Source organism: Microbacterium sp. ARD31 (genome assembly GCF_031844425.1).
Window position 1 is genome coordinate 282,804 of sequence record NZ_JAUZVE010000004.1, and the last position, 57,488, is coordinate 340,291.

Genomic DNA, 57,488 nt, shown 5'->3' on the forward strand with positions numbered 1-57,488 from the left:
TGCGCGGACCCTCGCCGAATCGACGGTCTCCGCGCCCACCCGGATCGGCCCTGCCCGTGCCCGTCAGAAGGAGGCCGTGTGATGAGTCTGCTGGTCCAGGCCCATGTCGCCCAAGCCGCCCACGACGTCATGGCCAGCTGGCCGATCGGATCGTTCATCGCGCTCAACCCGCTCGCTGCACACGAGAGCACCCGATTCGAGAACATCGCCGAACCCGGAGTCGCGCTCACCCAGACTCTCCCGCGGTACCACGCCCAGTTCGCGTCAGGCCGCATCACGCGCGCCGACCTGATCACCGCTCTGCGGGAGCGGATCGGGGAACTCGCCGGGCTACCTGTCATCGAGCTCGGCGGGATGGCCTGGTCGGCAGAAGAGATCCTGGTCGCGGAATTGCTCCGTCCCGACACCCGCCCGCCGACTCCGAGGACATCGCCGCCGGCGGATCCGCTCGAGCAGCACATCACAAAGTGGGTGGCCGCATTCGTGGACCCCGACCCGCAGTGGCCGATACCCGGACGGCAGCACGGGTTCTACCGCGCCTGGCACGCCCTGGCCGTCCACGACCCGCACCTGACCAGGCTGGCACGACGGCGGATCCGCTCCCTCCCCGACCGGGCTCTGCCCGCGCTGACGGCAACCCTCACTCATCTCGGGGTCGGAGACACGACCACCGTGGAGACCCTCACAGCAGAGCTGGCTGCGCTTCCGGGGTGGACCAGCTACCTGAAATGGCGGTCCGAGCACAACAGCGACATCGACTTGACCGAATATCTCGCCGTCCGCCTCGCCCTCCGCCATGCCCTCGACCTGCCCCTGCCACCCTCCGCGGCCCACCCCACACCGGCAGGCGAGGAGACCCCAGCCCCGGGGAGGGAATTGTGGGAGCGCGCCGAACAGATCTCCGCCACCCTGGCGACCGCGCCCACCCGTGCCGAGGTGGCGATGGTGGCCCGGATCCTGATCCTGCATGCCCCTACCGATCATCCGTTCACCTGGCAAGCCGCCTACGACGGCCACTATCGGGCCGCATTGCTTCAGTCGATCACCCAGAGCAGCACCGCACCGGACCGGCCGGCGGTGCAGGTGGTGATGTGTATCGACCCGCGCTCCGAAGGGGTACGCCGTCACTTGGAAACGCAACCGGGGGTGGAGACGCTCGGCTTCGCCGGGTTCTTCGGCGTCCCCGTCCGGTTCACGTCCCACCAGGGCCGCGGGGCGGTGGACTCGCTTCCCGCCCTGTTGCGTCCCCGCCACGCCGTCACCGAATCACCCACGAGCCCCCAACGCGCCCACCGACGCGGCCAGGGGCTCCGATTCATCGACGCCGCCGCACACGCCCTGCACACCACCGAGAACGCAACAGCGACCCCGTTCGCGCTGGCCGAAACCGCAGGCTGGTTCTACGGCGCCGCCACCTTCACCCGCACCCTCACCCCCGGCCTGCACCACACCCTCACCCGCACGTGGCGGACCCTCATCGCGCCGCCCTCCTCCAGCGAGGTCACCGTTTCGGATGCCTTCAGCCTCGAAGAGCGTGCGACGCTGGCCGAAGCTGCGGTCACGATGATGGGACTGCACCAGTTCGCGCCGCTCATCGTCCTCACCGGACACGGATCCACCAGCACCAACAACCTCTACCAATCAGCGTTGGACTGCGGCGCCTGCGGCGGAAACCCAGGCGCAGTCAACGCCCGAGCAGCCGCAGCGATCTTCAACGACCCCACCGTCCGGGCAGCGCTCGCCCCCCGCGGGATCACAATCCCGCAGGACACCATCTTCGTCGCCGCACTGCACAACACCGTCGCCGACACCATCACCGTGCTGGACCCGCACCTGGTCCCGAGCACCCACGCCGCCGAACTGGCCAAGTTCAGCACGCGCGCACGTGACGCCGCCGATCTCCTCGTCCGCGAGCGAGCCACTGGCCTCCCCGGCGCACACCCGCACCAGTCCCTGGCGCGGCTGAGAGCCCGCGCACACGACTGGGCAGAGGTCTACCCAGAGCTGGGACTGGCCGGCAACGCCGCCATGATCATCGGACCCCGGGAAATGACCGCCAGTGTGAACCTGCATCGCCGGGTGTTCCTGCATTCCTACCGCGCCGAGATGGACCCCGGCGGGACGGGGCTGGAAACCATCCTGACCGCCCCGATGATCGTGGCGCAGTGGATCAACCACCAGTACTACTTCTCCACCCTCAACCCCGACCTGCTCTCCGCCGGCACCAAAACCATCCACAACGCCATCGGCGGCATCGGCGTCCTCGCCGGCCACAGCGGCGACCTGCGCCGCGGACTGCCCTGGCAATCCGTCGCCGTCGGCGACAACTACCTGCACGAACCGTTGCGCCTGAGCGTGATCATCCAAGCCCCGCTGGAAAGGATCGGCGACATCATCTCCGGCAACCAGGTCCTGCGCGACCTGTTCGACAACGACTGGATCACCCTCACTGCCCGCCCCTCCCCCAACACCCCCTGGCACCGGTACACCCGCTACGGCTGGTCGAGCCCACCCGCCCACACACACAGCAAGGAGAACCGCTCATGCACGGACTGACCCAAATGACGAAGGTGGAGTTCGTCGTCCCCGGCCGCGACGCCCCCTCGGTCCGCGCCCTGATCACCGCTGCCGGCGCCACCGGTTACACCGCCGTCTCCGGCGTCTCCGGCATCGGCCACCACGGCCAACACTCCGGTGCGCTGCTGTTCAACGACTACGACACCCTCACCATGCTGATCACCGTCCTCCCCACCGACCGCGCCGAAGAGCTCATCACCGCAGCACGGGAATTGTTCACCAGCTGCAGCGGCGTCATGTTCGCCACCGACACCTACGTCAGCCGACCTGACTACTTCCAATGACACCCACCCCGCACCCCTACCGCGGTGCCGTCATCGCGTTCGCCACCATGCACGGCAAAGAACATCTCGCCCGTGGCCCGTTCCACACAATCCTCGGCGCCACAGTTCTCGGCGTGGCCGGAATCGACACTGACCAGTTCGGAACCTTCGCCGGCGACATTCCTCGCACCCTCCCCCCACGAGAAACCGCGCGCGCCAAAGCGCGCCTCGGAATCCGCACCGCAGGCCTCACAGCAGGCTTGGCCAGCGAAGGCAGCTTCACCACCGAATACGGGTGGAGTACCCGACACAACGAACTCGTCCTCTTCCTCGACGAGGACCGCGGGATCGAGGTTGTCGAATCCCGCACCGCCAGCTTCCCCCTGCCCCCGGGCCGGCACATCCTCACCAGCGCGCAAGCCCTCTCCTACGCCACCAGCCTCGGCTTTCCCCACCAAGGCGTCATCGTGCAAGCCCACCACGACCACGGATCCCACGCCCACAAAGACACCCACAGCCCGGCCGAACTTGAGATCACCGTCAACCGGCTCCTCGACCAGAACGTGCCCGTGTCGGTGCTGCCGGACTATCGTGCGCATCGCTCACCCGCCCGCGCCGACATCCTCCGAGATCTCTGCTCCCGCATGGCCAGGCGGCTCTCCACCCCTTGCCCCGGCTGCCGCAGCCCCGGATACGGGCGAGTAAAGACCATCCCCGGACTCCCCTGCGGCACGTGCGGTCAACCCACGCATCTGCCCGCCGCCGACATCCACGCCTGCAGCACCTGCGACACCACCCACACCCGACCACGCACCTCAACCCTCGCCGACCCGCAATGGTGCGAGACCTGCAATCCTTGACCACCTCGCAGCCCAACCTCGATCCCGCCGGCCGTGCTCGACCGGAACAGCTGGAGGCCCCGCCAACAGGACCTCCGGCCCTACGTGCGCCGGGCTGGCCCCCGGATAGTAGAAGAAGGAGGCAGAGACCCATGAGCACTGCACACGGACAACCCCTCCGATCGCGTTCTGAAGATGGCTGTCCGACTCGTCCCATGGATGCCGGGGCCGTCGTGCTGTTGACCGGAGAGAGCGAACCGCCGGAGACCGTTCGGGACGCCTGGGCTGGCGCTGCTCGCACAAGCGGTGGCGTCCGTATCATTCGCGTCGTCGAAGACCGAGCATGGGAGACCATCGCCGAACGGAATTGCCACGCCTCCCAGGCCAGGGAGCAGCTTTGCCGGCTGGTCGGCGAGATTCGCGCGAAGGATCCGTCCACTCGTGTCTCGGGTCAGCTCCACAGAGGCCCGCTGCACACAGTGCTCCGCAGCCTCGGCGGCGCCCCGATTCTTCATTTCGACCGCGCAGCAGCCTCTTTGTCCAGCCCGGAGCCCGACGTGACGGAGGATGCGGCGTCGGGCCGATCTGCCGTTGACGCAGGGCTGAGAACCCGTTCGATGAGAAGGAGTGCAACATGAATGAGAAGTTGGTTGTCGGTGTGACGGATGCGTCTGCGTCTCGTCGGGCCGTGGACTGGGCCGTGGAGAGAGCTGCAGCGCGTGGTGACCGGCTCGAGCTGGTATCGATCATTGGCCGCGCGAAAGGTGTCCGCGGGGAGGGACCAGTCATCGAGGAGGCCCTCCAGCTCACACGAAGCCTTCTCGATCGGGAGGCTGAGCGCGTCCGAGCGCACGGCGTGCCCGTCGAGACGCGGATCGGGCGGGGCAAACCGGTGGAACAGCTCATCGACGCCTCCAAGGGAGCTGCTCTGCTGGTCATCGGAAGCGACTACCGCGGCCCAGAGACCGGGCCAGCGCGCGGCCCGCACGGGATCCGCATCACCGCCGGTGCACACTGTCCGGTCGCCGTCGTACCCGACCTGGACCTGACTGGCAGAACCGGGGTCGTCGTCGGCATCGACGGAGCAGATGTGTCCGAGGCCGCCATCGCGTTCGCCGCCGCCGAGGCGGACCGGTCCGCAGAGGTGCTCACCGCCGTCAGCGCTTGGTCGCCAGTCACGGTACCTCTCGGTCTCAGGTCCTACCCCGACGACTACCTGGGCATCATGCACCGCATGGCCGCGGAAACGCTAGCCGGCTCTGTTGGTGGGCTTCCCTCGAAGTACCCGGACTTGGGACTGGAACTGGTCGTTGAACGGGGCGAACCGGCCCTCCTCATCAACCGTGTCGCGGCGCACGCGCGCCTCACCATAGTCGGATCGCACCGCCGCGGGGCGATGGCACGGTTCCTCCTCGGCTCCACCAGTGAACAGGTTCTCGCCCGGCTCGCGACAACCACCATCGTCGTGCGATGAGCGGGATCGCAAACGAGATGGCGAGGTGCTCGAGGCGCGCGAGCCGTCACGGCGGCTTGCGCAGCCTTGCCAAGAAGAGGTGGTCACGCTGTCTGTGACAACCTGAGTGGAGACCAGGGTGACGGTCTCATTCGGACCCACCTGATCGGCTGTCGGTGTGTTGTGACAACTACCTAATCTGGAGAACGATCTAGACAGAACGGTCCGCGCGGTCGGACGGGTCAGAGCCCACAAGCCACACCGCTGTGACTCGGTCCGACCCGCGGATGTCGGCTGAAAGGGACCAGGCCTCACGAAAGTTCGCGCGCGCCCAGTCGATAGTCTCAACCAGGCTGGCGCCCTCCATCTCATACACTGCGACCGCGCCATCGCCATTCAGATGGCCCCACACGCGGAACACCGCGTCATGGATCTCCTCCGTGACATCCCGCTCATCAATCAAAGTTGCGCGCATGGGTTCAGGCTATGACGTCCAGAGCTGCTGAGCAGCCTTAGTGAGCTCTAGACAAGTCCTATTGCACCTGATCAGATGAGCGTTCTCGGTTTGACGAGCCGTCAGAATCTCACGTCGACCGGTGGATACAGGCTTAGCGTCAAGCCCGATGCGTCGCGTTTCCTGCGGGCAGTGCTCCCTGCTCTCGCGGCGTGCGGTTTCCAATCCGTCGGATGACGGCCTTGGCACCTTCCATCACCACGAAAACGCCGACGGCCAGGCCAGCTGTCAGTGCCCAACTGTGGAAACCGATGGGGGTTGAGTCGAACCAGTCGTTCATGAACGGCGCGTAGGTGAACATGATCTGCAGAGCCATCAGCAGGCCGGCCGAGATCCACAGGTTGCGGTTCCCGGTAAGTACCCGAACAGTGAACGCGGAACCGTTGAGCAGACGGCAGTTCAAAAGGAAAGCGAGCTGGCCGAGGGCGAGCATCAGGACTGCGGACGTCTGCGCCACGGCGTAATCGCCGGTGCGGTCGCGCTCGAGAAGGTAAACGACGAAGGTCGCGACGCCGATGACGACCGAGGCGGTGAGGACGACGGCGATCGCCCGCGACGACAGGACCTGCTCCGTCGCTGAGCGCGGCATGCGCCGCATGATGCCTGGCTCTGCGGGCTCTCTCGCCAAGGTCAACGACAACGTGAGCGCGGTGACCAAGTTGATCCAAAGGATTTGCACCGGGGAAAGCGGCAGAGCAATCCCCGCCAGGACCGCAGCGATGATCACAAGGGCCTGCGCGCCGTTGGTTGGCAACAGGAAGACTACGGACTTGCGGATGTTGTCATAGATCCGCCGGCCTTCCTCGACAGCGCGTTCGATAGTCGCGAAGTTGTCGTCGGCGAGAACGATGTCCGCCGCTTCCTTGGTCGCTTCGGTTCCCTTGATGCCCATGGCCACGCCAACGTCCGCGAGCGTGATCGAAGGGGCGTCGTTGACGCCGTCGCCGGTCATGGCGACGACCTCGCCGTGAGACTGCAGGGCGCGCACGATCCGCAGCTTGTGCTCCGGGGAGGTACGAGCGTAAACGTCCACGTCACGTACGACCCGGCGGAGTTCGTCGTCGTCCATCGCTTGGAGGTCGGCGCCGGTCAGGGCGAGAACTTCGCCCTCCGCTGGGGCGATGCCCAGCTCACGGGCGATCGCCGTCGCAGTCCCGCGGTGGTCGCCGGTGATCATCTTCACGCGGATACCTGCAGCGTGGGCCTCGGCGATCGCCGCAGTTGCCTCGGGGCGTGGTGGGTCGACGATGCCGATGATGCCGAGGAAAGTCAGGCCGCCATCGAGGTCGCCCAGCACGATATTGTCGACACCGTCGGCCGGGCGTGTGGCTGCGGCCAGCACGCGCAGTCCTTTGGCCGAGAGTGCGTCGATCCGCTCCTCCCACGCCGCCCGGTTGAGCGGTGCGGTGCCGCCGTCGGCAGAGCGCTCGGTGTCGGCTCGGTCGAGAAGGCGGTCCGGGGCGCCGACCACGTGGACGAATCGGGTCACGCCGTCGGGGGTTGAGCCGGTCGGGAGCTCGTCGAGGGTGGCTGCGAACTTGTGGGTTGACTCGAACGGCACCGCGCCGACGCGGGTCACGGCGCCGGTGGCTGCGCCGGCTTTCGCCGCCAGGACGTCGAGGGCTCCCTCGGTCGGCACGCCGACAACCCGCCAGCGGTCTTCCGTCTGTTCGACATGGGCGTCGTTGGTGAGACCGGCGGCCAGCACGAGATCGGAGAGGTCGGGGTGGACGGCGAGGTCGGCGGTCTGGCCGTCGGAGTTGACGACCCGACCCACGGGGTCATAGCCGGTGCCCTCGACTGTGTATGTGCTTACTGCCGTGACGACCGTCCGGGCGGTCATCTCGTTCTGAGTGAGCGTCCCAGTCTTGTCAGAGCAGATGGTCGTCGTGGAGCCGAGGGTCTCAACCGCCTCCATCTTGCGTGTGATTGCGTGGCGTTTAGCCATCTGCTGCACGCCGAGCGCTAGCGTGATCGTCACCAGGGCGGGCAGTCCCTCTGGCACCGCAGCCACGGCGAACCCGATGGCCGCCGAGATGAGCTCATCAACATCCAGGCCGTGCACGAACCAGCCGATGAGCAACATGACAACGGCGAGCACGCCGATGAGGATCGACAGCTGCTTACCCAGGTGGGCGAGCTGTCGGGCGAGCGGGGTGTCCATCTGGTCCTGCTCGGACACGAGCACCGAGATACGGCCGATCTCAGTGTCCCGCCCCGTAGCCACCACCACGCCCTCGCCGTTGCCCGCCGTGACGATCGTCCCTGAGAAGAGCATCGACGTTCGGTCCCCGATGCCCGCATCCGCAGCCACGATCTCATCGCTCTTGTCGGCGGCCACCGACTCGCCTGTCAACGCAGACTCGTCGATCTGCAGCCGCCCGGAGGTTAACAGCCGGACGTCCGCCGGCACCCGGTCGCCGCTACGAACGCGGACGACGTCACCGACGACGATGGTCGCGGAGTCGACCACTCCCCAGGTCCCGTCGCGCCGTACCTGCGCGCTCAACGACTGCATCTTGCGCAATCCCGCGAGCGCCGACGCCGCACGACCTTCCTGGATGAAGCCGATCAGCCCAGTAGCCACGATCACAACAGCGATCACGGTGAAGTCGACCCAGTCACCCCTAATCGCCTTCAGCACGGCCGCCACGATGAGGATGTAGATCAAAACGTCAGCGTAGTGGGCCAGCAGACGCTTGAAGACGGACGGCTCGGGCGGAGTCGGCAATTCGTTGCGACCGTCGCGCGCGAGACGGGATTCGGACTCGCCTTCCGTCAGGCCTTCTGGCCCGCTAGCGACAGCGCGCAACACCTCCCCCCCAGTGATGGCCCAGGACGCTGCGGGCGCCTCGGCGCGGGAGCGGTCGGTCTCAGAAATATTCATCTGGCGTGCTCCTTGGCAGGGTGCGGTTACGCATGATCGCCCGTCCAGCGCACGCTGCGCTACCGCAGTGAGCGAGCGACTGCACTGCTGTCGGCCTCCAGCTCATTTTTGCTTTGTGACCTGTGCGCCGCCGACGCGATTGCAATCCTCTGATTGTAGACACCCGTTTCGATAGTCACAATGCGTCCGTCAGAGGCAATTCGGTGCGTCACGCAAAGAAGCGTGCTGGAGTGCAACGAGGTCGTCGCCAGCGCTCTGAATCCGGCGTTGCGGGCTTCCCGAGTGCATACGCACTTCGATCCGGTCTCGCGCGCCGCCAGCTCGGAACGCCGTCATCCTTGCGCGAGGTTGAGAAGTGAAGTCGCTGAACCCGTCGGTGGGCGGCGTCACTTTTTTGGCGGGTGAAACCGTGACGGGGTGCACTCCTCGGCGGGCGCGTGGTGTCGGTCAGAAGGGGAGGACGAGGGGCACCATGAACACGCTGACGAGGAGGACGACGATGGTGAAGGGTGCTCCGACTTTGAAGAAGTCGAGAAAGCTGTAGCGGCCGGGTTCGACCACGAGGGTGTTCACCGGCGAAGACACGGGTGTCATGAACGCGGCGGAAGCCGCCAGAGCGACAACCATCGCGAACGGATAGGGCGAGACCCCCAGCTGTGTTGCGATGCCGATCGCAATCGGACCCATCAGCACGGCCGTCGCAGTGTTCGACACGAAGAGCCCGATGACGGCGGTCAGCACGAAGACGCCGCCAAGCAGGATCGTCGGGTTCGCGTCGCCGAGCCCGCCGAGCAGGCCATCGACGACGAGGTCCACGCCGCCGGTGCGCTGAAGGGCGAGCGCGAACGGCAGCATTCCGACGATGAGCAGGATCGTCGGCCAGTGGATCGATCGGTAGGCGCTGGGCATGTTGACACAGCGGAAGAGCCCCATCAGCAGGCACGCGATGAGCGCGGCGATCACGTTGGGGACGATGCCTGTCATCATCAGCGCAACCATCACGAGCACCGCGCCGATCGCAAAGGGGGCCTGGTTGGCGGCGGGGGCCACTTCCTTCACTTCGGCCGGGAGGTCGAGCATGATGAAATCCTGGCGCTGCGCCTGGAGCCGGTGGATGGAATCCCAGCCGCCGGCGACGAGCAGTGTGTCGCCGGCGGCGAGGCGGATCACGGGGAATGCCGGCCCGGCGGCCTCGCGCCGATGACGGACGCCAAGCACGACGAGATCGTGCTTCTCCCGGAACCGGATGCTCCGCACGCTGAGGCCGCGCGCGGACGAGTCTGGCGCGATCATGACCTCGGCCATACCCACCTGACGTGAGTACGATTCGAAGAAGTCGGGTGTCAATGCCAGCTCTTCGAGCCGGAGACGACGTCTCTCCGCGCTGGGCACCTCCAGGTCCACCACCACGATGTCGCCCTCCGTGAGGATCGTGTCGTCGTCGGAGGTGCGTACGGTCTTACGCCAAAGGCGGGTGCGCTCGAGCACCAGGACTCCGACCATCGCGCCGCCGCCGAACTCGGCATCCGCCAGTCGTTGGCCGATCAGCGGCGATCCTGCATTGATTCGATATCGGCGGGTGCGGGCGTCCACACCGTAGTCGAGGATCAGGCTCCCGAAGGAGGTGCGCGAACCGGCATCCGCGATCGCCTCCGCGCCGAGGAACCGACGAGCGACCAGCATGTAGCCGATGCCCAGGGCGAGGATGACAAGCCCGAACGGGGTGGGGGCGAAGAAGCCGAAACCGCTCAGACCGTGCCGCCGCAGCTCAGCGTCGATCACTAGGTTCGGCGTCGTGGCGATCAGCGTAAGCATGCCACTGATGAGACCGGCGAAGCTGATCGGCATCAACAGCTGCCTGACCGAGATGCCCGTTCGGGATGCCACGCTCAACGCGACCGGAATGAAGATCGCGACGACGCCCGTCGAGCTCATCACCGCGCCGAGCAGCGCGACGCAGAGCATGAGCAGCACGATCACCCGCGTCGCACTCGCACCCGCCGTACGCGCCAGCCAATCCCCGAGCCGGTACGTGACCCCCGTGCGGGAGAGCCCCTCACCCACGACAAAGAGCGCGGCGATCAGCACGACGTTCGGATCGGCGAAACCCGCGAGAGTCTCCGGGACGGAGAGAATGCCGGTCAACGGCAGCGCGACGATCATCAATAGCGCAACCACATCCATGCGCGGCCGGCCGATCGCGAACATCACGATCGCCGCGATCAGAAGTGCGAGGACCACCGCCAGCTCCAGGTTCACGCCGTCCTCCCTCCCTCAGGAGACTCCTGAAGCGTACCCACCTTCGGCTGGCGATGATGATTCGGCTACCGTGCCAACGCCGCCGCACGGGTGATGGACATCCTGGCGCTGTAAGACGTCGCCGAACTCCTGCTGAAGCCGCTGTTCGGATCCCTGTCGGATCGGATCGGGGCCAAACCCGTGATCGTCGGCGGTCTCCTCGCGTTTGCGGGACTGTCGCCGTTCGGGCTTGGCGCTGACAACACCATCATGCTGGCGGTTGCACGACTGGGGGCAGGGCGCCGCCACCGCAGCGTTCTCGCCAGCGTCGTCTGCCACGGTTGCCCGCCTGGCCGGCGCTGGTCGCACGGGGCGCTACTTCGGTCGCTATGGGTCGTGGAAGAGCCTCGGCTACACGCTCGGACCATTGCTCGCTGGGCGACTAATCGGCGTTGGCGGGCTGCCTTCTAGGTTGGCGTCCTGGCGGTTCTGGCAGAAGCAAATGCGATCTGGGTCGCTGTCCCTCCACAAGCTCCACATAGGAGCCGAGCTGGCCGGCATACTCCGGCTTGAACTTACCTGCCTTGAGCTCCACTACGACGTAGCGCAGCTGTTCGAGATGGAAGAACAGCAGGTCGACGAAGAACTCATCGCCGTCCACGTCGAACGGGACCTGCCGGCCGACGAAGCTGAATCCGCTGCCCAACTCTCCGAGGGTCTTTATGGCGCGTTCCACCAGCGCCTGCTCGAGTTCCCGCTCCGCGTGGCCCGGCTCGATGCGAAGGAAGTCGAAGACGTACGGATCCTTCGTGATCTGCTTTGCGAGCTCGGACGCACCCGGGTCCAGGATGCGATCGAAGTTCGTCGGCGCCCCGCCGAACCGCAGGTGAGCGGTGGTCTTGATGGGGTGCTCGAGCGTGGCACCGGTCCATCCGTGCGTCAGGGTTTGGCCGGCGTACCAGTCCCGCAGTTCGGGACCGAGGAGCTTGTCCAGGAGCACGGTGATGTTGCCCTACGGCAATTGCGCAACAGGCTGTTGCGCAATCTCGGTAGGTCCTGGCCCGGTCCGGGCAAAAGAGGGCTACACCACGCTAAGGGGCACTACTCCAGCATCAGTCAGTTTGTAACCTCGGCGATAAGCCAGGCAGCAACAGTGGACCGCCAACGCTCTTGGTCAGAGTTCCACGTCATCGTGTGATCCGCGTCGAAGACTTTGAGATGAACGAGATCTGGACGCAGCGCTGCAAGCCTGCGAGAGACGGCTGGCGGCGCCGAGTCGTCATCCGCTCCGTGGCAGATCAGCGTAGGTACTGCCAGCTCCTGCGCGCGCGAGATCCAGTTGAGATCCCCGAGAGGGATACTGCCAGGCAGGCCGACTGCGCGTGCGAGCAAAGGCGATATGAGCCACGGGAGCGCAAGGAGCCCCGCCGCGGCAGGCAGCCCGGCGCGAGCGCAGTTCGCCTTGATCGTCGCTACCCAGTCGAGAACGGGCGACTCAAGGACGAGCCCGGCTATCAGCCTCCTGTAACGCGGCCCCGCAGCGAGTTGGAGCGCGACCTGTGCTCCCATCGACCAACCGAAGAGAACGACCTGACGCGCGCCCTGATTGATGGCGTACCGGATCGCAGCGTCCACGTCGTCGACTTCGGTGGCGCCGAGGGTTGACCGACCAGTTCCGCGTCTCGGGCCCTCGCCATCGTTCCTGTAGCTGACGACGAGGGACGTGTAGCCCAGTTCGGTGGTGACTCGCACACCTCGCAGCGTTCCGGCTCGCGGGCTGCCGAGCCCATGGATGTGGATAGCCCACCTCGTTGACTGCGAGTCGCTGCCATCGATGCGCCACGCTGGCGCAGGCCCCGACGGAGTGGGGATGGCGATGTCGTATGCGCTGAGGCCCGCATCGATGGGCGTCAGGAAGTAGATGCCGCTCCACGAGGCGCGCTCTTCGGCTAGCGGTGTGAAGCCCGGTGCGGTTGCCGTCACTTGACGCGCGATGCGCCCAGGCCCGCGATCGAGGACTTCGGCAGCCAGCTGTACCCACTGGCCACCTGGAAACAGCAGAGTGAACTCACCTTGGGACTCAGTTTGGTGCGTTCGATCGAGCACGATCGAACGCCGGTCGCCATCCTGTTCGACGGCACAGATGGTCAGATCGAATCGGCGCGAGTTCGGAGCGGCGGTCAGTCGCCGCGCGATCACAAACCCGAGGCCCAACGTCATTGACGCGACGGCCGTCATAACGCCTGCCAGCGCGATCGGGCCTCTCATCTCGCTCCTCGTTGAGACATGCGCCGAGTGGCCGGCGCAACCGACGCGCGAGGTTGAGCGCCGTCAGTTCCGAGGAGATGCCGCTCCGCACGTTCAAGGATGTGACGGTCGCCCGCGTTGAGAGAAAACGACACGCGCGGGTCGATCATCGCGTCGCGGATCTCTACTACATGTCGATGCAACTGTGCCTCGAGGCCATCGGATTGCGCGGATGCGGCATCCGTCTGACTCAATCCCGGGCGAACGATTGTCGCCGCTCGCCATGCGGGCGACAGTTCCCCAATGAGCGTGCGTGTTCGCGCCACCCTCCGGCGCGCGCTCAGGTAGCGCACGGTCGGCTGCCCAGCGAGTCCGATACAGAGAAACAGGAATGTCGATATGTAAAGCGGCCCATACGCGATCGACACGTCGGCCATTACGTCTACTCGCCCGACAACGTGCGCGATGTCCATAATGAGCACGACGACACAGAAAACGACTCCGAGGAGCGCACCGACGACGAGAGAGCCGGCTGGCAGACGCTGGACACCAGTACTCAGCCGATACTGGCGACTCGCGAGGACTGCCATGGTGCCGACGACGATTCCGTAGTAGGTGAACTGGATCATTGAGTACGCAGCTGCTGCAGGTTGCGCTCCGAGATCGATCATGAAGTTGGTCGTCGTGGCACCACGGTCGATGAGCAAGAAGGCGACCCCGACGCCGCTCAGCGCAACAAGGAGGGCAGCGGGGCCCAGCGCAATGCGGACAGCGCCGGGCTGATACTCCCCCGCTTTCATGATCCCTCGGCCAAGGAAGAAGATCCCGACCATAAGCGCACAGTCCCCGATGAGGGTGGCGACATTCGAGCCGCCGAGGAGTGCATCGATGAAGCGGTAGACCGCATCGACGTTGATCGTCATAGCGACAGCGATCGTGATCGCCGCGTAGGTGATGCTCCGCTCGGCTCGTCCGCGGCGCAAGATGAGCAGGCTCGCCACGAGCAGCCACATCAGCACCGCGACGAAGGTCTGCATCACCCGAAGATCTCGAGATAGCGCGATTCGCCGTACACCGAGCCTCTGATCGCCGCAGCGAGATGATCAGCCAAGGCCTCCGCCGCGATCTCGGTGTGAGAGTCCAAATCTTGACGAGTGAGTAGTCGACGCCGAGTCCGGGCGGGGATGTCGGGAAGCAGGAAGCTTTCCGTCGAACATTCGTCGTCTTCTCCATGCCCGAGGATCATGTGGGCGAACTCGTGCAGGACGAACTGCTGGCGATGGAGGACGGAGTCGCTGTGCGCGTGAAGGACGAGGTCTTCGCACTCGGTGATGAGCCACACCGCGCAGATGCCATCGTGGTCGCCGAGATCCGCAAGTTCCACGATTCTGAGTGTGCGCTGCCGGTGATCCTGGATTGCCCCAACGAGATCGTCAAAGGTGAAGGTGCTACCCAGCGCAAGGTCTGCGACGGCCGTCGACACGGTCTGCTCGATATTCACGATGTCACTCCCGTCTGGGGAGCATGTGCCGGTGGGGGCCACAACGGACCGGCAAGGGCACTGCTCAGTTATGTGTCATTTCCTCATCCAGGAATCTGCTGATCGCCTGAAGAGCCTTCGGGGAGATGTCCCCCAGCGTGCGCGCGGCGTACGACTTCACCTTCGCTGCCCGCATCGCCCGCACGAGATCCAGTTGCGCGGTGACCTTGTCCGGAATCGCTACCCCGTCCTCGCCCAGCAGGAACGCGGTATCCACGTCGAAGAACGCAGCCAGCCCTTCGAACAGCGCGGGATCTTGCACGTAGCGATGGCCGTTGACCATGTATGTCCATCGAGATCTCGAGAGGTTGATGCCGCGCCTCTCGAGGAACGCGGCGATCTGGGCGTAGGTCGGTTCGGAACCCGACTCGGTGATCGCGACGTCGAGGAGCAGCCTGAGGCGTTTCGCGAGGTCTTCCGCGGCCACTTTGCTCTCGTCTTCTGTCATTTCGGTGGACCACCCTTCCCCTCGGGTGAGGCAAGGCTTGTCGGTTGTGAGCGCCCGTCGACTGGCGTTGAGAATGCTCAATGTACTCGTTGGTCATGCTCAAATCAATCATTGCGCATGATCAATGTCGGTGCTAGAAACAACTCCTAAGCAATTTGAGCATGCTCAAAGAGGAGGTCATCGCCCAGGACGGATCAGCGGAGTTGCCGGCACTCCACCCCCGCACAGCCGGCTCGCGGGTGCGCCCGAATTTCGTGAGGCCGCCCCGCGCGAGCGTGAACCGCTATGCGACCATCTCGGGTCGGTCGTTCGCGCCCGCTGTTCGGCTCCGGTGAGATCGCGCGTACCTCCCACAGGAAGCCGCTCTGTCGGCTGATCAGAAGGAGGTGCCCCCGCCATGACTCACCAACTCCACGCCGTCGGTTCCACTGAGGCGAAGCTCGAACGGCTGCACGCTCAGCTGGCGGATGCCGTGGCCACGCTGGTGACGAGCGATGACTGGGTGCGAGCTCTTGAGTTCGCCGCGCGATTCCGCTCTCGTTCGTTCAACAACACCATGCTCATCTGGCTGCAACACCTCGCTGCGTTCGAGCAGGGCAGGGTGGCTGAGCCCACGCCGACGTACGTCGCGGGGTTCCGGCAATGGCACGCGCTTGGGAGGTCGGTCGATCGCGGCCAGACCGGGTACATGATCTTTGCGCCCATCCACGCGCGGTTCACCTCGTCCACCCCAGAGGTCGCCGAGTCATGGCGTCGTCTTGCGCCTCGCGAGTCCCCGAGACGCAACGACGAAGTGCGCACTCGAATGGTCGGGGTGCGGCCCGCATACGTGTGGGATGCCTCGCAGACGAGCGGTGTCCCGATCCCCCATGCCCCCACTCCGCAGTTGCTCGCGGGCGAGGCGCCAAAAGGTCTCTGGGATGGTCTTGCATCCCTCGTACGCGAACACGGGTACACGCTGCGCACTGTTGGGAGCGATCGCGATCTCGGCGGAGCCAACGGCATGACTGACTACCTCACTCGGAGCGTTGCCATTCGAGGCGACATAGACCCCGCGGCGCGTACGAAGACCTTGGCGCACGAGCTGGCGCACGTGATGCTGCACGGCCCTGACAACGCCGATGCCGTTTTCCATCGCGGGATCGGAGAGGTCGAAGCGGAGTCCGTTGCTCTGATGATCGGAGCGGCCCACGGCCTCGACACATCGGGGTACACGATCCCGTATGTGGCGACCTGGGCAACATCCGTCGAGGGCAAGACGCCGGTGGAAGTGGTGCAAGCCACTGGTGAGCGAGTGCGGACGACAGCGGTCACGATCCTCACGGAATTGCCGACGTTGCAAGCCGGCTCGGGCGACCCGCCAGGTCTGACGAGGGCAGCGCAGCGGGGTGCACTTCAGCCTCTCGTCGCTGGTCCGGTGGCACGATTCGATGATGTCCGCAGGGTGAGGGTTCGGCACTCGTCCGCCGATTCCGCGATCTCCGCCCGGGATTTGTGATGGACACCGTCGCCCTGTTCGCCGGAATGATCGGCCTCTCGCCGCGGGAAGGCGCCGCTCGATTCGCTGCGGCAGGAGTCCCGATCTTCCCCTGCAAGCCAGCGGAGAAGCGGCCGCTCACAGAGCACGGGTTCCGCGACGCAACCTCCGACGACCGGCAGATCGCCCGATGGTGGTCTCGATGGCCCGAAGCGAACATCGGCATGCCGACCGGGCGAGCGTCCGGCGTCGAGGTCGTCGACATCGATGTGCACGGGCGGGTGCGCGGATTCGCTGCCTTCGAACTCTCTCGCCGGGAAGGTCTCGTGGATCGCTGGCAGGCGCTGGTGAAGACGGCATCCGGTGGGATGCACGCCTACTACCCCGCAGACCCTGGCCGCGTTCAGGCATCGTGGCAGGCCGCCCGCGCCGGCATCGACTTCCGGGGTGAGGGCGGCTACGTCATCGTGCCGCCGTCGCAAGTGCTGTTCGAAGGCAACAGGTCTGCCTATGAGCTGATCGGCGCCGGACGCGGGGAGGCCGTGTCTATCGACGGATCGGCGCTTCGACAGTTCCTTGACCCGAGGCCGACTCCAACTGCGACGATACCCGGGGAGGCCCGCCGCGATGTTGACGCGGAGCGTATCGCGGCGTGGCTGGCCGCACGGGCTGAGGGCGAGCGGAACCGCGCCCTGTACTGGGCCGCATGCCGGCTCGCCGAGAACGGCGTCACTGATCAGAGCGCGCGCAATGTACTCGGGCCTGCTGCGGAGCACGCGGGGCTGCATCAGGCCGAGATCCTGACGACCATCCGCTCTGCGTACCGAACGGTGGTGGGGCCGACGCCACCCTTTCGCATCAGTGGCGGCAGTTCAGCATCCCGCTCGCTCAGCGGGCAGGTGATCTCGTGATCCCCGCTACGACGCACCCGCGGTCAGGACGGATTGCCGTATGGACCGCGGTCGTCGGCACCGTGTTCATCGCTGTCGGCGCGTTCTGGTTGTCGTTCACCGCTCTCGCGGATCTCGCCCACGCGTCCGGCATCGCGGCGACGCAGGCGTGGGCGTGGCCGCTCATTGTGGACGGAATCATCGTCGTCGGAACCGTTGCCGTCGTCGCGCTCGCCGGACAGCGGAGTGCGTGGTATCCGTGGATGCTGCTCATGATCGGTGCGGCCGTATCGGTCGCCGCAAACTCGATCCATGCCGTCGTCGCGGCCGATGCCGATGTTCGTCCCGTGCTTGCAGCGTCGGTTGCCGCAGTACCGCCGCTGGTGCTTCTCGCGATCACTCACCTGACGGTCGTTCTCACCCAGCGATTCCGGCTTCACGTCTCCTCCACAGCAGAGACGTCACGAGACCTGTCCACAGAAGTCGTTCCGATTCGCTCGCTGGTCGAGGTTCCGGAGAAGGGTGCCCGTAGAAGCGTTGCCGCGCTGATGCGTCAGCGCGGGATGTCGAACAAGGAGATTGCGAGCGCCACGGGAGTTCATCCGTCGACAGTCGGTCGGTGGTTCGCGGGGACGATCGGCACACCTGAGGTTCAGAAGGAGGTTACGTCATGAACGAATACGAGCGAGTCGAGCGACCCGGCCTGCCGCTTCGGGTGGACGCGTCCGAGCGTGAACGTGAACTCGTCGACAAGCGGTCACCCGAAGAGGTATCCGAGTTGGCGCGGCACGGCGATCCTTCGCTTGCGAGGCAGCCGCTGTCCCTCTCCGGCGCTGAGCGGGTTCGAAGCGAGGTGGTCTGGATGCGACCTACGGAACTCGTTCCTGCCGTCACCGGGCGCGTCGCAGGCCAAGGAATCGACCTCGAGTCCTCGCTCGCCCGGCGAGCGCGCGCTTTCCCGACGCAGGGGTTTGCGGCTACTCGCCGCGCAATCCGTGAACGGGCCCTTCACCTCCCGCCGGTGGAGGCGTTCGGAAACGGCCGCGCTGATCACGGGTCTGTCCGTCGTTCTGGAATCGGTCGGTAGCGAGGTTGCCATGTCGAGCCAGGGTTCCCACTCAGCTGCCGCCGCATCGGTGCACTCTCAGCGCATTCCGGGCTCCTCCGAGTCGGCGAGCGTGCCCGCCGCGTTTGAGAGTTCGGAGGGCCTGCGCGAAGTGCTCGAACGCCTCGCCGCGCAGGACCACGGTGCCTGGCGTCGCGACGCCGAAGCCGCAGCGCTCATGGAGTATGTCGTTCGGCGTTACGCAAAGCTGGCGCGCAAGCACGGACTCGATCCATGGGATGCCGCCGCGGCCGCATTCGACGCAATGCGCTCGTCGGCCGTGCGCAATGCCGACGACCCCTGGGCGGTGGTCACTCGGGCCGTGCAGGTGACGCTGATCGCGGAGGAACGCGCGAACGGCCTGCTGTGCTCCGTGTACCAGGCGCGCCGACCCGAGTTCTCGTCGTTTCATGACCCCGAGCGATTCAGTGACCGAGAGAACCCCCTGAGCGACTATCACCCGTCACTGCGTGTCCAGGGCGCCGGGGACGCGCTCGATGACGGGTGCTCTCCGGACGGCGCCGGGATTGGAGAGGCAGTCGAGAATGCGATCGCCTTCATGACCTTGCTTGGCTGGCCGCGCACGCCCGCGCGCACCGCGATGGAGTACATCTGTGCACGACTCAGTGAGGTTCCCTCCCGTGCGACCGCCTGGGAATCGCTCCGGCGCGACGTTCACGGAAGAACCCTCCTCGACCTGTCGTCCGCATCGTGGAACGGATTGCTCCGCGCTGTCCTCGGCAACCCGGAACCGGAGGTCGCCCGGACGACAGCCGGACGCGGCATCCTGCTCCGCCTGCTGATCGGTGAACCCCTGCGTTCGCTGCTGACGGATGACGATCTCGTCCTCGCGGTGAGTCTCGCAGCCCCCGCCGAGCGATCGAGGCGGTGACCGTGGGAACCAGAGTCGGCCACATCGAGCTCGAACGATCGATCGAGTCGATCGTCGTCGGGAAGCGGCACCGTACCGAGTTCGGAGACATCGATGAGCTCGCCGCGTCAATCACCCGCGATGGACTGCTACAGCCGGTCACCGTGACACCGGAAGGCGTCCTGGTGTGCGGCGCTCGTCGGCTCGAAGCGCTGAAGCGGCTGGGCGAGAAGACGATCAAGGTGTGGGTGAGGTCCGGGATCTCGGATCGGCTCGCCGAACTGTTGGCAGAGCAGGCCGAGAACCTCCTCCACAAGCCGCTCACGCCGACAGAGGCGGCCGCCCTTTACACCGAACTGAAGGACCACATCGCCGACGACGCGGCTCGCCGGCAGTCCGCGACGCGTTTCAGCCGTCCGGATGCTCGGGATGGAATTGACGGTGGTGCCACCGTGGCACCACCGCAGTTCAAGTCAGGCAAGAGTCGCACCCAGGCGGCCCAGTTGGTCACCGGAAAGGCGTCATACACCACGCTGGAACGCATCGCCGAGCTGCAGCGCTTTGTCGCTGACCCCGCCGCCGACCCTGCACTAAAGGAGAGAGCCAGCGAAGAACTGCGGCTCATTGACGATGGCGGAAGTGTCGCCGCGTCACACGCGCGAATCAGGCAACTCCTCGAGCCGGGGCCGCCACAGCAGTTCGAGGACTTCGAAGCACCCGAGGACTTCGAGCCGCCCGACGAACTCGAACAATTGGCAAACGCGGCTCTCGCGCGAGTCAAGGAGGCGAAGCGCCGCCGGCGACCATCCAGGTCTCGCGCTGCGACGGCGCACGTCTTTCCCGTCCGTGCGTTCGTGCGTGTGTGGGAGGACCTGGACCTCTGGTGGACCCATTTCGATGTCGCGGCTGTGGCTACTGAACTGACGGATGAGCAACTCGAGCAGTTCGAAGCGACACTCGCTTCGACCGTGGAGTTCTTCGCGGCGCTCCGCAGCGCACGTGTCCAGCTGGGACGGGAGATCGCGTGATGGCCGCGTATATGAGCCCAGGGCGACGCATCGTCCTTCTCCTCTCGATCGGATTCGGCGTGCTGGCCGCACTTATCGGCGTCGGCTTGTACGGCCTTGTACTGGCACCGTCGCCCAGCGAGCCGACGACCTCCGTCGAGCCGAAGGCCCCGACCACCGCCGGCATCGACCCTGAACCGAGAGCCTCAGGTGAAACGCTTCCCCCGATCCGCTCGACAATGGGTGCCGAGGCCTTCGCGCGCGACGCGGCTTACGCGCTCATCAACTGGGACACCGCCAGGGATTTCGACCCGGCAGACTATGCCCAGGTCATCGTCGACGCAGGGGATCCCTCAGGTACCGAGACGGCCGGGCTAGCCTCCGACGTTCGCACTTACCTGCCGACGGCGGACGCCTGGGTGACGTTGCGCACCTATGGCACGCGCCAGTGGCTCACCGTCGATGAGGCGTTCGTGCCGGCATCCTGGAACGAGGCGATCGATCAAGCGACACCTGGGCAGTTGCTCCCAGGAACGATCGCATACACGATCACGGGAACACGCCATCGCGCCGGCATCGTGGGGACGCAGGCTCAGGAGACATCTCGACCGATAGCTTTCACCCTCTTCATCGCGTGTGAGCCGAGTTTCGACGAATGCCGCCTGCTCCGGCTCTCCGAGGTCGACAACCCGCTCCGGTGACGGACGTCGCGCATGAAGAAGCTCGTCATCGCTCTCGCCGTCGTTCTGTTCACCCTGCCGTTCGCCGGCTTGATCGCGCTCCCCCTCGTCCTCTCCCCCGCCGCGCTCGCTGCCTGCCAGACATCCGGCCAGCTCGTCGTGACCGACGTGCCCGACAGGTTGACTGCGAAACGGAGCGACGGCGTGTCGGTGACCCTCGGGCAGTCACAACTCACCCGTGCCGCGACGATCATCACTGTCGGTAGCGGTATTGAGGGTGTGGGGCGGCAGGGCGTTCTGATCGGGCTGATGGCCGCGCTCACAGAGTCGACCCTGCGGATGCTGGCAAACGCCGCCCACCCCACTTCGCTCGGCATGCCCAACGACGGCGTCGGCAGCGACCACGACTCACTCGGCCTGTTTCAGATGCGCCCGACCTCCGGCTGGGGCACTGTCGAAGAGCTCATGGATCCGGACTACCAGGTGCGCGCATTCTTCGGCGGACCAGAGGGACCCAACTTTCCCTCGCCCGCTGGGCTCCTCGAGATCGCGGGCTGGCAGTCAGCTGATCCCGGCTCGGCTGCGCAAGCTGTCGAGCGCTCGGCTTTCCCCGACCGCTACCAGGATTATCAACCCGTCGCGGAAGCCATCCTCGTCGCGCTGACCCGGCCGATCGCGTCGGTGACGGGAGGTGGCGCACCTCTGGATTCCGTCCCCGAGACGACCCGCATCGTCTTTCCCCTCCCGAGCAACACGTGGGTGTGGGCCAGCGGCTATGGCGGGCGAACCGACCCCATGACGGGTCGACCTGCGTTCCATGCAGGAACCGACTTCTCCGCTGCAGACGGCACACCCATCTTCTCGATCGCTGACGGGCTCGTCAGCTGGGCGGGGCCGTATGGGGGTTACGGACAGCTGATCGTCATCGAGCACACGGTCAACGGAGAGCGGGTGGCGTCGGCGTACGCGCACATGTGGACGACCGGCGTACACGTGACGGTCGGCGAGCGCGTCACCGCTGGCCAGCACATCGGAGACGTAGGGTCATCCGGCAAGTCCACGGGATCTCACCTTCACTTCGAGATCCGTCTCGGCGGAGCGTTCGAGCCGGCAATCGACGCAGACCCGTGGCTCGCCGAGCACGGCGCCGAAGGATTGGATGCCGCGACCGGAGGCAGGACGGCGTGCGCGGCAGGCGCATGAGGTTTGACCGAAATGGACATCTTCCCGGACTTCGGAGCGGTCGGAGGAGCGGGTGACCTCCGCGTGATCGTCGGCGCGCTCCTCATGTATGTCCTGGTCTTCGCGGTACTCGCGATCCTCATCTGCGCCGCCACATGGGCGATCGCGTCGACGAGCGGGAACTACCAGTCGGCCATGCGAGCCCGTACCGGCCTTCTCGTTGCTGTCGGCGCAGCGGCACTTGCCGGCGCGGCGGTCGCCTGGATGAACTTCCTCATTGGGGTCGGCCAACAGCTCTAGCCAGAGTGCGAGCACGGACTGCGCGGGTCGACGGATCTCGGGGACGCCGCACGCACCTTGTACGCAGGTTCGTTTCTGCGCAGACAAGGAGCACGACCGTGATCGACATCGTTCCCAACGGGTCAGGACTTCCCGGCATCGAGCAACTCCGCGTCATCGTCGGCGCAGTGATGACAGTCGGGCTCATTCTCGCCGTGCTCGCCCTCATCATCGCCGCAGTCGCGTGGGGGTATGGAGCCAACTCATCGAACCCCCATCTCGCCTCACGGGGCAAGCTCGGCGTTCTGGTGGCGTGTGGCGCGGCACTCATCTGCGGGGCGTCGGTCACGCTCGTGAACTTCTTCTGGGGTGTCGGCCAGTCCGTCTGAGCGAGACGCGGCCGATTGAGAGGAACGACGCGAGTGGGCGGGGTCTGCGATATCCCGGCGATCGCCGAGGTATGCCAGACCGTCGGGTCGGGTGTCACTTCGCTCGTTGCCGCGCCCTTCGATTGGCTCGCCCACACGCTCGCCGCAGCCGCCGCGTGGTTCTTCGAAGCCGTCTGGGCGGTGTTCGACACGACCACCCTCGTCGACGTCACCGGTGACCAGTACACCCAGGTGTACAACCTGCTCTTCGGCGTCGCGCTGTTCGTCATGCTCGTGTTCTTCTGCCTGCAACTGATAACCGGGTTGGCGCATCGCGATCCAACCGCGCTCTCACGGGCTGCTGTGGGGCTCGGCAAGTCCGTGCTCGGCTCGTTCGTCGCAATCGCCCTGACGGCGACGCTGCTGGAGATCACGGATCAGCTGGCCATCGGGATCGTCCAGGCAACAGGAAACACGATGGAGGGAATGGGCGACAGAATCGCCCTGATGGCCGCCGGGCTGGTCGCGATCAACATCGCGAGCCCCGGCGTCGGCGCGATCATGACGATCTTCCTCGCAGGACTCGCGATCGCAGCCACCGCGATTGTGTGGTTATCGCTCCTCATCCGTAAAGCCCTGCTCCTGGTGGCGATCGTGTTCGCGCCGATCGCACTGGCCGGATTCTCCTGGGATGCTACCCGCGGCTGGTTCGGCAAGTGGGTGGCGTTCGTTGTGGCCCTCGTGTTCTCGAAGCTCGTGCTTGTCGTCCTCTTCCTCGTCGCGATCAACCAGACCGCGGCGCCGATCGACCTTGATCTCGCCTCCATCAGCGATCCGGTGGCCGGAGTCGTACTCATGCTCGTCGCAGCGTTCGCGCCATACATGACCTACAAGTTCATCTCGTTCGTCGGCGTCGATATGTACCACGCGATGTCGACCGAACAGGAGGCTAAGGGAGCGCTGAATCGGCCCGTCCCGGTGCCGGTTAGCCCCGCGAGTGCGAAGTCGGCGAAGTCGATCCTCGACGGAGGTGGCACCAAAAGCGGGTCGGCGCCCCCGGTGGCGACGAGCGCCGCCGGGAGCAGCGCCGGATCGGGTGCCAGCGCGGGAGCGTCTGGTGCAGCAGCGTCAGGCGCAGGAACTTCAGGAGCTGCGGCCGCCGGCCCGGCCGCCGCAGTCATCGTCGGCGGTCAGGTGGTCGGCAAGGCTGCCTCCGCCGGACCCAAGCTCGGCAACGCCACCGGATCAGCAGCCATGGGACATGCCGAGGGTGCCATTCCGGCAGACATACCACCGTCACCGACAGCCTCCCCGGCTGCCGGGCAACCGATCCCACAGCCGCGCACACCGACCCCGCCCGCGCGACCGATCCCCACTCCGCGCGAAAGGACGACAGCATGACAGCGAACAACGCCCCGCGCGCGAACCAGCTGCACCCGGTTCAGTTCTCTCGTCTGTCCAAGCGAGGCGTGATGCTTGGCCTCTCCCTGGCGCAGCTCGTGACGCTCGCCATCGGCCTGATCGCCTTCACCAGCGCCGTGTACCTGGGCGGCGGCATCCTCTTCGGCCTCACGTCACCGATCTGGGTGACAAGCGTCGCACTTGCCTTCGTGCCCGTGGGTGGCCGGAAGCTCATTGAATGGGTGCCGATCTCAATCCGCTGGGCATGGCGAAGCGTCGGCGGCCAGCTGCGATTCCGCGCGGACTTGATCAAGCCGCGCCCAGCGGGCACGCTCGCACTCCCCGGCGACGCCGCCGCGCTCCGAGAGTGGGTCGACCCCGAGACGGGCGCCGCCATGATCCAAGACCCTCACGCTCAGACCCTAACGGCGATCGCTGGCATCACGCATCCGGCTTTCGTTCTTCTCGACAGCGGCGAACAGGAGCGGCGGGTGGCCGGCTGGGGGCGAGTGCTCGCGACGGTCTGCCGGTCGGGCCGCATCGCGCGCGTGCAGATCTCCGAGCGCACAGTGCCGAGCTCCGGAAGCGGGCTCGCCGAATGGTGGGCACGGCATGGCGTCGACGATGACTCTTGGCCCGCGGTCACGTACAAGGAGCTCATTGAGCGCGCCGGCCCTGCCGGCGAACGGCATGAGACGACAATCGCCCTCGCGCTCGACATGCGCGCGGCGGCCCGCCAGATCCGCGCCGCCGGGGGTGGCATGAAGGGGGCCGCGAGCGTACTGCGTCAGGAGATGACGACGTTCGTGGCAGCACTGCGGGCAGCCGACCTAACGCCCACAGGATGGCTGAGCCCAGGCGAGGTCGCGGTCGTGCTGCGCTCCGCATATGATCCCGCAGCCGCTCCCGCGCTCGAGAGACACGGGGACATCGGTCGATCTCTCGCAACGGCCGGCCCCGTCGCAGTTTCCGAAACCTGGGACCGGCTGCATACCGACTCGGCCCACCACGCGGTTCTCTGGATCTCGGAGTGGCCGAGGTCACAGGTGTACCCAGGCTTCCTCTCCCCCTTGCTGCTGACCTCGGGTATCCAACGCACATTCACTCTGACGTGCACGCCGGTCCGTGCCGACCTCGCCGCGAGGGACATCAGGAGAAAGAAGGTGGGGCTTCTCTCGGATGCCGCACAGCGGGCGAAGGTTGGGCAGATCGAGGATGCCGCGCGCACCGCGGAATACAACGACGTCGTGCAGCAAGAGTCAGACCTTACGGCTGGTCACGGCGTGCTGCGTTTCACCGGTCTCGTCGCAGTGTCGGCGCCGAGCGTCGACGAGCTGGATGCCGCAGTCGCCGCGATCGAGCAGGCCGCCGTGCAAGCTGCCTGCGAAACACGCAGGCTCGTGGGTCAGCAGGCGCAAGCGTTCACCGTCGCCGCGCTGCCCCTGTGCCGAACCGTATGACGCGCGGGGACACCTCGCGCACCTGACTGACGACTTCTGTCGCAAGGGGACACACAATGCCTACATTCCAGGATCCTGTCGTCGACGGCATGGAAGCGTCTCACGCATTGCGCGCTCTCGCGCACGCAACGCGCACGTTCGATAACCCCGCGCAGACGTACGAGGTGGTCCGGGATCTGCTGGGCGGCCTGAGATCGCTCGAACAGGTGCTCGATCAGCTCGCGTTCGCGCACACCAGCTCGGACGCGATCGCCCGAACTGACGACGGCGATCACTGGGCCGGGGTGGAGGAAGCCCATGCAGCCGCCCTCGCACTGCGCCGTGCGTCGACCCTCGTCGCTCGGGCCGGCCTGGCCCTGGATCGGGCATCTCAGCACTCAGGCCGAATTGCATGGGGCCCATCCGCCGTCGCCGCGTCGCCGGTCTCGGAATCGATCGCGCCCCTCGTCAATCCGAACGACTCGTTTCAGCGGCCTGGCCCCTTCGCCTTCCAGGGGTCTGGTGCGAGAGTTCACCGCCGCAACGGGATGTCGCTGTGAACGCGCAAGGAGGTGAGCGCATACACACCACAACGCTCGTGGACCCGGCAGGCGAACGCAGGAAGGAGCGTCGCGCCCGACGAAAGGCATCCCAGCGTCTCAGTGCCGCCACTCGCGCTGCCACCACCGAATTCGACCGTGCCGAGGCCGAAGCGCAGCGCGCGGATCGACGCGCGACGGCCTACCTGCCCGCGTCCGGGGAGTCCCGGCCCGCCGCGCTGCGAACCCCCGGCCGCCTGCGCATACCGCGCCACCAGGACACCAGTGCGACGCTCGCCGGAGCGTACCCGTTCCTCGCCGAAGGCGGACTCGGCTCGCAAGGCGTCTTCGTCGGCCAGGACCTCTACTCAGGTGCGTCATTCGTCTACGACCCGTGGGTGCTCTACTCACGCGGGATGATCACCGCGCCGAACATCGTCCTGGCAGGCATCGTGGGCTCCGGCAAGTCATCGCTCGTGAAGAGCCTCTACACGCGTTCGATTCCCTTCGGCCGTCGCGTCTACGTCCCCGGCGACCCGAAGGGGGAACACACGGCCGTCGCCGAAGCCGTGGGCGGGCAGGCAATCGTGCTCGGGCATGGCATGGCGAACCGACTCAATCCGCTCGACGAAGGGCATCGCCCATCCGGCGTTTCCGACGAGAGCTGGGCCGGTCAGGTCGCCTCTCGTCGTCGCGACCTCATCGGCGCCTTGACCGAAACGGTGCTCGAACGACCACTGAGCCCGCTGGAGCACACTGCGATCGATCTCGCTCTCGCGGACACTGTCCGCTCATGTGAGATCCCGATTCTGCCGATGATCGTGGAACGCATCCTCTCTCCGGACGCATCTCAGCAATCCGATCGCCGCCTCGTCGAGGATGGCAGGGTCGTCGGGCACGCACTGCGTCGGCTGGTCGCGGGAGATCTCGCTGGACTGTTCGACGGTCCGAGCACCGTCACCTTCGACCCGAGCCTGCCGATGATCTCGCTCGATCTGTCGCGTGTTGCCGAGAATACGACGCTCGTGTCCGTCCTCATGACCTGCTCCTCCGCTTGGATGGAGTCCGCGCTCCTCGACCCTCACGGTGGGCAGCGTTGGGTCATCTATGACGAGGCCTGGCGGCTCATGTCTCATCCCGCCCTCCTGCGACGGATGGATGCTCAGTGGCGGCTCGCCCGCCACTACGGAATCGCGAACCTGCTCGTCTTCCACAAGCTCTCCGACCTCGACAACGTGGGCGACCAGGGCTCTGCGATGCGCGCGATCGCGTCATCCCTCCTCGCCAACGCGGAAACCCGAATCATCTACCGGCAGGAAGCGGACCAGCTCGGAGCGACTGCGACCGCGCTGGGCCTCACCGGCACCGAGCAGAGCCTGCTGCCCGGATTGGCAACGGGTCAAGGTCTCTGGCGGATCAAGGACCGCAGCTTCGCGGTCCAGCACCAACTGCATCCCGCGGAGCTTGCAGCATTCGACACGACGAGCCGGATGACGGAGGGCGTGAAATGACGACAGCGCACGCAGCGCGACGATCCACCGACGCGATCCGGCTACCGCCGGTCCTTCCCGTGATCACCATGACGATCTCGGCGGACGGCACGATGACTGTCGCCGTCGATGGGACGCCGTTTGAACCGCCTCGGTTCGGGGCACCGTGGGCCCGCGCGTCCTTTGCGGAGATCATTGACACGGTGCTGCTCGCTCACGGCGCGCCGGTGAGGGTTGTCGTCCACGAAGCAGACGGCACGGTCTTCACCGACCTCATCACCCGGCCGCTGCAGGGCTCAGTCGCCCCGAGTGCGCCGCCGCAGGTTCGGGACGGAGGGTCTAGCGCTCCGGCGGAGCCGTCAGCCGTTCCCGCAGCAGTCATCGATGCGACGCCCTTGATCGAGCCGCCTCGCGTTGTCTTCGGCGAAGAGGGTTTCCTCCCGGGCGAAGAGGTAGCCCTAGCGATCATCGTGCGTCACATCAAGGCCTCTGCGAACGGGTCCGCACGAGCGTTGCTGGAACCGGCGCTCTGCCGGGTGAGCGCCGATGGCGAGGTCGTCCTCGTGGGGAGAATCTCTGGCACGTGTGTCTTCGGGATCGTCACATGACGCGGCCCCACGGTGTCGGTGTGTCCGGTCCCGACGGGCTGACCAACGTCGCGCTGCTCGCTCTCGGCGGGGCCGTTGCGGTCGCCGGCATCCTGCGTGTGGGCGGCAACCTCGCCGCCATCCTGTCGGGAGCGGAGCAGCCGACAGGTGGTCTGGCAGCGGGGCTCGGTGTCTTCGGCTCCCCCGCTGACCCAGGGACGGCACTCGGATCTCCTGGGCTCAATGCCGTGGCGTACTGGGCTGTCGTCGTGGCGTTCGTGGCGCTGCTCAGCGTTTCGGGGTGGTGGGTGTGGCGCGTCATCCGGAACCAAACTCGTCACGCCAGGTCCGACCCGAACCGGATTGCCGGCATCGCGACGTCGGTCGACGTGCGTCGCGCTGCCTCCGATCGCGCGTTGCTGTCGCGCGCTGCCCATCTCCGCGCCTCCGTCGATAAGCCGCGATCCGAGGACGTCGGCTATCTCGTGGGCGTGGCACGAGGAACGAAGGTGTGGACGTCGGTCGAGGATTCGATCCTCGTGATCGGCCCTCCCCGGTCAGGCAAGGGCGCCCACATCGTCATCAACGCGATCCTCGATGCACCTGGCACCGTCGTCACGACCTCCACCAGGCCGGACAACCTCACGACCACCATTCGCTCGCGCATGAGACGGGGGCCGGTCGCCGTGTTCGATCCGCAACATCTTGCTCCGGGCGTACCGGCGGGCTTGCGGTGGTCGCCGGTACGCGGCTGCGAGCTCCCACTCACCGCGATGATTCGCGCCGCGGGACTCGCAGCCGGTACAGGCCTGTCCAGCGTTGGGGTGGAGAACGGCGGCTTCTGGGAGGGCAAAACTCGTACAGCCCTTCAGTCGTTGCTGCACGCTGCGGCGCTCGACGGACGCTCGCCTGGTGAGCTCTTTCGCTGGACGCTCGATCCGGCCGCGGCGAAGGATGCCGTCGCGATCCTCACGTCCAACCCTGCCGCCGCGACGGGATGGGCCGACTCGCTTGAGGCGATGATCGACGCCGACCCACGCACGCGCGACTCGATCTGGCAGGGTGTATCTCTGGCGTTGGCGGCTCTGGCTGACCCTCGTGTCCTCGATGCAGTCAGCCCGAGCGAGGACGAGCAGTTCGATCCGGAGACCTTTCTCCGACGCAACGGCACCCTGTACCTTCTCGCGACGGGCGCTGGCGCCGGCGCATCCTCCTCCCTCGTCGCCGCGCTGGTCGAAGACCTCGTCGAAACCGCGAGGCGCGTTGCCGCGAGATCCCCAGGCGCCCGCCTCGACCCGCCGCTGCTTCTCGCGCTGGATGAGATCGGCAACCTTGCCCCTCTGCCGTCGCTGCCTGTCCTGATGGCGGAGGGCGGTGGCACCGGCATCACCACGATGCCGGTGCTCCAGTCCCTGGCGCAGGCCCGGCAACGGTGGGGCGACAACGCAGCCACCGCGATCTGGGACGCGAGCATCGCCAAGATCGTGCTCGGCGGTGCCTCAGGATCCCGAGATCTCCAAGACATCGCCACCCTGATCGGCGACCGCGACGAGGCCACCGACTCGATCACAATCGGTGAACGCGGCATGCGCTCCAACCAGCGATCAACGCGCCGGGTTCCGATCATGCCGCCCGACGTGATTCGCACGCTGCCGTACGGCACGGCGCTGGTACTGCTGAGGTCGGCGCCACCTATCGTCACGCGCATGCGCGAATGGACTGCCCGCCCCGACGCCGCGGACCTCCGTGCCGATCGGGCTCGTGTCGAAGAGCAACTACGGCGGGGATAGGCAACGCACCTACCAGGTGATGGCCGACCTGCGGCCCTTTGGTAGGAGCATCCGATGACTATGAACACCCAGCAGTCTCTCTCCGGTTTCATCGCGTCGCAGCCTCAGCTCGCATTCAACGCGAAAGGCGAAGCCCGCTTCTGGGTGCGCATCGGGCAGGAGCACTTCGAGCGCAATGAGGACGGAACGTTCACTCAGACCGAGACCACTTACCACGACCTCGTGATGTTCCGGCGCAACGCGGAGCGGGCCTACGCGATGTTCAACAAGGGCGACGTATTCATCGCCGAGGGCTACACGCACACCGCGACGCGGGAACGCGACGGCGAAACGGTCGAGACCGAGGAGTTCGTCGCCAAGCGCATCGGCCACGACTCCGCGCGCACGAACTACATCTTGCAACGCCGCCGCAACCAGCTTCCGTCGGTAGCGGCATCCGCCCCGTCGACGGCAAAGCCCGCCGTCCGTCCCGTGGCCATCTGAGCACTTGATGACCGCCGACGAGCCTCTGCATTTTCCGGGGTACGAGTTCGAGCCACCGACGCCCGACGGCCCCGAACGTGCGGCGGATGGCCTGCCGAGTGTTCCCCGCCCGGTGAACTGGAACGTGCTCAGCTCGGATCAAGCGGCATTCGAGTGGGTCGAGCTCGACAGGTGGGTGAGCTGGCTACGACGCACCTATGGCCTCGGACCGTCGATCATCCCGCCGCTGTGGCATCGACACTCCGAACTCGTCTGGGAGCTCTCCGCTCTCCACCTGCACTGGCTATGCGCCTACGACGAAGAGCAGCACGGCTCCGCACCCCTCGGCTGGCACCAGGACTTCGCCGAGGCCCGAGAGCGCCTGCACGACTGGGTCGCCGCCTGCGGCTCGCGCCTCGACCGCGACAGAGCGACACGACAGACCGCGTGGCCAGGCGAAGGTCCTGCGCCGGCAGTCGAAGATGTCACGATCCAGGACCGCGTCGCCGACTTCCGCAAATTCGTCATCGAAGACGTCGCACGCAGGCGAGCTGTTGAGGATGCCTACTTGGCATCAGCGTCGGAAAAATCGACGTAGCCTCTGCACGGCCATGCCGTTGGACACTTGCGAGACATGCACCGCGACCGCAAAGGCATATTCGCGCACCATCGGTACGTTCGCCTTCACATTGGGAGACTCGCGAAGGCGTGATGGCCAAGCATTCGGCGTCAAAGAGCAACCATTGGGTCGTAAATCTTCGTCCAGCGATAGAGACTGAGGATCCTGCCTAGCCAGACCGATGCCCGCGCCTGGACCTCGCGTCTACCTTCAAGCGCATCTTCGATCGCAGCTGCGTCGAGTGCCTCGGCGAGCCACCAGTCGTCGTCTTGCAGGCATGTCATGACCGCGTCGCGTAGGTACTTTGCGTGGCCATCGCCGCCAAGGGTCGGGTACGATGCCTTCCGTCTTCGCTGGATCTTGTCGGGCAAGTATCCACTGACGGCTTCTCGGAGGAGGTGCTTCTCAGTTCCTCCAACAAGCTTGTATGACGTCGGCAGCTGCCAAACGTACTGCACCAGCACCTGGTCGCAGAACGGCACTCGCGCCTCGACTCCGTTGGCCATAGATGCGCGATCCATTCGTTCGAGCTGGCCCGGCAGGAATTGGCTCAGGTCGAGGAACGTCATGCTCCGAAGAGTTCGCAGCTCCTCGGGTTCCCCTTCCATCACGGGCGCCCGTTCCATGGCGGCACGGAAAGACTCGGCCACGTAGCCCTCAAGATCGATCGTCCGCCTAAACTCCTCCGTAATTGCGCCCGACCACATAGATAGATGGTTACGCCACGGGAACGCTGTGAGACCATCGCGGGCGTTCCGGAACCAGGGGTACCCGCCAAATAGTTCATCGGCGCCTTCGCCGACTAGCGCGACCGGTCGCCGCTCCTGGGATATCCGCTCGAATAGGAGCAGAAGGGAAGCGTCCATGTCGCCCATGCTCGGTAGATCCCGACATCGGATTGCGTCGTCGAGGCGGCTGTGAATGTCTGACTCGGTCAGCAACAGATGTTGATGGTCGAGGCCGAGGGCCTGGACAATAACGTCGATATACGGCTCATCGGGTTCAGGTCGAAACGCGGTCGGCGAGAATCGAGAGGTCGGGTCGACATATCCGAGGCTGAATGAGGACAGACTCCCAGTGAACATCGTCTGCGCTATCGCGGCAATCGAGCTTGAGTCCACACCGCCCGAAACCGCAGCACATAGGGGTACGTCGGAACGGAGTTGAAGTCGAACGGTCTCCTCCAGAATGTCGCGTACATCCGCGACAGCATCGTCGAATGAGGTGGTGTCGTTGAGCTGGGCGCTCAGCTCCCAGTATCGGGATCTCACCACCCGGCCCGGCGACCAAGTGACGATCTCCCCGGGGCACACTTCGTCGACTCCGTCGTAAATCGGTGATCCCGGCGTCCTGTAGGGCCACATCCCGAGCAACTCGCAGATGCCTGAGCGGCTCAGCGTGGGGCCGAGACGCCCACTAGCGAAGAGAGCCTTTGGCTCCGAGGCGAACTGAACCGATGACCGATCGTGCGAAAAGTAGAGAGGCTTGATGCCGAGAGGATCCCTGGCAAGGTGAAGGACTTGGTGTTCGCTGTCCCAGATGGCGATAGAGAACATTCCGCGGACCAGAGCAAAGATGTTCGTGCCCCACTCGCGGTACCCACGCGCAATCACTTCAGTGTCCGAGTTCGTCAAGAACATATGCCCCCGACCTTGGAGAGTCGCGCGAAGTTCTCGATAGTTGTAGATCTCTCCTCCGAACACAAGTACCGACTCCTCGCGCGGCAAACCTGCGGTCCATGGCTGAGTTCCGCCAACTGGGTCGATGACTGCCAAGCGTGTATGCCCGAACGTCGTGGGTCCGTGACTCGAGACGCGAAGCCCGTCGGGACCTCGCGGCGCGAGAGCTTGTGTCATACGTTCGACCTGCACCTGACGAGCCTCACGAGGCTGCGACACGTCAATCAAACCAGCGATCCCGCACACAATTACTCCCGGATTTCGTACGGGTGTTCAATACGCTCGTAGCCCATCAGCGATCGAATCGGGCTAGGCAACTCAGTCAAGTATTCTCCGGCCCTGAGCTTTGGAACTCCTCGATGATGTCGACTATCTCGGCGCTCAGCTTCGACGTGGAGAACGGCTCCGAGTTTGCTGAAGCCAGGACACCTCGCATCAGCTTCCTGTGCCAGGATGTCCGAACGTCGATCGGGGAGTCGAGCATCGGACGCAATGCCGCGATCGCACCATCCAAGTCCTGCAGTTGCATGCGCGCGTGCGCCAGATGGCCCTGCGCGATCAGCAGGTCCGGGTGGGAACGTTCCTCGCTCTTCGGATCCGAGAAGATGTTCACGGCCAATTGTGACTGCGTCTCCGATTGACGCGCGGTCGCAGCGTCCTTGTTCAACTCGACAAGCGCCGTCCCTGCATAGAGCTTGACCTTCCCTTCGGGAAAGCCGAAGATCCCTGGGAGATCAAGGGATCCGGCGCTGTCGGCCTCTTCCGCTTCATCGTTGCCCTTCGCGAGGTACTCCATCGTGGCTTCCGACCTGCCGAGCTTCGCGGCAGACTCCGCCGCCGCGCTGTACAACCGCGACCGGATCTGTCCGGTTGCGGAAGTAGTTAGCAGTCCTCGCTCTGCCACTAGCAGTGCTTCGCGATTGAGATCCTCGAATCGGTAGAGCATCGATAGAGTGCCGGATGCCCAAGCGCTCATGTAGTCGGAGTTCGCCAGCTCTGCCAAATCCAAGCTGTTCTGAGCGAATGCCCTCGCATGTCTCGTCTCGTCGAGGTACAGGGAAGCATAGGAAAGCAACCCCTGTACTTGAGCGGCAAGGTTGAAGAGCGCGGACTCGGCGTTCGGGTGCCGGTCCTTCTGCAAGCTCGGAGCTAGTTCGTGCCATACAGGCAGAACAGTCTCCACCACCTTCGCGGGCGGGGTCCAGTTGTACGACCGGGCGATGTCCGCGATCTCGGTGTGAATCCCCGCGATGTAATCATCTCGGAAATTGCCGCGTTTGATTCGGTTGATTAGTTCGCCAGCCTCAGCGCGATTGGATGCCAGTTGCTCATTGAGCGCCGAGACCGAGCGCCCAGCGCCTCCAGCGGCAACCCCCTCAGCGGCAGTCGTTGAGACTCGTCGGACAGCCGCCTTGAGCAAGTCAGAAGCTGGGTGCGCGGGATGCTCATCGACCAGAGTACGGAGAACCCTCGTCTGGGCGTCCGGGCGGGCCTCCAGCCATCGCAGGAACTCGGCCGTAACGACAGGCATCGGTTTCAACGACGACGAGAACTCCGAGATCCGGTAATTTCCCGCTCTCGCGAGAAGCGCGTCGAAAGCAGTCTGCTCATAGGTTGACAGCAGTCCCGTGACCGCCCTTGCCTCGCCGCTCGTCAGAAACACGGGCTAATCGCCGCCGATCCGAATGCTTTTCGCGCCTAAATCCTCAAGAATCGCATCAATCCTGATCGCCTGATTGAACGGCATCGTGCCCCCCGGCCCGTCGAACCCGGCGTGGTGGAGCGCAACAAGGGTCAGGTTCGCATCAAAGACTGGGGCCCCCGATGACCCACCCTCCGTGTTGACGCTGTGACGAACTCTTGCCGCGCCGACCGAGAGAACTGAGCCGATATCGATCTTCATCGGCTGCGCGCGCGGATGCTGAACCACTAAGAGCCCGTCATGCGGCCTCAGCACACGCTCTATGGGCGCGAGACGGATCGATCCTCTGGGGTTCCCGCCATCAACCACTGCCCTACCTGCAAAGCCATCCGCTATCTGCAGTAGGGCGTAGTCCAAAGCCTTCGGACCGGAATCGATAGTCATGTCAGCATGCATGACAGGGCAGGGACTCCATGCGAGCACCCGGTCGATCGCCACAGTCACCATCGGCGTGGCGTATTGCTCAGGACCAACCTTGAAGTCGAACTGGCACTCAATTGATGCGATTGGCGCGCCGTCCCCATCAACGCAATCAGCAACCACATGATGATTGGTCAGCACGTAGCGCGACCCGACCAAAAATCCGGTTCCGAAAGAACGGGGGGTCTCTATCCGACAGACCGCTGCCTCGATGCGCGCGACCTCGCTGCGGAATGAAGCCACGTCTTTGAAGCTCCCACGGCCCGTTCGGACCAACACTTCCAAGAGGTCGCCGGGCGGCATCTGGACGAAGCCAGCCTCGTCGAGAATCTCGACGAAGATGTTCACGTCTGGCCGAGCGTCACGCAGCGCCAGAATCAGCTCCTCGACACGGTTACGCTGATCGAAGTAGCGGAGAACATCAACTGACTGTTGCGAGAAGTTCTTCATCACCGAAGTCACGTTCGCGATCGGCAACCCGAAACGTGTTTCGAGCAATCGATCCATGGCGAACGGATCGAAGTGACTCTCCATGGCGGAAAGCACCCGCTCGACTTCATTCCGCCCAAGTTGCATAACACGTATGTTAGAGGGCTCATGTGGGCGTCCTAGCGTTGCGACACTTGCCCTGAGGGTTGGACGAGTTGATTCCGGTGCGGCTAATCGGGATGGAGAAGTCCGGCGATGTCCAGCAACTGCCACTCCATGGGCAAAATCGCTTACCGCGCTAGGTTGATGTCGTGAAATGGCCCTGGCGACGTGCCGCGCGTGAACCCGTCGACTTCGCTCCGAACATGGGCGACCTCGTTCCGAGTCAGCTCGATCTTCTGGAGGCCCAATTGGACCGACAGGATGCAGCGATGACTGGTCGGGTTTCAAACTCGAACACTCGCGCCGCAATCTTGATCGGGGCGAGTGGGGTTCTTGGCGGCACCGACCTTGTTTCGGCGTCCGGAAACTCGTGGATCAGCGGCGGAACACTATTCCTCTACTTGCTCGCCGCGCTTTGCGGGCTTCGCGTTATGCGCTCGCGTCTTGGGATGCAACCGGATCTCCCCGCGGCACTCGTTGAGTACGCCACGGTGAAGACGATCTGGTTACGGCGTTCCCTTCTCGCGAGTCGTCTTGCTTCTCACGAGCGCTCTCGCGTCCAACTCAATCAGCGACAGGTCTGGCTGACCTCCGGCTTCGTCCTGCTCGTCCTCGCTTGGACAGCTTCCGGTTTGGGCACTATATATGGGGTTACACATCCGCGACCCGCGGACTCCACAGTCGTTCGAATCGAAGGAATCTCAAATGCGGCAGAGCACCCCTGACGACGACGGCCGCGGCGACGGCGAGGTGAAGATAATCACGCAGGAGGTGATCGAACACGCGAAGCCCGTGGAGCCACACCCGAAGGGTTGACGCCCGCTGCGGGATCGATCAGAGCGGGATGTCGCGGTCTCCCTTCCTGAGATCCGCCGTCAGCCACCGGAACGTGGTGAAGGATGAGGTCGGGGAGGCTGCGGCGCGACGGAGATAGCCGGTAGTCGCGACATCGAGAGCGCGGCGGCGCGGCTCGGTATACACGTCAAGCGGAAGGAGGCCCGCGCGGAAGCGCGTCCGCGAAATCTCGGCGACACGCGCTCGGAGTTCGACTTCGTGATGGGCGAAGTATTCGTCCGCGACGGCCAGAATCTCACGGACCACGCGACGGATCTCAGACCGCTCCTGCCACGCGTGCACCAGATCCGGAGGAGTCGGCTCGTCCTGAGCTTTGATTCGGGCGATGTCCTCACGGGTCCGGCCCTGCGCGAAGAAGGCGTCTGCCGCAGCATCGTTGTGACGTCGCTCCGGCGCGTGAACCCGGTGAAGCTGTCGGTCGGGCAGTCCTGCACGTGCGCGGCGACGCTGCAGACGCCTTGCTTCGTTCTCACGCTCACGATATGTCGCGCGTTGTTCAGGAGTGGGCGACCATGCAGGGTCGCGGTCGGCAGCCCGGGCGCGGTCGACCGCGCGGCGTCGCGCCTCGTTCGCCTTGTCTGGGTCAGCAGCCTCACGTGCCCGCCGACGCTCGGCGATCGCGTCGCGATTGCGGTGGTAGTAATCGCGCTGCGCCTGCTTGTAAGTCTCCGGGTGCTTCTGCTTGTAGCGCTCGCGCGCTTGCTGACGCTCCTCCGGGTGCTCCGCTGCCCACGCTCTTGCGCGATCGATCCCCTTCTTGCGGTGCGCCTTCTCCTCCCGTTCGCGTTGAGCACGAACCCGCTCCCGCTCGCGGTTCTTTCGGCGGATGTCCTCGCGATTCCGCTCACGGTAGTCCGCGTAATACGTCGGGTGGGCGTCGTTCCATGCCTTCCGCTGTGCGGCCAGTCGCGCTGCCCGCTCGTCATCGCTCGTCTGCGCGTCATCCATGGTGGTCTACTGCGAGAAGGCGGTCGAGCTCAACAAGAGCGGTGAACAGCTCCTCGCGCGTCGCGGTCGGATCGGTGATCGCTCGGGCGAATAGCGCACGCATCCGTTCTCGCTCGGCGTCGGACACGCCACCGAGCCGGGCGAGACACCATTCGATGTCTTCGGTGAGGCTGTAGCTGGGATCATCCACCTCGATGCCGGGGTAGTACAGGAACGCGAGCACAGCCACGTGCTCCAGGACAGCGTCAGCGCGCTCACGATCGCTCATGGCAGGAAGGTGCGCACCCCGCGCCCAACAGCCCGCGCGGCGATGTCTGTTGGTCGTTCTACTCTCATGCGTGTTCGGCCGGAGGAGGGTGGCGCGATGGCCGAACCGCGCCGACGGCACCCGCTGCTCGCAGCGCAGGAAGGTCCCACTGGCACGTGAGCATGGTCGACGGGTTGGACCCCGTGTACGGCACCATCCAGATCCGCCGACTGAACGCCACTGAAGTTCGCTACCGTGCCGGCTTCCGGGGCGAGGTCATCGTCTGGTCATCAGCCCTCCCCCTGGCGTGTGAGCGGGTTCACGGCGAGTTCCTGCGGAACCACGGCCCGAACGGCGGGCCAATCGCGAGTTGGGGCACGAACGATCGAGGGCAACCGATCGAGTACCTGTTAGGCCGCTTCGATGTCTTCCTCGTCGAGGAAGTCCAGCACCGGATCATCACCCGCTCGGTCGTCAGTCGAGAGCAGCGAGGTGTCAGCGTTTACGCGCCGTAGTGTCCGTTCGAGGAGTCCCGCGGGCCCCCGATCCACGCTGCGATCCGGCTCGATGTAGTGACCTTCTGTGATCGCGGTCGATCCGTGGCCGAGGAAGGTGGCGGCAGCGTCGGCGCTCGCCCCGCGCGCGATGACGGTCGCGCCGGTGCGCCGATACCAGCGCAACGTGATCCCCTCCCCCGCGAGATCTGCCAGCTCGAGGAACGCTCGGAAGGTACGTCGCACATTGAACGGGCTCAGTGGCCTGCCCGCGCGATTGGCGAAGATGGTCCGTTGCGGGTCGGTGGTCGGGATGCTGGTGAGCCGTGCTCGAAGGACGTTCGCCGCGAAGTCGGGGACCGCGATTCGGCGGATAGAGTGCTCGGTCTTCGGGTGGTCTTGACGGACGGCGCCGCTGCCGGTGCGCAACACAACCGTCCCTGTGACCGAGATCGTCATCCCGCTGGGACCGTCCTCAACATCGCACACGCGGAGAGCGAGGCACTCGCCGATGCGCAGCGCGGTTCCGAGGAGCACTTCGATGATGTCGCGTACCTGGCCGTCGGGCTTGGGTCCCTTGACGTCGGGGCCGGTCCGCCAGCGAGTCGCGGCATCGCGGATCGCGCTGATCTGCTCGACGGTCAACGCCTGACGCTCACCCTTGGGGCGGCGCAATGGACTTGTTCCCTGCACCGGATTCCTCGGGATCGCGTCGTGGCGAAGAGCAAAACCGAAGAGCTGGTTGAGAACAGTCCGCGAGTGGTGCGCGCGTGAGGGTGACACCGCATTCTCAGAGCGCAGGAACCATTCCACGCGGCCCGTGGTGATCTCACCGAGTGAGAAGTGCTGGAACTGCGGCCGCACGCGGAGGCGGAGATCGTCACGGTAGTTCTTCTTCGTCCCGTCGGACAGCTCGCGCATCTCCAGATCCTCGAGCCACAGGTCAGCGAGGTCACGGAAGGAGCTGCTGAGATCGAGCAAGCCGCCGGACCCGAAGCCCGGCCTGTCCAGGAGGCGCTCCTTCAAACGGGCTCGGGCGGCCGACTCCGTACGTGCAGCGCCCGTCACTCTGCGCAGACGTCCGTCGGCGTCACGGATCCGCGCAAGGGCCACATACGAGGTGCCGCGCCTGCTGACGCTGATGGTCCCGTACGAGCCGATCAGGGTGCGTGGCCGCCCGCCGTTCACGACGCACCGCCGGCGTGACGTCGCTCGTCTGCCAGCTCCATGCGCTGGACCCATGCGTCGATCTCGCTCTTGCGAAACCGCAACTGCGTGCCGACGCGGAATCCACGGGGTCCACGGCCCTTGCTCCGCAGGTCGTAGATCGTCTGGACGGAAACCTTCAGCTCGGCGGCAAGCTCGGCCAACGAGACGTAGTTTCCGTGTCCCGACTCTGTTGCGCCAACCGCGTCCATACAGCGAAGGTGCGCGGGCGGTGCCGCGTACCTTCCAGATACTTCGAGAAGGTCCGAGAGCGCACTGCGGCGACCCGGCGAAGTGTCCAGTAAACGACTACCAAACATTCAAGCTCCCTGATCAGGGAGTAAAGATTTGGGGCTCTACCGGGAGTTTTGGTGGACCTGAGGGGACTCGAACCCCTGACCCCCTGCATGCCATGCAGGTGCGCTACCAGCTGCGCCACAGGCCCTGACTGTCACCCGCGCGGGGCAACCCCACTAGATTACTACATCCGCGGGCGTGCTCCGAACCACGACAGCACCCGCGTCGTCACTCCAGCGGGGTGTGGGCCGGCAGCTCGAACGGCACGACAGGGCAGTCCTTCCACAGCCGCTCGAGGCCGTAATACATGCGCTCCTGCTCATGGAAGACGTGGACGACCAGGTCGCCGAAGTCCAGCAGGATCCACCGCGATTCCTGACGCCCTTCGCGCCGAAGACGCTTGTGTCCCTCCTGCAGGAGTCTGTCCTCGACCTCGTCGGCGATGGCTGCCACGTTCCGCTCGTTGCGGCCGGTGACGAGGAGGAAGACGTCGACCAGCGGCAGCGGACCCGACACGTCCAGCGCGACGAGGTCCTCCCCGCCCTTGGCATCAGCGGCCTCTGCCGCGATCTGCAGCATCCGGTGGGCCTGCTCGGTGGCGGTCATGCGAAAACTCCAGTCACGAAGGCGAGGATGAGCACGCCCACGAGCGCGAGGGCCAGCGCACCGGCGGTGATCGCGAGGGTGAGCATGAGGCGGCTGCCCTTCTCGGGCGCCGGGGGCTTGATGATGTCGCCCGCGGACTTCGACGTGCTGATCGCCGCGCTCGCAGCGATCGGGGTCGGCGACGAGTGGGCGGGCAGCTCACCGTCGACCAGGACCGCGTCCACCTCTTTGCCGTCGGCTGTGCCCAGCGCGTGACCGGTGGATCCCAGTCCCTCCGGCAGGTTGAACGTCCCGGTGATGAGCACGTCGCCGGTCGAGGTGATCGGTGCAACGAGGGGTGCCGCGGCGGGAGCCTGCGACACGATGAGGGCGTTCGGAGTACTGGTCGACCCCGCCGATGACCGCGAGAGGAGCTGATCGAACGAGGGCGGCAGCTCCACCGGCGCGGCGTCGCCGGCGAGCAGGTCGGCGCCGAGCGCGGGGTTCACGACGCGCTCGGCCTCGGGCTCCTCCCCCGCACGGTCGTCGTCGTCCTCGCGCGGAGCCGGCGCCCCGCCTTCGCCGAGCCAGGTCTCCTCCGCTTCGACCTTCTGGTCGTCGGCCTCGGTGGTCACGTCCTCGGACGGCCGATCGGCGGGGCGCTCGGACTCGAGGACGGGACGAGCCGCCGTCTTCTGCGCGGCGCCCCCCGCGGAGGCGTGCGCGGCGACGAGGTCCGGGGTGATCACCGGGACGGACGCGGTGCGGATCCGCTCCTGCTGTCGCGCCTGACGGCGGGTCAGCGGCGACGCTCCGAGGTCGACGGAGGCATCGGGCGCGGGGCGCTCGGCGACGACGGCGGGCTCGGCCGCGCGTGGCAGCGGAGCGACGGGCGTCGGTTCGGCCGTCTCGGCCGTGGTGTCGTCCGAGGGCGCGGGCTCTTCGACCGCGACGGCCTCCTGCTGGCCGCCGGCGGCAGCCGCATCGATCGCGGCGGTCGTGACAATCGGATTGGCCCCGGTGTTGCGGATCTCCCGCAGCTGCTTGCGGGTGAGCGGTGGGGTGGCCGGCTGCTCGGGTTCAGTCATTCCTTGCTCCGGTAGAGGTGGTGCTTGGCAATGTATTGGACGACGCCGTCGGGAACGAGATACCACACCGGGTTCCCGCTCTCCACGCGCTCGCGGCAATCCGTCGACGAGATGGCGAGGGCGGGGATCTCGAGCTGGCTGACGTCCTCGGTCGGCAGGCCCTCGGTGCTCAGAACGTGGCCAGGGCGCGAGACGGCCACGAAATGGGCGAGGTCCCAGAGTTCATCATGGTCCCTCCAACTGAGAATCTGCGCCAAGGCATCCGCCCCGGTGATGAAGAACAGGTCCGCGTCGGGGCGAAGTCCCTTCAGATCGCGGAGGGTGTCGATCGTGTACGTGGGCCCGTCGCGGTCGATGTCGACGCGACTCACGGTGAATCGCGGGTTGGATGCCGTCGCGATCACGGTCATGAGGTAGCGGTGCTCGCTCGGCGACACATCGATCTTCTGCCAGGGACGCCCGGTGGGCACGAAGACCACCTCGTCCAGATCGAACGACTGCGCGACCTCGCTCGCTGCGACGAGGTGGCCGTGATGGATGGGATCGAAGGTCCCACCCATCACCCCGATCCTCGGGGATCTCGTCGCCGACATTCAGGCGGCCCTAGTGGCCGTGCCCCGCCCGCTGGACGTCGTTGGCGTGGGCACGCGCGTAGGCATCGGCCTTGTGCGAGTGGCGGTTGGCCACGTTGCGGTACGAGACGGTGACCAGCGCAAGCGCCCCGAACACGACGAGGGCGACGGCGCCGTACCAGAAGGTCTCGAGCGCGACGTTGCCGTGGTGCTCGGCCTCTTCCGCGGCGAGGGCGATCATCGTGGCGAAGGTCATTCGTACTCCGTTCCGTCCGCCCCGGACACGGGGCGGATCCAGTTTATGCCGTCAGGCCCGGACCTGCCCGGCGCCGCGCGCGAGCCACTTGGTGCTGGTGAGCTCGGCGAGCCCCATGGGACCGCGAGCGTGGAGCTTCTGGGTGGAGATCCCCACTTCGGCACCGAAGCCGAACTCTCCCCCGTCGGTGAAGCGCGTGGAGGCGTTGACCGCGACGACGGCGGAGTCCACCTCGGCGAGGAAGCGCTGGGCACTGGCGTCGTCTCGGGTGATGATGGCCTCGGTGTGATGGGTGGAGTACTGCCGGATGTGGTCGAGGGCCTCATCCAGGTCGTCCACCACGCGCATCGCCAGATCGAGGCCGAGGTACTCCGTCGACCAGTCGTCTGCGGTGGCGGGGACGGTCCCGGCGGCGATCGCCGCGACCGCGGCGTCGGCGTGAACCGTCACACCCTGAGCCTGCAGCGCCTCCACCACAGGACCGACCAGCCGGTCCGCTGCCTCGCGGTGCACGAGCACCGTCTCCACCGCGTTGCACACGCTCGGCCGCTGGACCTTGGCGTTGACGACGATGTCGGTCGCCCAGTCCACAGGCGCCGTCGCATCGAGCAGGATGTGCACGACGCCCGCGCCGGTCTCGATCACCGGCACCTGCGACTCGGTGACCACCGTCTCGATGAGCTGGGCGCTGCCCCGGGGAACCAGGACGTCCACGATTCCGCGCGCCCGCATGAGCTCGCGGGCACCCTCGCGGCCGAACTCGTCGACGCTCTGCACGGCCTCGGGGTCGATTCCGCAGTCCGCCAGTGCTCCGCGGATCGCCGTCACGAGCGCGGCGTTCGTGCGCTCTGCCGCCGAACCGCCGCGCAGCACCACCGCGTTGCCGGAACGCAGAGCGAGGGCGGCGATGTCGACGGTCACATTCGGACGCGCCTCGTAGATGGAGCCGACCACGCCGAACGGGACGGAGACCTTGGTCAGACGCAGCCCGTTGTCCAGCACCCGCTCGTCCAGCACGCGACCGACCGGGTCGGGCAGTGCGGCGATGTCGCGGACCGCGCCGGCCAGAGCGCGCACCCGCGGCGCGTCCAGGCGCAGGCGATCACGAAGGGCGACGGACAGACCGGTCGCCTCGCCGCGCCGCAGGTCGTCGACGTTCGCGGCCACGATCCGGTCGGTCGCCGCTTCGATGCCGGCCGCGATCGCCTCGAGCGCCAGGCGCTTGGCATCGTCGGAGAGCAGAGCGATCGATCGCGACGCGTCCTTGGCCCGCAGCATCCGCTCTCGGGCGCTCGTGAGGGTCGTGGTCATCGGGCCAGTGTACCGACGCCGGTGCGGACGGGCCCGGTGAGCGCGGGCGCCGCGGGCTCGGGGTTCGGCTGGAACCAGGTGCCGATCTCGCCGCCTTCCAGCGCTTGGGAGACCAGATCCGCGCTCGTGACGAGGACCCCGACTCCGGCCGCCGTCGCCAGGCGCGCGGCCGACACCTTGGTGGCCGCTCCCCCGGTGCCGACCGAGTTGACCACGACCGAGCCGAACTCGTACCCGTGGAGGTCGTCACCGTAGGCGACGCGGTGGATCGGCTCTGCGCCCGGCTGACCGGGCGGGCGGGTGTACAGGCACTCGATGTCGCTGAGCAGGACGAGGGCGTCCGCCCCGATCAGCTCGGCCACCAGGGCGGCCAGGCGGTCGTTGTCGCCGAAGCGGATCTCGTGGGTGGCCACGGTGTCGTTCTCGTTGACGATCGGAAGGATGCGAAGGCCCAGCAGACGCTCCATCGCGCGTCGCGCGTTCGAGCGGTGCGTCGCGTTCTCGAGGTCGCCTGCGGTGAGCAGCACCTGCCCGGCCACGATGCGGAACGGCCGCAGGGCCTCCTGATAGCGGTAGATGAGCACGTTCTGCCCGACCGCCGCCGCCGCCTGCTGAGTGGCGAGATCGGCGGGACGGGCGTCGAGGGACAGGAAGGGCATCCCGGTGGCGATCGCGCCGGATGAGACCAGGACGACCTCGATGCCCCGGCCGTGGGCGCTGGAGAGAGCCTCGACGATGGGCTGGATCTTGGCGGAGTTCTCGCCGCTGATCGACGACGATCCCACCTTCACCACGATGCGGCGTGCGGCGGCGATGTCGCCGCGCTCGCGTGCGCTCACCCTTCCTCCTCGTCGTCCCGTCCGCGCTGCGCGAGGCGCTCTGCCTCCAGCTCCGCGCGGGCCTGCGCTTTGGCGTCCATCATGTCGTGGTAGCGCTCGCGGCGCTGCGACGTCGTGCGACGGGGGTTCATGTCCAGCCGCGGATCCGTTCCGCGCGGAGCGGTCATCAGCTCCGCCACCGAGCTGAGCGCCGGCTGCCAGTCGAACACGACTCCGTCGCCTTCGCCGATGACGACCGTCGAGCCCGGCTGCGCGCCGGATCGGAGCAGCTCGTCCTCGACGCCGAGCTTCTCGAGGCGGTCGGCGAGATAGCCCACCGCCTCTTCGTTCTGGAAGTCGGTCTGCTGAACCCACCGCACCGGCTTCTCGCCGAGCACGCGGTAGATGTTGCCGTACGTGCCGCCTTCGACACGGACGGTGAACTCGCGAACCGACCCCTTCGGGCGGATGACGATCCGCTCGGGAGCCGGCGTCGCCGCGGCCGCCGCACGATGCTCTTCCACGATCCCGCCCAGCGCGAAGGTGAGCTGTCGCAGACCCTCGTGGCTGACGGTGGAGATCTCGAACACCCGGAAGCCTCGCGCCTCGAGGTCGGGCCGGACCAGGTCGGCCAGTTCCTTGGCCTCGGGGACGTCGACCTTGTTCAGCGCCACGAGCTGCGGCCGCTCGAGGAGCGGTGTCTGTCCGTCCGGCACGGGGTACGCGGCGAGTTCCGCCAGGATGACCTCGAGATCGGTGAGCGGGTCGCGGCCCGGATCCAGCGTCGCGCAGTCGAGCACATGCACCAGCGCGGTGCAGCGCTCGACGTGCCGCAGGAACTCCAGCCCGAGGCCCCGTCCTTCGCTGGCGCCCTCGATGAGGCCGGGCACGTCGGCGACTGTGAAGCGCACGTCCCCGGCCTGCACCACACCGAGGTTCGGGTGCAGCGTCGTGAACGGGTACTCGGCGATCTTGGGCCGGGCCGCCGAGACCGCGGCGATGAGGCTGCTCTTGCCCGCGGAGGGGAATCCCACCAGGGCCACGTCGGCGACGGTCTTCAGCTCCAGGTGGACGTCGCCCTCCCAGCCGGGCGTGCCCAGCAGGGCGAACCCGGGAGCCTTCCGCTTCGGCGACGACAGCGCGGCGTTTCCGAGGCCACCGAGGCCACCGGGGGCGACGACGACGCGCATCCCGGGGTCGATCATGTCGGCGAGGACCGATCCGTCGTCGTCCTTCACCACGGTGCCGACCGGAACGGGCAGCTCGAGCGACTCGCCTGCCGCGCCCGAGCGATGGTCCCCCATGCCGAAGCCACCGTTGCCCGCGGTGCGATGCGGCGAGTGGTGGTACGACAGAAGCGTGGTGACCTGCGGGTCGGCGACGAGCACGACGTCCCCGCCGTGACCGCCGTTGCCGCCGTCGGGTCCGGCGAGCGGCTTGAACTTCTCACGACGGACCGACACGCAGCCGTTCCCGCCCTTGCCGGCGCGCAGATGCAGTGTCACGCGATCGACGAACGTGACCATGCGCTCCCCCTCGGGTCGGTGTGGATATGTGTACGAGTGCAGGGAGGGGGCGAGCCGAAGCCCGCCCCCTCCCGAGGTGTGTGGACCGAGCGGATTACTCCGCGGCCGCCACGATGTTGACGACCTTGCGGCCACCCTTCTGACCGAACTCGACCGCTCCGGCCGACAGGGCGAACAGGGTGTCGTCGCCACCGCGGCCGACGTTGGCGCCGGGGTGGAAGTGCGTGCCGCGCTGGCGGACGATGATCTCGCCGGCGAGAACCTGCTGACCGCCGAAGCGCTTCACGCCGAGGCGCTGAGCGTTGGAGTCACGACCGTTACGGGTGGAGCTTGCGCCCTTTTTGTGTGCCATCTCTGCGTCTCCTGTGGCTTACTTGATGCCGGTGACCTTGACGCGCGTGAGATCCTGACGGTGCCCCTGGCGCTTCTTGTAACCGGTCTTGTTCTTGAACTTCTGGATCACGATCTTCGGGCCGCGCTCCTCGCCGAGGACCTCGGCGGTGACGGTCACCTTGGCGAGCTTGTCGGCGTCGGTCGTGACGGCGTCGCCGTCGACGAGCAGGACGGCGGGCAGCTCGATGTTGTCGCCGATCTTGGCGGCCTGGCGATCCAGGACGACGATCGTGCCGACCTCGACCTTCTCCTGACGGCCGCCGGCGCGCACTACTGCGTAAACCACTTCACACCTGTTTTTCTTCTGGGAGCGCACGCGCTCGGATGTCAGACAAAGACGCGGTGCGGATTTCTCGACGCACCAAAGGGATACTTTACCGGATGCCGCGACCACAGGCAAAAGCCGAGGGCCGCGTGTCCGGCCCTGCCCTTAGGATCGGCCCGTGGCGATTCTGATCGACGACCCTCGCTGGCCCGCGCACGGCCGATTGTGGGCTCACCTGGTCAGCGATTCCGACCTCGGAGAACTGCACGCGTTCGCCGCGGCCCACGGCATTCCTCTCCGCGGCTTCGACCTCGACCACTACGACGTCCCCGAGGACGCGCACGCGCGTCTCGTCGCCGCGGGAGCGCAGCACGTCACCGGCCACGAGCTGGTCCGCCGGCTCATCGCATCGGGGCTGCGGGTCCGCGCGCGGGACCGCCGCTGAGCTCGCGCCCAGCGGCGGTGAGGATCAGCCCTCGTCCGGCGTGTGGGCGACCGGAGTGCCCGTCAGCGCGGCCGTGGTCACGCGGCGTCGACCGCGCCCCTGGCCGGGCGCCTTCGGCTCAGGAAGCGCGTTGAGCACCGAGTCGAGCAGAAGGTCGGCCTCCGTCTTCGGAGCGCGCGAGCCGGCATCCTGTCGCTTCTTGCGCTTCTTCGGACGCTCGGCGCTCCGAGGCTCCTCGGCCGGCTCGGCCGCCGCCTCGGGCACGGGGGCGACCTCCGCCGCAGGAACCTCGTCGTGGTGGTGGATGGTCGAGGCCGCGATCTGGGCGAGCGCGGACTTCACGCCCTCGGTGATCACGTGGGTGCCGCCGCCGTTTCCGTTGCCGTTGGACGGCGCGGGGCTACCGCCACCGCGGGGGCGACGACCGGAAGGCGCCGAACCGCCGCTGGAGCGGTGCTTGACCACGGGATCGTGGTGCACGATGACGCCGCGGCCGGCGCACACGTCGCACGCCTCGCTGAAGGTCTCCAGCAGGCCCAGTCCCAGCTTCTTGCGTGTCATCTGCACGAGTCCGAGCGAGGTGACCTCGGCGACCTGGTGCTTGGTGCGGTCACGGCTGAGGCACTCGACGAGACGCCGCAGGACGAGATCGCGATTGGACTCCAGGACCATGTCGATGAAGTCGACGACGATGATGCCGCCGATGTCCCGCAGCCGCAGCTGACGGACGATCTCCTCGGCCGCCTCGAGGTTGTTCTTGGTGACGGTCTCTTCGAGGTTTCCACCGGAACCGACGAACTTGCCCGTGTTGACGTCGATGACCGTCATCGCCTCGGTCCGGTCGATGACCAGCGATCCGCCGGACGGCAGCCAGACCTTGCGGTCGAGGGCCTTCTCGATCTGCTCGGTGATGCGGAACTCGTCGAACGGATCGTGGTCGCCCTCGTAGGCCTGAACACGCTCGAGAAGATCGGGCGCGACGGACTCGAGGTACTTCGAGATCGTGTGGTGCGCGTCCTCGCCCTGGATGAGCATCCTCGTGAAGTCCTCGTTGAAGACATCGCGCACGATCTTCACGAGAAGATCCGGCTCGGAGTGCAGGAGGGCAGGCGCCTGGATGCTCTCGACCTGAGTGCCGATGTGCTCCCACTGGGTGGTGAGGCGCTGGACGTCGCGCGTCAGCTGCTCCTCGGTCGCGCCCTCGGCCGCCGTGCGGACGATGACGCCGCTGGACTCCGGGAGCACCTCCTTGAGGATCTTCTTCAGCCGTGCTCGTTCGGTGTCGGGAAGCTTGCGGGAGATGCCGTTCATGGCGCCTCCGGGCACGTAGACCAGGTACCGCCCGGGCAACGAGATCTGGCTGGTCAGGCGCGCGCCCTTGTGTCCGACAGGATCCTTCGTCACCTGCACGAGCACCTTGTCGCCGCTCTTGAGGGCGAGCTCGATGCGTCGCGGCTGGTTGCCGGTCTCGACGGCGTCCCAGTCCACCTCGCCCGAGTACAGGACGGCGTTGCGTCCGCGTCCGATGTCGACGAACGCCGCCTCCATGCTGGGCAGGACGTTCTGCACGCGGCCGAGGTAGACGTTGCCGATCAGCGACGCGTCCTGGCTGCGGGCGACGTAGTGCTCGACGAGGACGTTGTCTTCAAGGACGGCGATCTGCACGCGGCCGTTCTTCGAGCGGACGACCATCTCGCGGTCGACGGCCTCGCGGCGCGCGAGGAACTCGGCCTCGGTCACCACCGCCCGGCGACGCCCGGCCTCGCGGCCGTCGCGACGGCGCTGCTTCTTCGCCTCCAGGCGTGTCGAGCCCTTGATGCGCTGCGGCTCGGTGATCAGTTCGACGGCGCGCTTGCGCGGCTCGCGTTCGACGGCCTCGGGGGTCTCGTCGCCGCCGGATCCGCCGCGGCGGCGACCGCGTCGGCGGGAGCTCGACCCGCTCCCGGCCGCGCCGGACTGCGGCTCGTCGTCCTGCGCGCGATCATGTCCGCGGTGCTGGCCCCGGTCCTGGCCCGGACGCGCGGGGAGCGGCGTGATCTCGGGGGCGTAGAACACGAGCTGCGTGGACACCGCCGACACGAACGTCTCGGGAAGCAGTCCCAAGCTCACCGCGGTGGGCGAGCCGGACTCAGGGGCGGGTTCCGCGTCCGTCGGCTCGGCGTGCGCGGGGATCGCCGTGGACGGCTCCGATGCGGTCGCCTCCGTGGGAGCGGGCTCGGCAGGGGCCGGCTCAGCGGCAATCGGCTCAGCGGCAACCGGCTCGGCGGCGGTCGGCTCAGCGACGGTCGACTCGGAGGCGGCCTGCTCCGAGAGTGCGTCCGTCGAGCTCTCCGCGGAGGGTGCGTCCGTGAGGCTCGCCTCGGGCTCAGCGGCCTCGCCGTCTGCCTCGGCCGTTTCAGGAGCGCCGGGGGCGGCGTCCGTGTCGCCGACGCCCGGCTCCGTCTCGGCGTCGGCGGCAACGGCCGGCGCCTCGCCGGCGGCGGCGATCGGGTCGGATCCCCCGCTCGTCGGGGATTCCCCGGGGGCCGCCGAAGCGGCATCCGTCATCGGTTCCGGCGTCGCCTCAGCGTCGTGGTTCTGGTCTCGGTCGGTTGTCTCATCGGCCATCACTGGCTTACTCCTTGCGGGCGCACCGCGCGTCGCCCGGCGAAATCTCGTGCGGCGCCGCACCTGCGGTGCCGCGAACTCACTCGGTGTGGAGGCGATCCCGGCGCGTGTCGCGGGGATGCTCCCTGCAAGGGCGGTCGTCGCCCTGAAGTCTTCGGTGATGCGGTGGCGGCGCGGCCGCGACCGATCAGCCCCCATTATCGCACTATCCCGCCCGAATTGCGTGCCGACGCGTCCCCACACCCGCGCGGACCACGTGATCGGGGCGAAAACACCCGCTCCGCCCGCACGCAGCCCGTCGTCTCGGCGAGGTCACGTGATCCGGACGACGCTCACGGGCGGGAGGGCAGTCCAGAGTCGGCAGGAGGGGCACAGCACGCGATGCCATAATCCGAGGCATGCCGAACGCCCGCACGCACACCCGCCCCGCAGCGCTCGCCGTCTGGCTGATCATCGCGGGGACCGTGGGCTGGTGGGCGGCGTTCTCGCTGACCATGGAGCGCTTCCACCTCCTGCAGGATCCGGACTCGATCGCGTCGTGCGACTTCAGCGTCCTCGTCCAGTGCACGAAGAACCTCGAGGCGTGGCAGGGCAGCGTGTTCGGCTTCCCCAACCCGGTGATCGGGCTGGCGGGGTGGGTGGCACCCATCGTGGTCGGGATGGCGATCCTCGCCGGCGCACGATTCGCCCGCTGGTTCTGGTGGCTGTTCGCCGCCGGGATGACGTTCGCCTTCGGCTTCGTACTTTGGCTCATCAGCCAGAGCATCTACGTGCTGGGCACGCTCTGTCCGTGGTGCATGGTGACCTGGGCGGTGACGATTCCGACGTTCTACGCGGTCCTGCTGCACCTCGTGAGGTCGGGACTGGTCCCGGCGCCCGCGCCGATCCGGCGGGGCGCCGAGACGCTGATGGGGTGGATGCCGCTGCTGGCGGTCATCTCCTACGCGATCGTCGCCGTGCTCGCACAGCTGCAGCTGGACGTCCTGGGCTCGCTGTTCTGACGGACAGCGGCCCGAAGATCAGCCGAACCAGATCTGAAGCTCTCGGACTGCGGATTCGGGGCTGTCGGAGCCGTGGACGAGATTCTGCTGAACCTTCAGCCCCCAGTCCCGGCCGAGGTCGCCGCGGATCGTCCCCGGAGCGGCCGTGGTCGGGTCGGTCGTGCCGGCGAGGGAACGGAACCCCTCGATCACACGGTTGCCCGCGAGGCGGATCGCCACCGACGGGCCCGACATCATGAACTCCACGAGCGGCTCGTAGAACGGCTTGCCGGCGTGCTCGGCGTAGTGCTGCTCCAGACGGGCGCGATCGGGTTCGACCAGGCGCAGGTCGACGAGCGAGTAGCCCTTCGCCTCGACGCGGGCGAGGATCGCCCCGGTCAGTCCTCGGGCGACCCCGTCGGGCTTGATGAGGACGAGGGTCTCTTCGGTGGCCATGTCAGTCTCCGTTCGGCTGGTCTGCGGCGAGCCCGGCATTGCGCCGGTCGAGCGCGCCTCCCTTGATCGTCGCATACGCGTACATGCCCCCGAAAATGAGGGCGACCAGCAGCAGGGCCGGCACGAGCAGTCCGCCGAGGGCGACGATCACCTGAAGCACCCAGCCGACGGCGATCCCCCACGGGTAGCGCACCAGGCGGCCGGTGACGATCATCAGCGCCGCGAGCACCGCTCCCCCGACGATGCCCCACCAGGGCTCGATGCCCTCCGGCAGGGCACGCAGTCCGTAGACGGTCATGCCGCCGAGGAAGACGATCACCGACTCGAAGGCCAGCACGATGGACGCCAGCGACTCCCGGGCTCCGCGACGGCGACGCGGGGGGCGTGCGGCCGGGGCTGTCACGACGTCCACCCCGCCTTCCAGTCCTCGGATTCGGCGAGCGACAGGGCTTCGCCGGCCAGGACCACCGACCCGGCGATGACGACGGCCCGGCGATCGGATGCCGCAGCCCACGCGCGCGCCTCATCCGCGGCATCCGCAAGGGAGGTGTGCACGGTGACACGGCCGCCGCGGGCCTCCACGAGGTCGGCGACGAGTTCCGCGTCGGCCGCGCGGTCCGAGTCGGGCACGGTGGCGAACACGTGCGTCGCGACGGGGACCAGGGCGTCCACGATCCCGGCTGCGTCCTTATCCCCGAGGACCCCGAGCACCACGCCCCACTCGTCGAAGTCGAAGGACTCGCGCAGAGCGACGACGAGTGCGCGGGCTCCGTGCGGATTGTGCGCGGCATCCACCAGGACGGTGGGGGCGGCGCCCACGAGCTGGAGCCGGCCGGGCGAGGTCGCCTGACCGAGCCCCTCGGCCAGCACGTCGCCGGCGATCGGACGCTGAGCACCCAGGAGCGACTCGACGGCGGCGATCGCCAGCGCCGCGTTGAAACCCTGGTGTCCGCCGTACACCGGCAGGTACTCGTCGGCGTACGAGCCGCCGAGTCCCTGGACGGTGATCAGCTGACCACCCACGGCCAGCCGCTGCTCGGCAAGTCGGAAATCCTCGCCCTCGAAGGCGATGGTGGCGCCGTGTCGCGCCGCCGCGTCCCTGAGCACCCGCGCGGCGGCGGCGTCCTGACGTGCCGAGACGACGGCTGCTCCGTCTTTGATGATGCCCGCCTTCACGCCGGCGATCTCGGTGATCGTGGATCCGAGCCGGTCGACGTGGTCGATGTCGATCGGCGCGAAGACGGCCACATCGCCGTCCGCGGTGTTGGTGGAGTCCCACGCACCGCCCATTCCCACCTCGAGCACGAGAACGTCGATCGGAGCATCGGCGAACGCGACGAACGCCAGGACGGTGAGCAGCTCGAAGAAGGTGAGCGCGGCGTCCCCGGCGGCTGCCAGCTCCGCGTCGACCAGGTCGACGAACGGCGCGATCTCATCCCACGCGTCGGCGATCCCGGCATCCGAGATCGGCTCGCCGTCGATCATGACGCGTTCGGTGAACCGCTCCAGGTGGGGGCTGGTGAACAGCCCGGTGCGCAGACCGTGCGCCCGCACCAGGCTCTCGATGATGCGGCTGGTCGAGGTCTTGCCGTTGGTCCCCGTGACGTGGATGACGCGATACGTCCGCTGCGGGTCGTCGAGCAGCTCCAGCAGACGACGCGTGCGCTCCACACGCGGCTGCACCCAGCGCTCCCCCTGGCGCTCGAGCAGGGCCTCGTAGACGCGGTCGGCGCGCGCCCGATCGTCGCTCATCGGGCCGCCTCCGTCGCGCGCTCGACGGTCACGGTGAAGGCGCCCTGGTTCGCGAACGCTCCAGCGGAGAAGGTCGCTGCGTGCCCCGGGGTGCCGTCCGGCCGCGCCCCGACGACGACGGCGTGCGTGGTGGCGAGCGTCTCGCCCGCCACGTCGGCGACGTCGAAGGCCGACGACACCGCGGCCGCATCGGCCTGGTCGTCGAAGCGCAGCTCCAGGCGGATGCGGTCGCTGACGTCGAATCCGGCGGCCTTCCGGGTGTCCTGAACGGCTCGGATGACATCGCGTGCGAGACCCTCGGCTTCGAGTTCGGACGTGGTGGCGGTGTCCAGCAGGACGAAGCCGCCGCCGGGCAGGAGCGCGAGCGCCTCCCCCTCGGGTCGGCCCGTCGTCTCGAGCACGAGGTCGTACTCGCCCGGTTCCAGCGGGATGCCGCCTGCGGTCACCACGCCGTCGGCCTCCGACCACTCGCCGCTCTTCGCAGCGCGGATCGCCACCTGCACCTGCTTTCCGAGTCGGGGACCCGCCGCGCGGGCGTTCACCGACAGCCGGTGGCTGATGCCGTACTGCGCCGCCGTGCCCGGCCCCTGCTCCACCAGCTCCACGGCCTTGACGTTCAGCTCGTCGCGGAGGATGTCATCGAACTGGGCGAGGGATGCCGCGGCGGGCCGCACCACGGTGAGCCGCGCGAGCGGCAGACGAACCCGCTTGCCCTCCTTCTTGCGCAGCGCGTTGGCGACGCTGGAGACCTCGCGGACAGCATCCATCGCCGAGCGGATGTCGTCGGCGGCAGGGAACCCGTCGGCGTCGGGCCAGTCGGCGAGGTGCACGCTGCGCCCGCCGGTCAGCCCCTGCCACACCCGCTCCGAGACCAGCGGCAGCAGCGGAGCCGCCACCCGCGTCAGCGTCTCGAGCACGGTGTAGAGCGTGTCGAACGCCTCGCGGCTGGCGGGGTCGTCCGACACCCCCACCCAGAACCGGTCGCGGGAGCGGCGGATGAACCAGTTGGTCAGCGCCTCGGCGAAGTCGCGCAGCTTCGCCGCGGCCATCGTCGAATCCAGGCCCTCGAGGTCTTCGGCGACGCCGCGGACGAGATCGCCCAGCAGCGCCAGGATGTACCGGTCGAGCACGTTCGTCGAGTCGGTGCGCCACGTCGCCGCATATCCCGAACCGTCCGGCCCGCCCGCCGCGTTGGCGTACGTGGCGAAGAAGTACCACGCGTTCCACAGCGGGAGCATGAATTCTCGGACGCCCGCGCGGATCCCCTCCTCGGTGACGACGAGGTTGCCGCCGCGAAGGACCGACGACGACATGAGGAACCATCGCATCGCGTCGGATCCGTCGCGATCGAACACTTCGCGCACATCGGGGTAGTTGCGCAGCGACTTCGACATCTTCTGGCCGTCGCTGCCGAGGACGATGCCGTGACAGGACACACCGGCGAACGCCGGCCGATCGAACAGCGCCGTCGACAGGACGTGCATCACGTAGAACCAGCCGCGCGTCTGGCCGATGTACTCCACGATGAAATCCGCCGGAGCGTGGGTGTCGAACCACTCGCGGTTCTCGAACGGATAGTGGACCTGTGCGTAGGGCATCGACGCGGAGTCGAACCACACGTCGAGCACGTCCTCGATGCGGCGCATCGTGCTCGTCCCGGTCGGGTCGTCAGGGTTGGGGCGGGTGAGCTCGTCGATGAACGGGCGGTGCAGGTCGACCTGACCGGCCTCGTCGACGGGCAGACGTCCGAAGTCGCGCTCGAGCTCTTCGAGGGAGCCGTACACGTCCACTCGCGGGTACGCGGGGTCGTCGCTCTTCCACACCGGGATCGGCGACCCCCAGTAGCGGTTGCGGCTGATCGACCAGTCCCGCGCGCCCTCGAGCCACTTGCCGAACTGTCCGTGCTTGACGTTGTCGGGAACCCAGGTGATCTGCTCGTTGTTCTCGAGCAGCCGGTCCTTGAGGTCGGTGACGCGCACGAACCAGCTCGAGACCGCCTTGTAGATGAGCGGATTCCGGCAGCGCCAGCAGTGCGGATACGAGTGGTCGTAACTGGCCAGCCGCAGCAGCCGCCCGTTCTGCCGGAGCAGTCGGATGAGCGGCGTGTTCGCGTCCATCCAGAGCTGACCGGCGACGTCGGCGACCTGCGGGAGGAAGCGGCCGCCGTCGTCGAGACTCATGATGAGCGGGATGCCGGCCGCTTCGGTGATGCGCTGGTCGTCCTCGCCGTATGCGGGAGCCTGATGGACGATGCCCGTCCCGTCCGCCGTCGAGACATAGTCGTCGACGAGGATCCGCCATGCGTCGCGCGTCCCCCAGACATCGGCATCCGCGTAGTAATCGAACAGGCGGTCGTACGACACATCGGCCAGTTCCGACCCCAGGACCGTCTGCACGACGGCCTCACGAGCCGCCTCGGCCGAGTCGTAGCCCAGATCCTTCGCGTAGCCGGCCAGCAGCTCCTCGGCCAGCAGGTACCGGTGCGCGTACGCCTCGGCCGGCTCGTCGGCGTGGCCGTCGGGCGCGTGGTGCACGTCGGCCGCGCCGGCGGGACCGCCGGGGACCACCACGTAGCGGATGTCGGGACCGACGGCCAGCGCGAGGTTGGTCGGCAGGGTCCAGGGCGTCGTCGTCCACGCCAGCGCCCGCACACCGGTCAGTCCGAGCGCCTCGGCCTTGAGCCCGACGAGCGGGAAGGTGACGGTGACGGACGGGTCCTGCCGCATCTTGTAGACGTCGTCGTCCATGCGCAGCTCGTGGCTCGACAGCGGCGTCTCGTCGCGCCAGCAATACGGCAGAACGCGATGACCCTCATAGGCCAGACCCTTGTCGTGCAGAGACTTGAAGGCCCACAGCACCGACTCCATGTACGTGGTGTCGAGGGTCTTGTACCCCCGTTCGAAGTCGACCCATCGGGCCTGCCGGGTGACGTAGTCCTCCCACTCCCGGGTGTACTCCAACACCGACGCGCGGGCCTTCGCGTTGAAGGTGGCCACGCCCATGCGCTCGATCTCGTCCTTCTCGGTGATCCCGAGCTGCTTCATCGCCTCGAGCTCGGCAGGGAGCCCATGGGTGTCCCAGCCGAACACGCGGTCGACCTTCTTGCCGCGCATCGTCTGGAACCGGGGGAAGACGTCCTTCGCGTACCCGGTGAGCAGATGACCGTAATGGGGCAGGCCGTTGGCGAACGGCGGGCCGTCGTAGAAGACCCACTCGGGTGAGCCCTCGCGCTGGGCGATCGAGGCGCGGAAGGTGTCGTCGGCCTCCCAGAAAGCCAGAGTGTCGCTTTCGATGGCGGGGAACCGGGGGCTCGGCACGACGGAGTCGGCCGCGGGGCCGAACGAGGACTTCGGGTAGGTCATGTCACTCCAGCAGGTTGCGATGCTTCCTGCGAGGACGACTCTTCGAAGCCGCGGTACCACCCCGCATTGACCCTCCCGTGCCCTGATGCCGCCGGCAGCGCCATCTCGAGAAGCAGGAGTGCCCTCTCTCACTGCGGCTGTGACGGGCCTGCCCCGCTCGGTTCTAGTGGTCGAGGGTGTCGGCCCCGATGTTCTTCCGAGTGCTCCCCGGTGATGGCCGGATCGATGCGTGTGCGTCGATTCTAACGCCCCGGCGGATAGAATCGACCGTCACCCCACACTCAGGCACGCTCACACAGTGCCGCACATATCGCGCGAGGAGAACCCATGGCCGCCATTCCCGACAAGCCGGCGCTCGAAGGCCTGGAGGCCGCATGGGACGCCCGCTGGAGCGCGCAGGGCACGTACCTCTTCGACCGTGACCGCGCACGCCAGGTCGGGCGCGACGGCATCTACTCGGTCGACACGCCGCCGCCGACCGCTTCGGGAAGTCTCCACATCGGACACGTGTTCAGCTACACGCACACCGATGTCAAGGTCCGCTTCGAGCGGATGCGCGGCAAGACCGTCTTCTACCCGATGGGATGGGACGACAACGGACTGCCGACCGAGCGCCGCGTGCAGAACTACTACGGCGTCCGCTGCGACCCGGCGCTCCCCTACGACCCCGATTTCACTCCCCCGTACGAGGGCGGCGACAACAAGAGCAGCCGCGCGGCTGATCAGATCCCGATCAGCCGCCGCAACTTCATCGAGCTGTGCGAGCGCCTGACCGTCGAGGACGAGAAGCACTTCGAGAACCTGTGGCGGTCCCTGGGCCTCAGCGTCGACTGGACGCAGACGTACCGGACGATCTCGGACGACACCATGCGCAGCAGCCAGCAGGCCTTCCTGCGCAACCTCGAGCGCGGCGAGGCGTACCAGGCGCTCGCGCCCACCCTGTGGGACATCGACTTCCGCTCGGCGATCGCGCAGGCCGAGCTCGAGGATCGCGAGCAGCCGGCGGCGTACCACCGCGTGTCCTTCGCCTTCTCGGACGGCTCCGGCGACATCCAGATCGAGACGACCCGTCCCGAGCTCCTCCCCGCCTGCGTCGCTCTGGTAGCCCATCCCGACGACGAGCGGTACCGCGCCCACTTCGGCTCGACCGTGCGCACGCCGCTGTTCGACGTCGAGGTGCCCATCCTGGCCCACCCCCTGGCCCAGCAGGACAAGGGATCCGGCATCGCGATGATCTGCACCTTCGGCGATGTGACCGACATCATCTGGTGGCGTGAGCTCGACCTTCCCAACCGCACGATCCTGGGTCAGGACGGCCGCGTGATGCCCGAGGCCCCCGACGTAATCGTCTCCGAGCGCGGTCGCGAGGCCTACGCCCAGCTTGCGGGGAAGACGGTCTTCAGCGCGAAGAAGCAGATCGTCGAGCTGCTGCGCGACTCCG

54 protein-coding genes and 1 tRNA gene (2 of these 55 cut by a window edge) are annotated in these 57,488 nt (G+C 66.8%); 25 read left to right on the forward strand and 30 right to left on the reverse strand.

All coding sequences use genetic code 11. The annotated features are described in order from the left end of the window. From Q9S36_RS14920 to Q9S36_RS14940, 5 genes are all read left to right on the forward strand, one after another. Window positions 1-82, forward strand: partial view of a proton-conducting transporter membrane subunit gene (locus tag Q9S36_RS14920; RefSeq protein ID WP_155947952.1) — the 3' portion only. It extends 1,433 nt beyond the left edge of the window; the window shows 82 of its 1,515 coding nt (coding positions 1,434-1,515); the start codon falls outside the window, past its left edge; it ends in the stop codon at window positions 80-82. Then, on the forward strand, window positions 82-2,556 hold the full coding sequence (locus tag Q9S36_RS14925; protein WP_311285776.1) for a DUF2309 domain-containing protein: 2,475 nt from the start codon (window positions 82-84) through the stop codon (window positions 2,554-2,556). The genes Q9S36_RS14920 and Q9S36_RS14925 overlap by 1 nt, the downstream gene beginning before the upstream one ends. Then, window positions 2,544-2,861 carry a P-II family nitrogen regulator gene (locus tag Q9S36_RS14930; protein ID WP_028495566.1) on the forward strand — a complete coding sequence of 106 codons (318 nt, stop codon included), beginning with the start codon at window positions 2,544-2,546 and terminating at the stop codon, window positions 2,859-2,861. The genes Q9S36_RS14925 and Q9S36_RS14930 overlap by 13 nt, the downstream gene beginning before the upstream one ends. Continuing rightward, window positions 2,858-3,700, forward strand: coding sequence for a DUF6671 family protein (locus Q9S36_RS14935; protein WP_251449792.1), 843 nt, complete (start codon window positions 2,858-2,860; stop codon window positions 3,698-3,700). The genes Q9S36_RS14930 and Q9S36_RS14935 overlap by 4 nt, the downstream gene beginning before the upstream one ends. Window positions 3,701-4,313: 613 nt before the next feature. Next, window positions 4,314-5,153 carry a universal stress protein gene (locus Q9S36_RS14940; protein ID WP_028495564.1) on the forward strand — a complete coding sequence of 280 codons (840 nt, stop codon included), beginning with the start codon at window positions 4,314-4,316 and terminating at the stop codon, window positions 5,151-5,153. Window positions 5,154-5,343: 190 nt separating this feature from the next. On the opposite strand, the gene Q9S36_RS14945 is transcribed toward Q9S36_RS14940, so the two are convergent. The 8 genes from Q9S36_RS14945 to Q9S36_RS14985 form a co-directional block, all read right to left on the reverse strand. Beyond that, on the reverse strand, window positions 5,344-5,607 hold the full coding sequence (locus Q9S36_RS14945; RefSeq protein ID WP_028495563.1) for a hypothetical protein: 264 nt from the start codon (window positions 5,605-5,607) through the stop codon (window positions 5,344-5,346). A gap of 139 nt (window positions 5,608-5,746) precedes the next feature. Then, entirely contained in the window at window positions 5,747-8,533 is a 2,787-nt protein-coding gene (locus tag Q9S36_RS14950; RefSeq protein ID WP_207475923.1) for an HAD-IC family P-type ATPase, read from the reverse strand. Window positions 8,534-8,980: 447 nt separating this feature from the next. Beyond that, complete coding sequence (locus Q9S36_RS14955; RefSeq protein WP_028495562.1) at window positions 8,981-10,792, reverse strand: SLC13 family permease; 1,812 nt, start codon at window positions 10,790-10,792, stop codon at window positions 8,981-8,983. Between the two features lie 421 nt (window positions 10,793-11,213). Beyond that, complete coding sequence (locus Q9S36_RS14965) at window positions 11,214-11,771, reverse strand: PDDEXK nuclease domain-containing protein (RefSeq protein WP_311285778.1); 558 nt, start codon at window positions 11,769-11,771, stop codon at window positions 11,214-11,216. A 116-nt stretch (window positions 11,772-11,887) separates the two neighbouring features. Further along, window positions 11,888-13,039, reverse strand: a complete 1,152-nt coding sequence (locus Q9S36_RS14970; RefSeq protein ID WP_311285779.1) for an alpha/beta fold hydrolase — start codon at window positions 13,037-13,039, stop codon at window positions 11,888-11,890. After that, window positions 13,036-14,055 carry a hypothetical protein gene (locus tag Q9S36_RS14975; RefSeq protein WP_311285780.1) on the reverse strand — a complete coding sequence of 340 codons (1,020 nt, stop codon included), beginning with the start codon at window positions 14,053-14,055 and terminating at the stop codon, window positions 13,036-13,038. Before Q9S36_RS14975 ends, Q9S36_RS14970 begins: the two co-directional genes overlap by 4 nt. Next, entirely contained in the window at window positions 14,055-14,519 is a 465-nt protein-coding gene (locus Q9S36_RS14980) for a hypothetical protein (RefSeq protein WP_311285781.1), read from the reverse strand. The genes Q9S36_RS14975 and Q9S36_RS14980 overlap by 1 nt, the downstream gene beginning before the upstream one ends. Before the next feature lie 64 nt (window positions 14,520-14,583). Beyond that, window positions 14,584-15,006: a hypothetical protein gene (locus Q9S36_RS14985; RefSeq protein ID WP_028495558.1), complete on the reverse strand. Its 423-nt coding sequence runs from the start codon at window positions 15,004-15,006 to the stop codon at window positions 14,584-14,586. A gap of 397 nt (window positions 15,007-15,403) precedes the next feature. On the opposite strand from Q9S36_RS14985, the gene Q9S36_RS14990 reads away from it, so the two are divergent. From Q9S36_RS14990 to Q9S36_RS15070, 17 genes are all read left to right on the forward strand, one after another. Then, the gene (locus Q9S36_RS14990; protein ID WP_311285782.1) at window positions 15,404-16,504 is read left to right on the forward strand and encodes an ArdC-like ssDNA-binding domain-containing protein; all 1,101 of its coding nucleotides are present in this window, start codon (window positions 15,404-15,406) and stop codon (window positions 16,502-16,504) included. Then, window positions 16,504-17,394, forward strand: coding sequence for a bifunctional DNA primase/polymerase (locus Q9S36_RS14995; RefSeq protein ID WP_311285783.1), 891 nt, complete (start codon window positions 16,504-16,506; stop codon window positions 17,392-17,394). The genes Q9S36_RS14990 and Q9S36_RS14995 overlap by 1 nt, the downstream gene beginning before the upstream one ends. A gap of 62 nt (window positions 17,395-17,456) precedes the next feature. After that, complete coding sequence (locus tag Q9S36_RS15000) at window positions 17,457-18,047, forward strand: DUF2637 domain-containing protein (protein WP_396653770.1); 591 nt, start codon at window positions 17,457-17,459, stop codon at window positions 18,045-18,047. Between the two features lie 423 nt (window positions 18,048-18,470). After that, a complete protein-coding gene (locus Q9S36_RS15005) occupies window positions 18,471-19,370 on the forward strand; it encodes a hypothetical protein (RefSeq protein WP_311285784.1) in 900 nt (299 codons plus the stop codon). 2 nt (window positions 19,371-19,372) lie between these two features. Then, window positions 19,373-20,377, forward strand: coding sequence for a ParB N-terminal domain-containing protein (locus tag Q9S36_RS15010; protein ID WP_311285785.1), 1,005 nt, complete (start codon window positions 19,373-19,375; stop codon window positions 20,375-20,377). After that, on the forward strand, window positions 20,377-21,057 hold the full coding sequence (locus tag Q9S36_RS15015) for a hypothetical protein (protein WP_311285894.1): 681 nt from the start codon (window positions 20,377-20,379) through the stop codon (window positions 21,055-21,057). The genes Q9S36_RS15010 and Q9S36_RS15015 overlap by 1 nt, the downstream gene beginning before the upstream one ends. Window positions 21,058-21,069: 12 nt before the next feature. Further along, window positions 21,070-22,239: a M23 family metallopeptidase gene (locus Q9S36_RS15020; protein WP_311285786.1), complete on the forward strand. Its 1,170-nt coding sequence runs from the start codon at window positions 21,070-21,072 to the stop codon at window positions 22,237-22,239. Window positions 22,240-22,251: 12 nt separating this feature from the next. Further along, window positions 22,252-22,518 carry a DUF6112 family protein gene (locus Q9S36_RS15025; protein WP_311285787.1) on the forward strand — a complete coding sequence of 89 codons (267 nt, stop codon included), beginning with the start codon at window positions 22,252-22,254 and terminating at the stop codon, window positions 22,516-22,518. Between the two features lie 98 nt (window positions 22,519-22,616). Then, complete coding sequence (locus Q9S36_RS15030) at window positions 22,617-22,886, forward strand: DUF6112 family protein (RefSeq protein WP_028495551.1); 270 nt, start codon at window positions 22,617-22,619, stop codon at window positions 22,884-22,886. A gap of 33 nt (window positions 22,887-22,919) precedes the next feature. Beyond that, on the forward strand, window positions 22,920-24,266 hold the full coding sequence (locus Q9S36_RS15035) for a conjugal transfer protein TrbL (protein ID WP_311285788.1): 1,347 nt from the start codon (window positions 22,920-22,922) through the stop codon (window positions 24,264-24,266). Further along, window positions 24,263-25,726, forward strand: coding sequence for an SCO6880 family protein (locus tag Q9S36_RS15040; RefSeq protein ID WP_311285790.1), 1,464 nt, complete (start codon window positions 24,263-24,265; stop codon window positions 25,724-25,726). Before Q9S36_RS15035 ends, Q9S36_RS15040 begins: the two co-directional genes overlap by 4 nt. Before the next feature lie 56 nt (window positions 25,727-25,782). Next, window positions 25,783-26,265, forward strand: a complete 483-nt coding sequence (locus Q9S36_RS15045) for a hypothetical protein (protein WP_311285791.1) — start codon at window positions 25,783-25,785, stop codon at window positions 26,263-26,265. Then, window positions 26,262-27,755, forward strand: coding sequence for an ATP-binding protein (locus tag Q9S36_RS15050; protein WP_311285792.1), 1,494 nt, complete (start codon window positions 26,262-26,264; stop codon window positions 27,753-27,755). The genes Q9S36_RS15045 and Q9S36_RS15050 overlap by 4 nt, the downstream gene beginning before the upstream one ends. Window positions 27,756-27,823: 68 nt before the next feature. Further along, window positions 27,824-28,342 (forward strand): hypothetical protein, encoded by a 519-nt coding sequence (locus tag Q9S36_RS15055; RefSeq protein ID WP_311285793.1) that lies wholly within the window; start codon window positions 27,824-27,826, stop codon window positions 28,340-28,342. Continuing rightward, window positions 28,339-30,111 carry a TraM recognition domain-containing protein gene (locus Q9S36_RS15060; RefSeq protein WP_311285794.1) on the forward strand — a complete coding sequence of 591 codons (1,773 nt, stop codon included), beginning with the start codon at window positions 28,339-28,341 and terminating at the stop codon, window positions 30,109-30,111. The genes Q9S36_RS15055 and Q9S36_RS15060 overlap by 4 nt, the downstream gene beginning before the upstream one ends. Before the next feature lie 60 nt (window positions 30,112-30,171). Continuing rightward, window positions 30,172-30,594, forward strand: coding sequence for a single-stranded DNA-binding protein (locus Q9S36_RS15065; RefSeq protein ID WP_311285795.1), 423 nt, complete (start codon window positions 30,172-30,174; stop codon window positions 30,592-30,594). A 7-nt stretch (window positions 30,595-30,601) separates the two neighbouring features. After that, the gene (locus tag Q9S36_RS15070; RefSeq protein WP_311285796.1) at window positions 30,602-31,171 is read left to right on the forward strand and encodes a hypothetical protein; all 570 of its coding nucleotides are present in this window, start codon (window positions 30,602-30,604) and stop codon (window positions 31,169-31,171) included. Window positions 31,172-31,302: 131 nt separating this feature from the next. Here Q9S36_RS15070 and asnB read toward each other — a convergent pair whose 3' ends face one another. From asnB to rplU, 17 genes are all read right to left on the reverse strand, one after another. After that, window positions 31,303-33,117, reverse strand: a complete 1,815-nt coding sequence (gene asnB / locus Q9S36_RS15075; RefSeq protein ID WP_311285797.1) for an asparagine synthase (glutamine-hydrolyzing) — start codon at window positions 33,115-33,117, stop codon at window positions 31,303-31,305. Between the two features lie 76 nt (window positions 33,118-33,193). Further along, window positions 33,194-34,534, reverse strand: a complete 1,341-nt coding sequence (locus Q9S36_RS15080) for a hypothetical protein (RefSeq protein WP_311285798.1) — start codon at window positions 34,532-34,534, stop codon at window positions 33,194-33,196. Window positions 34,535-34,537: 3 nt separating this feature from the next. Then, entirely contained in the window at window positions 34,538-35,569 is a 1,032-nt protein-coding gene (locus Q9S36_RS15085; protein WP_311285799.1) for a serine protease, read from the reverse strand. 849 nt (window positions 35,570-36,418) lie between these two features. Further along, the gene (locus tag Q9S36_RS15090; RefSeq protein WP_311285800.1) at window positions 36,419-37,387 is read right to left on the reverse strand and encodes a hypothetical protein; all 969 of its coding nucleotides are present in this window, start codon (window positions 37,385-37,387) and stop codon (window positions 36,419-36,421) included. Further along, window positions 37,380-37,655 (reverse strand): hypothetical protein, encoded by a 276-nt coding sequence (locus Q9S36_RS15095; protein WP_311285801.1) that lies wholly within the window; start codon window positions 37,653-37,655, stop codon window positions 37,380-37,382. Before Q9S36_RS15095 ends, Q9S36_RS15090 begins: the two co-directional genes overlap by 8 nt. A 389-nt stretch (window positions 37,656-38,044) precedes the next feature. Then, window positions 38,045-39,370 carry a tyrosine recombinase XerC gene (gene xerC / locus Q9S36_RS15100; RefSeq protein ID WP_396653771.1) on the reverse strand — a complete coding sequence of 442 codons (1,326 nt, stop codon included), beginning with the start codon at window positions 39,368-39,370 and terminating at the stop codon, window positions 38,045-38,047. Beyond that, window positions 39,313-39,498, reverse strand: coding sequence for a helix-turn-helix domain-containing protein (locus Q9S36_RS15105; protein WP_311285803.1), 186 nt, complete (start codon window positions 39,496-39,498; stop codon window positions 39,313-39,315). Before Q9S36_RS15105 ends, xerC begins: the two co-directional genes overlap by 58 nt. A 205-nt stretch (window positions 39,499-39,703) precedes the next feature. Then, a tRNA-Ala gene (locus tag Q9S36_RS15110) sits at window positions 39,704-39,779 on the reverse strand. Between the two features lie 80 nt (window positions 39,780-39,859). Then, window positions 39,860-40,237, reverse strand: coding sequence for a ribosome silencing factor (gene rsfS, locus Q9S36_RS15115; RefSeq protein ID WP_251449851.1), 378 nt, complete (start codon window positions 40,235-40,237; stop codon window positions 39,860-39,862). After that, window positions 40,234-41,304, reverse strand: coding sequence for a hypothetical protein (locus Q9S36_RS15120; protein WP_311285804.1), 1,071 nt, complete (start codon window positions 41,302-41,304; stop codon window positions 40,234-40,236). The genes rsfS and Q9S36_RS15120 overlap by 4 nt, the downstream gene beginning before the upstream one ends. Next, window positions 41,301-41,897: a nicotinate-nucleotide adenylyltransferase gene (gene nadD / locus Q9S36_RS15125; RefSeq protein ID WP_311285805.1), complete on the reverse strand. Its 597-nt coding sequence runs from the start codon at window positions 41,895-41,897 to the stop codon at window positions 41,301-41,303. Before nadD ends, Q9S36_RS15120 begins: the two co-directional genes overlap by 4 nt. Window positions 41,898-41,907: 10 nt before the next feature. Then, window positions 41,908-42,132 carry a hypothetical protein gene (locus Q9S36_RS15130; RefSeq protein WP_251449857.1) on the reverse strand — a complete coding sequence of 75 codons (225 nt, stop codon included), beginning with the start codon at window positions 42,130-42,132 and terminating at the stop codon, window positions 41,908-41,910. 51 nt (window positions 42,133-42,183) lie between these two features. Then, window positions 42,184-43,443 (reverse strand): glutamate-5-semialdehyde dehydrogenase, encoded by a 1,260-nt coding sequence (locus tag Q9S36_RS15135; RefSeq protein WP_311285806.1) that lies wholly within the window; start codon window positions 43,441-43,443, stop codon window positions 42,184-42,186. Then, window positions 43,440-44,282 (reverse strand): glutamate 5-kinase, encoded by an 843-nt coding sequence (proB, locus tag Q9S36_RS15140; RefSeq protein ID WP_311285807.1) that lies wholly within the window; start codon window positions 44,280-44,282, stop codon window positions 43,440-43,442. Before proB ends, Q9S36_RS15135 begins: the two co-directional genes overlap by 4 nt. After that, complete coding sequence (gene obgE / locus Q9S36_RS15145) at window positions 44,279-45,787, reverse strand: GTPase ObgE (protein ID WP_251449863.1); 1,509 nt, start codon at window positions 45,785-45,787, stop codon at window positions 44,279-44,281. The genes proB and obgE overlap by 4 nt, the downstream gene beginning before the upstream one ends. 94 nt (window positions 45,788-45,881) lie before the next feature. After that, window positions 45,882-46,139 (reverse strand): 50S ribosomal protein L27, encoded by a 258-nt coding sequence (gene rpmA / locus Q9S36_RS15150; RefSeq protein ID WP_251449865.1) that lies wholly within the window; start codon window positions 46,137-46,139, stop codon window positions 45,882-45,884. An 18-nt stretch (window positions 46,140-46,157) separates the two neighbouring features. After that, window positions 46,158-46,466, reverse strand: a complete 309-nt coding sequence (gene rplU / locus Q9S36_RS15155) for a 50S ribosomal protein L21 (RefSeq protein ID WP_251449867.1) — start codon at window positions 46,464-46,466, stop codon at window positions 46,158-46,160. A gap of 157 nt (window positions 46,467-46,623) precedes the next feature. On the opposite strand from rplU, the gene Q9S36_RS15160 reads away from it, so the two are divergent. Beyond that, window positions 46,624-46,890: a DUF4031 domain-containing protein gene (locus Q9S36_RS15160; RefSeq protein WP_311285808.1), complete on the forward strand. Its 267-nt coding sequence runs from the start codon at window positions 46,624-46,626 to the stop codon at window positions 46,888-46,890. Between the two features lie 24 nt (window positions 46,891-46,914). Here the strand turns inward: Q9S36_RS15160 and Q9S36_RS15165 are convergent, their stop codons facing one another. Beyond that, window positions 46,915-49,497, reverse strand: a complete 2,583-nt coding sequence (locus tag Q9S36_RS15165) for an Rne/Rng family ribonuclease (protein WP_311285809.1) — start codon at window positions 49,495-49,497, stop codon at window positions 46,915-46,917. 398 nt (window positions 49,498-49,895) lie between these two features. Here Q9S36_RS15165 and Q9S36_RS15170 point away from each other — a divergent pair, with 398 nt between their 5' ends. Further along, window positions 49,896-50,498 carry a vitamin K epoxide reductase family protein gene (locus tag Q9S36_RS15170; protein ID WP_311285810.1) on the forward strand — a complete coding sequence of 201 codons (603 nt, stop codon included), beginning with the start codon at window positions 49,896-49,898 and terminating at the stop codon, window positions 50,496-50,498. An 18-nt stretch (window positions 50,499-50,516) separates the two neighbouring features. On the opposite strand, the gene ndk is transcribed toward Q9S36_RS15170, so the two are convergent. Genes ndk through ileS form a run of 4 tightly spaced genes read right to left on the reverse strand, consistent with a single transcriptional unit; the run spans window position 50,517 to window position 56,047 of the window. Further along, window positions 50,517-50,933: a nucleoside-diphosphate kinase gene (ndk, locus tag Q9S36_RS15175; protein ID WP_311285811.1), complete on the reverse strand. Its 417-nt coding sequence runs from the start codon at window positions 50,931-50,933 to the stop codon at window positions 50,517-50,519. Window position 50,934: 1 nt separating this feature from the next. Beyond that, window positions 50,935-51,345: a DUF4233 domain-containing protein gene (locus tag Q9S36_RS15180; protein WP_311285812.1), complete on the reverse strand. Its 411-nt coding sequence runs from the start codon at window positions 51,343-51,345 to the stop codon at window positions 50,935-50,937. Further along, on the reverse strand, window positions 51,333-52,685 hold the full coding sequence (locus Q9S36_RS15185; RefSeq protein ID WP_311285813.1) for a folylpolyglutamate synthase/dihydrofolate synthase family protein: 1,353 nt from the start codon (window positions 52,683-52,685) through the stop codon (window positions 51,333-51,335). The genes Q9S36_RS15180 and Q9S36_RS15185 overlap by 13 nt, the downstream gene beginning before the upstream one ends. Continuing rightward, entirely contained in the window at window positions 52,682-56,047 is a 3,366-nt protein-coding gene (gene ileS, locus Q9S36_RS15190) for an isoleucine--tRNA ligase (RefSeq protein ID WP_311285814.1), read from the reverse strand. The genes Q9S36_RS15185 and ileS overlap by 4 nt, the downstream gene beginning before the upstream one ends. A 327-nt stretch (window positions 56,048-56,374) precedes the next feature. Here ileS and valS point away from each other — a divergent pair, with 327 nt between their 5' ends. Beyond that, window positions 56,375-57,488 carry the 5' end (the start) of a valine--tRNA ligase gene (valS, locus tag Q9S36_RS15195; protein ID WP_311285815.1) on the forward strand. Its footprint extends 1,463 nt past the window's final position, so 1,114 of the gene's 2,577 nt are visible here — the first part of the coding sequence; it begins with the start codon at window positions 56,375-56,377; its stop codon lies off the right edge, out of view.

Excerpts from the sequence above, each read along its gene's own strand:
- Q9S36_RS14925 (WP_311285776.1), top strand. The coding sequence starts at position 82 with ATGAGTCTGCTGGTCCAGGCCCATGTCGCCCAAGCCGCCCACGACGTC.
- Q9S36_RS14930 (WP_028495566.1), top strand. The coding sequence starts at position 2,544 with ATGCACGGACTGACCCAAATGACGAAGGTGGAGTTCGTCGTCCCCGGC.
- Q9S36_RS14935 (WP_251449792.1), top strand. The coding sequence starts at position 2,858 with ATGACACCCACCCCGCACCCCTACCGCGGTGCCGTCATCGCGTTCGCC.
- Q9S36_RS14940 (WP_028495564.1), top strand. The coding sequence starts at position 4,314 with ATGAATGAGAAGTTGGTTGTCGGTGTGACGGATGCGTCTGCGTCTCGT.
- Q9S36_RS14945 (WP_028495563.1), bottom strand. The coding sequence starts at position 5,607 with ATGCGCGCAACTTTGATTGATGAGCGGGATGTCACGGAGGAGATCCAT.
- Q9S36_RS14950 (WP_207475923.1), bottom strand. The coding sequence starts at position 8,533 with ATGAATATTTCTGAGACCGACCGCTCCCGCGCCGAGGCGCCCGCAGCG.
- Q9S36_RS14970 (WP_311285779.1), bottom strand. The coding sequence starts at position 13,039 with ATGAGAGGCCCGATCGCGCTGGCAGGCGTTATGACGGCCGTCGCGTCA.
- Q9S36_RS14975 (WP_311285780.1), bottom strand. The coding sequence starts at position 14,055 with ATGCAGACCTTCGTCGCGGTGCTGATGTGGCTGCTCGTGGCGAGCCTG.
- Q9S36_RS14985 (WP_028495558.1), bottom strand. The coding sequence starts at position 15,006 with ATGACAGAAGACGAGAGCAAAGTGGCCGCGGAAGACCTCGCGAAACGC.
- Q9S36_RS14990 (WP_311285782.1), top strand. The coding sequence starts at position 15,404 with ATGACTCACCAACTCCACGCCGTCGGTTCCACTGAGGCGAAGCTCGAA.
- Q9S36_RS14995 (WP_311285783.1), top strand. The coding sequence starts at position 16,504 with ATGGACACCGTCGCCCTGTTCGCCGGAATGATCGGCCTCTCGCCGCGG.
- Q9S36_RS15005 (WP_311285784.1), top strand. The coding sequence starts at position 18,471 with ATGTCGAGCCAGGGTTCCCACTCAGCTGCCGCCGCATCGGTGCACTCT.
- Q9S36_RS15015 (WP_311285894.1), top strand. The coding sequence starts at position 20,377 with ATGGCCGCGTATATGAGCCCAGGGCGACGCATCGTCCTTCTCCTCTCG.
- Q9S36_RS15020 (WP_311285786.1), top strand. The coding sequence starts at position 21,070 with ATGAAGAAGCTCGTCATCGCTCTCGCCGTCGTTCTGTTCACCCTGCCG.
- Q9S36_RS15025 (WP_311285787.1), top strand. The coding sequence starts at position 22,252 with ATGGACATCTTCCCGGACTTCGGAGCGGTCGGAGGAGCGGGTGACCTC.
- Q9S36_RS15040 (WP_311285790.1), top strand. The coding sequence starts at position 24,263 with ATGACAGCGAACAACGCCCCGCGCGCGAACCAGCTGCACCCGGTTCAG.
- Q9S36_RS15045 (WP_311285791.1), top strand. The coding sequence starts at position 25,783 with ATGCCTACATTCCAGGATCCTGTCGTCGACGGCATGGAAGCGTCTCAC.
- Q9S36_RS15055 (WP_311285793.1), top strand. The coding sequence starts at position 27,824 with ATGACGATCTCGGCGGACGGCACGATGACTGTCGCCGTCGATGGGACG.
- Q9S36_RS15060 (WP_311285794.1), top strand. The coding sequence starts at position 28,339 with ATGACGCGGCCCCACGGTGTCGGTGTGTCCGGTCCCGACGGGCTGACC.
- Q9S36_RS15065 (WP_311285795.1), top strand. The coding sequence starts at position 30,172 with ATGAACACCCAGCAGTCTCTCTCCGGTTTCATCGCGTCGCAGCCTCAG.
- Q9S36_RS15070 (WP_311285796.1), top strand. The coding sequence starts at position 30,602 with ATGACCGCCGACGAGCCTCTGCATTTTCCGGGGTACGAGTTCGAGCCA.
- Q9S36_RS15085 (WP_311285799.1), bottom strand. The coding sequence starts at position 35,569 with ATGCAACTTGGGCGGAATGAAGTCGAGCGGGTGCTTTCCGCCATGGAG.
- Q9S36_RS15090 (WP_311285800.1), bottom strand. The coding sequence starts at position 37,387 with ATGGATGACGCGCAGACGAGCGATGACGAGCGGGCAGCGCGACTGGCC.
- Q9S36_RS15095 (WP_311285801.1), bottom strand. The coding sequence starts at position 37,655 with ATGAGCGATCGTGAGCGCGCTGACGCTGTCCTGGAGCACGTGGCTGTG.
- xerC (WP_396653771.1), bottom strand. The coding sequence starts at position 39,370 with ATGGGTCCAGCGCATGGAGCTGGCAGACGAGCGACGTCACGCCGGCGG.
- rsfS (WP_251449851.1), bottom strand. The coding sequence starts at position 40,237 with ATGACCGCCACCGAGCAGGCCCACCGGATGCTGCAGATCGCGGCAGAG.
- Q9S36_RS15120 (WP_311285804.1), bottom strand. The coding sequence starts at position 41,304 with ATGACTGAACCCGAGCAGCCGGCCACCCCACCGCTCACCCGCAAGCAG.
- nadD (WP_311285805.1), bottom strand. The coding sequence starts at position 41,897 with ATGTCGGCGACGAGATCCCCGAGGATCGGGGTGATGGGTGGGACCTTC.
- Q9S36_RS15130 (WP_251449857.1), bottom strand. The coding sequence starts at position 42,132 with ATGACCTTCGCCACGATGATCGCCCTCGCCGCGGAAGAGGCCGAGCAC.
- Q9S36_RS15135 (WP_311285806.1), bottom strand. The coding sequence starts at position 43,443 with ATGACCACGACCCTCACGAGCGCCCGAGAGCGGATGCTGCGGGCCAAG.
- obgE (WP_251449863.1), bottom strand. The coding sequence starts at position 45,787 with ATGGTCACGTTCGTCGATCGCGTGACACTGCATCTGCGCGCCGGCAAG.
- rpmA (WP_251449865.1), bottom strand. The coding sequence starts at position 46,139 with ATGGCACACAAAAAGGGCGCAAGCTCCACCCGTAACGGTCGTGACTCC.
- Q9S36_RS15165 (WP_311285809.1), bottom strand. The coding sequence starts at position 49,497 with ATGGCCGATGAGACAACCGACCGAGACCAGAACCACGACGCTGAGGCG.
- Q9S36_RS15170 (WP_311285810.1), top strand. The coding sequence starts at position 49,896 with ATGCCGAACGCCCGCACGCACACCCGCCCCGCAGCGCTCGCCGTCTGG.
- ndk (WP_311285811.1), bottom strand. The coding sequence starts at position 50,933 with ATGGCCACCGAAGAGACCCTCGTCCTCATCAAGCCCGACGGGGTCGCC.
- Q9S36_RS15185 (WP_311285813.1), bottom strand. The coding sequence starts at position 52,685 with ATGAGCGACGATCGGGCGCGCGCCGACCGCGTCTACGAGGCCCTGCTC.
- ileS (WP_311285814.1), bottom strand. The coding sequence starts at position 56,047 with ATGACCTACCCGAAGTCCTCGTTCGGCCCCGCGGCCGACTCCGTCGTG.